The sequence below is a fragment of the Vibrio sp. B1FIG11 genome (assembly GCF_905175335.1).
Taxonomy (GTDB): Bacteria; Pseudomonadota; Gammaproteobacteria; order Enterobacterales; family Vibrionaceae; genus Vibrio; species Vibrio campbellii.
Window position 1 is genome coordinate 2,247,007 of record NZ_HG992751.1, and the last position, 57,671, is coordinate 2,304,677.

Genomic DNA, 57,671 nt, shown 5'->3' on the forward strand with positions numbered 1-57,671 from the left:
GGTATTTACCCAGCAATGCTTGCGGTAATGGTAGCGCCAACAATGGGTATCGATCCTCTGGACATCAACTTTATTCTGTCACTGATTGCTATCATCACGATTAGCTCATTTGGTATTGCTGGTGTGGGCGGCGGCGCAACCTTTGCAGCCCTGATTGTACTACCTGCGATGGGCTTGCCTGTGACAATTGCAGCACTGCTTATCTCTATCGAACCATTGATCGATATGGCGCGTACCGCATTGAATGTCTCTGGCGCTATGACAGCCGGCACCATTACCAGCCGCGTGCTAAAATCAACCAACGATGAAGTTGCATTGGAAGAACAAAAAGCGTAATTACTTCCCAATAATCAACTGTCTTACAAAGCCGATGTTTTACCATCGGCTTTTTTGTTTTTTTTGAGCTCAGTTAAATGGGCCATCGTTCAATTCGCACTCTTCCCTTTCAAACACTTAGCAATCTTGTCGTGACTTACACGACGAATCAGTGTGTTCAAACCAATTGTTATGATATAACATTTCAACAATTCCAAATTGTATTCGAATAACACTGGAGGTTATGACATGACTTCAACTTTAACCGAACCCAACTTAATTGAAATCTTAGCCAATGGACAACAAACGCCGTGTTTCAGCTCAAAAAGAGAACCTACGGTGTTAGCGGACATTTATCAGGAAGATATCAACATCGCTATCTGGCAACGACAATTCGATCAACCGCTTGTCGATGCCACGAATCAGTTCATCACCTCACGCCCTAACTTCAATAAATCGCTGAATGTTTCTCCTGAAAGTGCTTATGAAACGTTGCAATACGCAACTGACGGAAATGCCCCGGAGTTACTACTTAGAAATATCGCGGAGTTGGTCGACATGTTTTGCTATTTATTTGAGTTAGAAGACGCAGGACTGCGCCTAGCGACACTCAATAGCGCGATGTGTCCTCGTTTTCACGTTGACCAAGTGCCTTGCCGATTGGTAACGACGTACCATGGAACCGCCACACAATGGTTAGCCAACAATGCCATAGACCGCTCAAAGCTTGGACGTGGTAGCAATGGGCTACCGGATGCGGAATCGGGGCTTTATAACGCAGAGAATGACATCCAAGACCTTTCTGTCGGTGACGTCGCCCTACTAAAAGGTGAACGTTGGATTGGCAATGAAAATAAAGGCTTGGTACATCGCTCGCCTAACATCCAATCGAGTGAAACTCGTTTACTACTTACTCTCGATTTTGGCTAATAAAAATCCGCAATCGCCCAAACATTAATCAAACACAAAACATCAAGCCGAAGATTACCGTGCGGCTTTTTCATTTTCACAACGTCACCTTGCATCTTTCGTTGCGAGTCAAAGCGTTGAATGGTCTAATACCTCTATAGGTTCCGTAAACGGTAAGCAGAATGCACCAAGATAATCAGCCCACTTTTTTCTTTTTTGATTACGAGACTTGGGGAACAAGTCCAGCCAAAGATCGCCCAAGCCAATTCGCTGGCGTTCGCACTGATGAAAACTTCAATATCATTGGTGAACCTTTGGTCATGTACTGTCGTCCGCCCGCTGATTACCTTCCTTCACCAGAAGCCGCTTTAATCACTGGTATTACGCCACAAAAAGCGATGCAAGAAGGCCTACCTGAACCTGAATTTATCGCTAAGATCCACGCAGAGCTTTCTAAGCCAAATACCACTAGTCTTGGCTACAACAGCATCCGCTTCGATGATGAAGTCACACGTTACACCTGTTATCGCAACTTTATCGATCCTTATGCGTGGAGCTGGCAAAACGGTAACTCACGCTGGGATTTACTCGATGTAATGCGTGCGTGTCATGCTCTTCGCCCAGAAGGCGTAGAATGGCCAGAAAATGATGAAGGCTTTACAAGTTTCAAACTTGAGCATTTATCCGTAGCAAATGGTATTGAACACAGCAATGCCCACGATGCGATGGCAGACGTGATTGCAACGATTGAGATGGCGAAGAAAGTCAAAGCCGCTCAACCAAAGCTGTTTGATTACTTTTTCTCGATGCGTAACAAACGCAAACTGAACGAGTTAGTCGATATTGTTAACATGACGCCATTGATGCACGTGTCGGGCATGTTGGGACGCGAATGCCAATACACCAGTTGGATTGTGCCTGTGGCTTGGCACCCAACCAACAATAACGCTGTTATTACGATTGACTTGGCGAAGGATCCTCAGCCGATCTTAGAACTTTCAGCAGAAGAGTTGAAAGAACGTTTGTACACCAAGCGTGACGAATTGGGCGAGCTGCTGCCTGTACCCGTTAAGCTCGTGCACCTGAACAAGTGCCCTATCCTTGCGCCTGCTAAGACTCTAACTGCGGAAAATGCGGAAGTTATTGGTATCGATCGTCAGAAATGTCTAAGCAATTTAGCCTTGTTACGCCAACACCCAGAAATCCGCGAAAAGCTGATTAGTCTATTCTCTATTGAACGTGAATTCGAAAAGAGCGACGACGTGGATACACAGCTTTATGACGGCTTCTTCTCTCCTGCAGACCGCGCGGCGATGGACATCATTCGTGAGACGGATCCGAACAATCTGGCTGCGTTGGATATTGAGTTTGATGACAAACGTATCAAGCCGTTGTTATTCCGTTACCGTGCTCGTCACTATGCTGGCACCCTGGATGAACAAGAACAAAGACGCTGGGCACAACATTGTCGCGAAGTGTTCGAAAGCCAGATTGAAGAGTACATGCTGAATTTAGAAAACTTAGTTCACGAACATGAAAGTGACGAAAAGAAGATAGCAATACTAAAATCTGTCTATCGTTATGTAGAGAGCTTAGCCTCCTAGTTTCTTACCTTGTTCAAGCGCACCTCCGGGTGTGCTTGTTGTTTTATATGCTGTAAAAATGATAAAAGATCGATTACTACAGCTGGTCCATTTGCTCATTTCCCTCGCACTCATAATGGGAGCACTTGGCATCGGCAACACTATTCAAAACCTCACTGGCGTTTCTGTTCCTGGAAGTGTCATCGGTATGCTTGTGCTGTTTTTCTCAATGACCCTTGGCTTGGTAAAAGTCGAATGGGTTAAGCCTGGCGCAACACTTTTCATTCGCTACATGATCTTACTGTTCGTCCCAATCAGCGTTGGTTTGATGCAGCACTTTGATATGTTGTTGGCGAACGCGCTGCCTATTATTGCAAGTGCAGTCGGTGGGTCGCTGATTGTCTTGATCAGCTTGGCTTGGTTCTTGGATTACTTACTCAAGGAGAAACATTGATATGTGGTTACTTGTCACTATTGTGGTTTTCCTTGCCGCACGTCAAATCGCGATCAAGGTCAACAATCCAATCGCTAACCCGCTTTTGATTAGCATCGCGGTACTGATCCCTTTGTTAATCTTTTTAAAAGTGCCGTTTGAAACCTACTACGCCGACAACGAGTACATTAGCTTCTTGCTTCAGCCCGCTGTTGTTGCGCTAGCGTATCCGCTCTATGAGCAATTGCCACAAATAAAAGCCAATTGGCGCATTATCGCACTGGCTTGCTCTTTGGGCAGCGTGATGTCAATGCTAACGGCAACACTTATTGCTGTTGCGTTCAAAGCCGACATCAGCCTCATTGCGAGCTTAGTGGGCAAATCAGTAACAACGCCTATTGCGATGGAAATCTCTAGCCACTTAGGTGGTGAAGCCGCAGTTGCCGCTATTCTAGTGCTTATTGTTGGTTTATTCGGAGCGATTTTAGCTTACCCAATCTTTAACCTTATTGGCATTAAACACCCTATCGCTCGTGGCCTGACAATGGGCACGGTTTCGCATGCACTCGGCACAGCAACCTGTGCTGAGAAACAACCGGGCGATGCCGCTTTCTCATCTCTTGCTTTGGTGCTTTGTGGCATCATCACTTCTATTCTTGCGCCAAGCTTCTTTGCTCTAGCCGTTTGGTTATACCAATAAAAAGTGACTGGCTTGCTCCCCTTAGTCTTAATCTAAAGTGAGCAAGCCAAAACCTCTTCCAGAAAATTCGCAATATGAACATCCATTGATATAGTTATTAGTGGGACAGAGATAACGTAAAATCGTCGTGAAATCGAATACATGTGTGAGCTCACTCTAATTATGTAACGTAAATCATCATTACACACATTAACGTGATCTAAAGCACAGAACATTTCCATCTTTCACATAGAATAACTGTCCATGCAATAACAAGGATTCAACATGAAAAGTCGCATTGAACAGGCGCTAGCAAGCGCTCCTGAAGCACTTTCAACACATCTTGCTCCTATCGTTTTAGCTGACGATTTTGATGCCACTATTTCTGAACAACAGTTTGGTGAACTGCTGAACGCGACCAACTTTTCAGACAAAGAGCTTCGTGTTGCTCTACTTCCTTTTGCCGCAGCGTTTTCTTACGCTCCAATCTCTGAATTCTATGTCGGTGCGATTGTTCGTGGCCTTTCCGGTCATCTTTACTTTGGCGCGAATATGGAGTTTTTCGGTGTTCAGTTAGGTCAAACCGTTCATGCTGAGCAGTGCGCCATCAGCCATGCTTGGATGAAAGGCGAACATGGTGTGAAAGACATCACTATCAACTACAGCCCTTGCGGCCACTGCCGTCAGTTCATGAACGAGCTAAGCACAGCAAAAGAATTAAAGATCCAGTTACCAGAACGTGAAGAAAAGTCACTTCATCACTACCTTCCGGAAGCGTTTGGTCCGGCGGATCTAGGTATTGAGTCTGGTCTTATGGCTGAGGTGAAGCACGAGTTTGTTTGTGATGAAGACGATGCTTTAATCCAAAAAGCCGTCAATGCGATGAACATTAGCCACGCGCCATACACAAACAACTTGAGTGGTATTGCGCTTGAGATGAACAGTGGCCTTGTATTCCAAGGCGCGTATGCAGAAAATGCTGCATTCAACCCTAGCCTTCCACCACTGCAGGTTGCATTAATTCAAATCCTGATGGCTGGTGAGAAGTTTGAAGACATCAAAGCTGCTGCGCTGGTTGAGAACTCGCAAGGCAAGATCAGCCACCTAGCCGATACTCAATCAACGCTAGAAGCGCTAAACCCTGATATTCCAGTGAGTTTTGTTAACGTTTAATTTATAAGCTTTGCTTAATAAAAAAGAGCCCAATGGGCTCTTTTTTGTTCCAACAGCGTTTTATTACAATAGTTCCGTTAGTCGATTTGCCGCTCTTTCCAACGCCAAATTTACAACCTTCGTAATTTCCGGGTATTGGTTCTCTGGATCATCCCAATCAACGTCTTCTGGCAACAAAACTTCTTCTAGGATTTGATGCTCCATTACGATCTTATTGTTACTCAGATCAACAAGCGTAACTTCTGCATTCACATAGCCACGAGGCGACGAAAGAGGGATAAATCCGTAGTAGTCACGCAGTGTGCCCGCCGCCATGGTTTGGATAACAAGTAGGTGTGTAGCTTGATACTGTTCCTTGACGACAGAAACATCGTAGTCGAAGTAACCTTTTTTGCGTTTATCTTTCGGCAGTTTATGTTCGTCGGTCGCTTCATAATACTCTGGAAGAATCACACTGTGGCTTCCGCGGCTCTCAATCAACTGCGCAACCTTGGACTTACCTACTTCAAACTTATCATGCGTTAGTGATTGAATATGAGATTCAACGCTATCAGTCACCATTTCGTTGATAGCCATGTCCAATAGACCTTCACCGCCTGCACGATGCGCATACATTTCTGGTGGCTGAACAAACGCAACAGCGATATTTTTGTCTCCCCCTGTTTGCCAAAAGTCTGACGGAATGTCCATCGCTTTTTGAGAGACACACCCAGACAATAGCATTACTGCAATAGCACAACCGATAATTCTTATATATTTCATTATTTTACTGCTCCTTTTTATAGAAGCGATGAAATCTATCAATATGAAATATATTCTCAACACAAAGAATCACTAATTGTGATTAATTGCATAGTAATTATTACAACCTAAGATGCTCAGTAGTGACGCAAACGTTTGCATCATTTTTAAAATTCAGTATGATCCCCTGCAAATTCGGTTTCATCACTTTATTTTGTAAGGGAACACTATGTTCGGTACTGCTACAAGCACTCATGCTACCCGTGTATTACTTCTAGGCTCTGGTGAGCTTGGTAAAGAAGTGGCAATTGAATGCCAACGTCTTGGTTTAGAAGTGATCGCGTGCGACCGTTATGCCAATGCGCCTGCAATGCAAGTGGCCCATCGTAGCTACGTCATCGACATGCTTGATGGTCAAGCACTGGAAGAGATCATTAATAAAGAACAACCTGCTTACGTGGTTCCTGAAATTGAAGCTATCGCGACAGATAAATTAGTCGAATTAGAAGAAAAAGGCTTGAACGTTGTTCCCACAGCAAAAGCGACTAAATTGACGATGAACCGTGAAGGCATTCGCCGCCTTGCTGCTGAAGAATTAGCTCTAAACACTTCCCCTTATCAGTTTGCAGATAGTTTTGAAGACTTTAAAGCCGCTGTTGAGCATGTTGGTATTCCATGTGTCGTTAAACCAGTCATGAGCTCCTCTGGCAAAGGCCAAAGCGTGATTAAAACAGAAGAAGATGTTCAGACCGCTTGGGAATACGCGCAAGAAGGCGGCCGCACAGGAGCTGGACGCGTGATTGTTGAAGGATTTATTGACTTCGATTACGAAATCACACTGCTAACGGTACGCGCCGTTGATGGCGTACATTTCTGCGCCCCGATTGGGCACCGCCAAGAAGACGGAGATTACCGTGAATCATGGCAGCCACAAGCCATGTCAGAAAACGCCATCAAAGCAGCTGAATACACGGCAGAGAAAGTTGTGAATGCACTAGGTGGCTACGGTATCTTTGGTGTGGAACTGTTTGTTAAAGGCGATAAGGTCATTTTCAACGAAGTATCCCCTCGTCCACACGATACCGGTATGGTAACCATGATATCTCAAGAAATGTCTGAGTTTGCGCTTCATGTACGTGCATTTACAGGTATGCCGATCAACAATATTGTTCAGTATGGACCATCAGCATCAGCGGTAATTTTAGGGCAAGGTATATCAACTGATATCCGATTTGATAATCTTTCCAAAGCAATGGCTCAGCCACAAACTCAAGTTCGCTTGTTTGGTAAGCCTGAAATTGATGGTCGCCGTCGCTTGGGCGTTGTTTTAACGCGCCGTAAGACGATTGAAGATTCGATTGAAGATGCGGTGAACAGCGCTTCTAAAGTGCAAATCATTTACTAGTTCCGCAGCTTCACTCAAGAGAAACAAAAGCGCAGCTCAATTGGCTGCGCTTTTTCTTTGTGTTGGCACGAAACCGTCAGAAACCGTTACTTGCTCTCGATTAAATACACTTCCTCAGAGAAGCGGCTGAGCCCTTTCTTAGCGATTTTCGGATGATTCTCGTCGGCTTGATCGACATTCAAACAAGTCACCTTGTAGCCCTCAAACAACTGTTCAATCTCCTCGACTGGCACACTAAACGGAGGGCCTGACATCTCATCTTGTGGGTAATTGAGCGTCACAAGTAAAATGCGTCCGCCAGGGTTCAACAGTTGCTTAACGCGAGTTGCGTATTCTTCTCGCATCTCTTGCGGCAATGCAACGAGTGCTGCGCGGTCATAAATGATATCAGCTTTAGAAACCGGCGCCGTAAAGAAGTCACCGGTATAAATTGACAACTCATCGAACTGATACAACTCGTGCATACCATTGACTGGCGTTACAGTCGGTGTGTAGAAGTGCTCTGCAAAAAAAAGCACGTACAGCGATCAAACTTAGCTCAACGCCTTGTACTTCATCGTGTTTCGTTGCAAGCCAAATTAGGTCTTCTGACTTTCCACATAAAGGTACCAAGACCGTATCTTCACGCTTCGGGTTCGTATACTGCCAAAATGCTGGTAACAGTGGGTTCACATCATCAAGGTGGAAACCAATTTGGTTACTCGCCCATTTGTTGTGCCAAAATTCTTGATCTCTCATTTTACTTCTACTTGTCGGCTGATTGTGGATTCGAGCTTTGTGCTTTGCTTTTGTGGGCTAAGACTAATGATTTTTTCAAATTTGTCTATGCTGTTCATCTTTGGTTAATACTGCAATGGTAGGATAGCAATCGTTCAAGAATGAACCCTTCCTTTTTCTGGGTGTCAGAATAAAGGAAAGCAAAATGGTGATCTAGAACACGATTCCACTATAAGGTTAAAAACCTACCTTGGAATCTATCGTAGAGCCCCCATTAACTTAGGTAGTACCTGATTTGCGAATCTTAGTGACCTTTTCGTTACCCATTTTCTAAGTGCAAGCAAGTTAAGGAGAGTGAATGAGCTTATTTCTACGTACTACAGCATTGATGCTTTTAGTACTAAGCCGTGCGCCGGCGTTCGCCGCACTTCCAAATGTCCCGAGTAACGAGCAAGACCGTTCTGCTAGCCAAAACGAAGTTTGCTCAAAATTGTTCAAGCATAGCCTTAGTGGTTTGTATGGCATTCCGTCAATCGACTCCAAACCAACTCAACCTTATTCAGATTTCGATGTACTTTACAGCAAAGCTCACCAAGCACAATTCGAGTTAGAAACCATCTGTAAAAGTACTGCCCTTCTTACTGACGCCCAACCTTACTTCGCAGGCGTTAAATCTCAACATCGTGCCGAAGAAAAGATTGCTCACGAATTGGATGGTCAAGTAGAGCGAATTACAGACTTAGCACGAGCAACTATCGTAGCGGATGACGTAGCAAGCCTTGTATCCGTATATGAAGCACTAGAACGTGAAACAACTATCGTTAAAGTGAAAAACCGCTTTAAGAAACCAACCGCATCTGGTTACCGTGACTTAAACTTACTGGTACGTCTTCCTAAAACGAATTTGATTGCTGAAGTTCAACTGCACCTTAAAGCCATTGCTGACGTGAAAAGTGGTCCAGAGCATGACTTGTATGAACAGATCCAAAAGATCGAACGACAAGCGTTAGTGGAAGGCCGAAGCCTCAGCGACATCGAAACGGCATCGATTCGTAACATGCGTACTCAATCGAAAAACTTGTACCAAGAAGCTTGGCACCCATACCTAACGACACACTTAGAAGCTGCGTAAGCGAGCAGTTTCTCCATAAACTAACCCTCACCAATACTGAAAAGCCACCGCGATTGCGGTGGCTTTTTATTTGTTCTTTAGCAAGTACCGGAACACACAAACAAAAAGACCACGACAAAGCGTGGTCTCATTCCATTTTACATGGCTTACTGGTCTGCCTTTAGGTTCTCTACGCGAGCTTTCAACTTCTGACCCGGGCGGAACGTAACGACACGTCGAGCAGTAATAGGGATATCTTCACCCGTTTTCGGGTTACGACCAGGTCGTTCGTTTTTGTCACGAAGGTCAAAGTTACCAAAACCTGACAGTTTTACCTGTTCGCCACTTTCTAGTGCCTTGCGAATTTCTTCAAAGAACACTTCCACCGTTTCCTTGGCGTCCCGTTTACTAAATCCCAATTTATCAAACAGGTTTTCTGCAAGTTCGGCTTTTGTGAGCGCCATAAAACTTTCCTCAAAGCTATGTTAAACAATGCTACCTTAGTGTAGCGCCAGAGCAGTTTTACCCTACCATTTCAACAACATATCGGGGTTACATTTGGAAGTGTATGACAAGCTTATGATTTTCGCCAACTTTTTTCTTTGCTAATATACCGAATGTTTCATCATCGAAGTACTTTACCCACCACCAATACCACATTTTACTTTAATTACTTCTAAACTATGGAAATTATCCAGTTCAAGAGTCTAGACTTCTACATAAAAACAAGATTATTCACTATTTAACAAAAATGTCAGATACTGGTCATTTTACAAACAACCGACACAAAACCTCTTAATTTTTCAGTGGTTTGAGTCACTCTACAAATAGATCTGACCAGTTGTATTCATTGGAGTTTTTATTCTGTTTCTGCTGTTCCAGCAGGAAATGAAACCTTGAACAAAGACAAAGTTCTGTGTCCATTACCATGACGATGGATGGAAAGATTGATACTGTTTGCGCATTCTATCCCATCGTCAGAGTACCAACATGCTTCACCAAGTCGTCAGTATTCTATTCCCTGTTTTTGCGTTGGTTTTTGTTGGGTATTTAGTTGGGCGCTACATAAAGCCAGACTTCCGCCCGATCAATCGCATCAATATGGATGTGTTTACACCAGCACTTGTATTTTCATCGCTAGTCAGCATGCCGATTGATATGGGCCAAGTTCCTCTTTTACTTGCTGCTATTATTGCCGTTGTCATACCTGGTGTTGTGATGATACCTATCGCAAAGCTAAGCGGGCTATCCTTCAAAACATGGGCACCACCACATATGTTTAGAAATAGCGGAAACCTTGCCATCCCGTTGTTCACTTATACCTTTGGGGAATTAGCTCTCCCTTCTGCGGTACTCTTGTTCGTTGTCTCCGCCTGTTTGCACATCAGCTTAGGCGTCATGCTGCTTAGTAGCGGCAATCCGCTCAAGCAGATCATCAAGATGCCAATTTTCTTATCCGCTACGCTCGCATTAGTGATTAACCTGTCCGGGGTTAGCGTTTGGAACCCGCTTTACGAAGCTACCGCATTACTTGGTCAAGCTGCTGTACCGGTTATGCTGCTCTCATTGGGCGCACAAATGCTCAATCTAAGGCTCAGTGGCCTGAAGGTTGGTCTGATGTGTACGTTACAATCACTTGTGACAGGAGCAGTAGCGTTTGCAATTATTTATTGGTTGATTCCACTGCCTACGATGCAACTGCAAATGATGGTGTTGTTCACCATGCTGCCACCAGCCGTAATGAACTATTTGTTTGCCGAGAGGCTGAACATTGAGCCAATGACCGTCGCTTCAATGGTTCTGTTTGGGAACTTTTTCAGCATAATCACGTTACCGTTATTGCTTATGTTTACTCTTTCGCTCTCTTAGCGATGCCTAATCATTCACTTTACGATTGCAGCTATAAGGTTGAATGTTAGACTGGCAGAAAAATATTGATTACCCCGTGCCCCTAAACGATATGAAGTCCATTATCCAGATCAGTGACTGTCACTTGAGTGATAAATCCAGTTTTGAGAACTTGCGTAAAGCATTGCTTCTTGCCCAAGGTGACGCGTCTTGCGATACCCTTTTGTTTACTGGTGATCTTTGTTGCAATCCTAGACCCGGTGACTATCACGCGTTCGTTAATATGGTAGAGGCTCACGTCGAGGGGAAAAACATCTTCGCGATTGCTGGCAACCACGATGATGCAAAATTGATGAAGCAAGAACTGCTCGGCAGTAGTATCAAAGTCACAGATAAAGCGATAATCCATAATCGTGAAGTCTTGTTCTTGGATTCCAGCACCAAACCGCTTGATAGGCGCCATCCTTTGGGCTCTGGCAGGATCGATAAGCGCGGAATCGCGCGTTTAACCAAGCAACTTCGCGACACAACCAATCCAATTATTGTTGTCCATCATCCTATTATTCCCGTCGGTTCAGAATGGATGAAAGCCATTTGCTTAGAGAACGACGCGAGCTTACTTAGATTGTTGGCCGAACATCAGGTTCGAGACGTTATCTGCGGACATGGCCATGATGCATTAACGGCCACACAGCGAGGCGTCACCCAACACATGGCACCAGCGACAGCCTACGGCTTTGATCACAGCATTAAAGAATATAATCGAAGTGAGCAAATTGGCGTGAATAAGCTCTGCTTCGAGGGTGATGGTATCACCGCGACACCCATTTGGTTACCGCGTAACGAATCAAAATAACCAATTAAGCTATAGGTCAATTAAGCTACAGGTCGAGGGTATAGACTGTTCCGATACTCAACAAACAGGAACTGGGCCTACATCAGCCCAGTTCCAATTTCAGCGCTCGATAAGCAACAACAACCTCCTAAGTTCCAATGACCATTGGTTACACTGGTAATTGGTTCTACAAGTTATTGTTGCTATCGCTGGATTTAGGCTAATTCGTGCTTAAACACCGTTTGATTGGTTAGAAGGTCTTTCATTTTCTGGCCAATACTTGCTATTTGTTCAGCACTGTAACGTGCGGTCTGATAAGTCACGATTAAGCGTAAGGTTCGTTGACCATCGACAACATTCTCCATCATCTCGAAGTGCAAGCCAAATAGCGACTCAGTTTTATTCGGTAGAATTTGCTGGTACGCAATTGAATCACCATCAGGCTGTTCCAAAGCGCCGTATAGTGCATTATCTGCATGAATTTGAGCGTAAACGTCGAACATAAGTCCATCTTTAGGATCTAAACCAAGTTCATGCTGTACTCTATCGATAGGAACCGTTGCATGTGGCATCGAGTCATTAATGGTTTGAGTGACCTCTTGAACCAATTCAACAAAGGACTGTTCAGGTTTAAACATCACACGGTGCGCAACCATGGTCGTAAAGTACCCTACCGAATCGAAATACTTCGCATCGTCTCGTCCAGATGCAGATGTACCAATCACAAGATCTTTTAAATTGCCGGCTTCGTGGAGGGCTTGAGCAATTGCCGAGTATACGACACTAAAAATCGACGAGTTTTGCTCTCTTGAGATCGAAGAGACAACGTCATGCGCATGCGTACCTAAATCAATTTCCAACCAGTTAGCTTCAATTGGATTGATATCCGCAGGCAGCTGACCAACATCTGACGTGGCTAAATCCAACCCGCGAGTCGCACCTTGTAATCGTTCAACCCAGTAAGCAAGGTCCACTGCATTGACGCCACGCTCCCTTTGAATAGTGGCATAATCATGAATAGAATTCGCCGGTTTATCCCACGTAGGCTCTAAACCTTGAACACGTGCTAAATAAGCTTTAGAAAGTTCCGGCATCAGATTATTCAATGACCATTCATCAATCACCATATGATGAATAAGGAAAGAAAGAACTTGTTGACCAGTCTGCTCATCTTTAAAGAAGCGAACTCGTAGAGGTAACTCTTTACCTAAATCAAAAACGTAAGCCGCTTCGGATTCCAAGCTTGCGTCACCCGCCTCTGAGCTGTTCCAGAACCATACATAGCTTGAAAGATCCTGTTCTGGAATCACACGCTGAACGGCTCCACCGTCCATATCAACGAATAGCGTTCTTAGCCCAGTATGACGAATCAATAGGTCTAGAAATGCGAGTTTAAATGCCTCCTCATCAACCTCAGCATCAAAACGCATGGCAAATGGCAAATTGAAGATCGCACATTTCCCAGTGGCAATGTGTGCATCCCAAAGGAACGCTTGCGCGAATGACAGTGGCGCGCCCTCATCCGATATTGAGCGTTGTGAGATACCCTCTTCTTCAAGCATGGAATTTGAGGAAGATTGATTTAACGAAGCACATTCAGCAAGCGCTTCAGCACTTGGGAATTTGAAAAAATCATTAAAGCTGATTTCGATACCATGATTGTTCATCAAGTTACCGATAATTCGCGTGGCCAACAAAGAATGTCCACCGACTTCAAAAAAGTCGTCATCTAATTCAATACTAGAGTCATCAAGGCTCGTTCTAAACTCAGTCAAAATTATATCTTTAATATTATCATTAGAACCACTATGACAATTAAAATCAGCTAAATCGACTTCTTGAAAAACTAAGCTGCTTACCAAAGAATCCTTATTCAGCAAGTCATAGTTACTCTTGAGAAAATTAATGACATTAAAGTCACTTAATTGATTTTCAATTATAGGATGGCTGACGATAAACACGAACTTTTCTTGCTCTGTTTCTACGATAACTAATCTAAATGGAGATTGATGTTCAGGTTGCCATGGTGTCGTTTTCAGGGTTTCAATTAGCTCTGAGAGTTGTTTTTTTGGAATTTGTATAACACTACTTATCTGCTCGCCTTCTGTATCGAGCCATTTTTCCAGCTCAAATTCTTCAGAAAATCCATAGCGTAAATTGAGCCCATAATCTTCGATGGCGAGCTTTTTAAATGCCTCTTCAATAAGCCAGTTTTTACTATTACTATCAATAGCATAGAAACTCAAAAGCCATGAGATGCTTTCTGGTTCTTGAAGCTGCTGCATCCATATTGTTTCTTCAGCGTCGGTGATTGGTAATCGCTTTTTTGTTTCTTCTGTGACGTTATACATATAATTCTGACTCTTTTTTAACCACTCAATAGGCAGACAAATATTTTTTCAAGTTTATGCATTTAACTGTATACGAATTCGATACAATAATGATAGGATTAATTATCATTTAGATTTGCATTTCACGTCAAGCTAATAATAAATCTGAGTTAAAAACACAAATTCTTTCACTCAGATCTTTAGCCTATTGATGGGAAATCTCAGTATATATCTCAGTTTTAAATGCCGAAAAAGGCTTTTTGAGAGTGAAGTTGTGACCTTATTATTCAGCAATAAAAAAGACGTCGACATATTTTTAATCCACAATCAATATCGACGTGGAATATTATTTTTTTCGTATCTCATACCATTATTTACATTCAATAATATTGAAGGGCACCTGTCTCTTATTTATTTCGGACTGCATGCCGTATGAACGCTAAAATTATCTTTGTTTTCTTTTTATTGTGTATCGTTTCCATTTTTATTGGCGCCAATCCAATCGATTGGTCACTACTGCTGAAGATGGACGAAAATGCTTGGTTGCCGATTACTGCTAGCAGACTTCCGAGGTTGGTTGCGTTGATTCTTACAGGGGCCGGCTTGGCGATGTGCGGCGTCATCTTGCAACACATCGTCAGAAATCGTTTTGTAGAGCCTGGGACTACCGGCGGCCTAGATGCTGCCAAGCTTGGTATTTTGGTATCGATCGTCATGTTGCCAAATTCAGATAAGCTTGAGCGCATGATTTTTGCTGTCGTCTTTTGCTTTGCAGCAGGGCTCATTTACATCGCGATCGTACGAAAAATTAAATTCAGTAATTCAGCATTGGTCCCAGTCATTGGACTGATGTTTGGCAGCGTATTGAGCGCAATCGCTGAATTTTACGCTTATCAAAATAACGTTCTTCAAAGCATGTCTGGCTGGTTAATGGGAGACTTTTCTAAGGTCGTACAGGAACACTACGAGATCATTTACCTGATCTTACCCACCACTCTGTTGACCTACTTCTACGCAAATAAATTTACCGTCATGGGCATGGGAGAAGATGCAGCATCGAACTTGGGCATTAACTTCGCAACAACGGCAGCGTTAGGTCTGATGCTGGTTTCCGTGACCGTTGCTGTGACCGTCGTGACCGTCGGGGCAATTCATTTTGTCGGTTTAGTGATCCCAAACCTTGTCGCACTAAAATATGGCGACCACCTGAAGAACACACTGCCCATCGTGGCATTGGGTGGCGCATCACTACTTATTTTTTGCGATGTGATAAGCAGACTTGTGGTCTTTCCTTTTGAGGTTCCGATCGGCCTTACCGCGAGTGCGATTGGTGGTACCCTATTTCTTGTATTGCTCCTTAAAGGAGCACGTGCATGAAAGCTCTTAACACAAACACAATTGTCACGGTGATGCTGTTGAGCATCCTATCTATGACTTTTGTTTTCGTTAACTCCGGATTGGATTTTGATTACATCATACCGAAAAGACTCATTAAGCTCGGAGCGATCTTTGTGGGCGGTAGCTGTGTCGCAATTTCCGCAGTGATTTTTCAAGCCTTGGTCGGCAACCGAATTTTAACGCCATCAATCATGGGGTATGAGTCTGTTTACCTTGTATGGCAGTCCCTACTTTTGTTGATTGCAGGTACTGCAGGAAGCGCAGCGCTTGGTGTCATCGGTAATTTCGCTATCTCAACACTGCTGATCCTTTTGTACTCATTTGCGATTCAATTCTGGGTTCTCAAGAAGTTTCAGCGTGATATGCACCAAGTGCTTTTGATTGGCTTTGTACTCACGATGGTTCTAACAACCATTGCCCAGTTCGTCCAACTTAGAATCAGCCCTGGTGAGTTTTCGATACTTCAAGGGCTCAGCTATACGTCATTTGAAAGAGCAAAACCTTCTACCCTGCTCTTCGCGTGCGCGGTGTTAAGCGTATTCGCATTCTTTGTAAAACGATGGTCTCGTGAATTAGACGTCATTGGACTTGGCCGAGACCAAGCAATGTCATTAGGCCTTAGCGATAAGCACTACATTCCAAAATATTTTGCTGTCATTGCAATACTCGTCGCTATTTCGACCAGTTTAATTGGCCCTACCGCATTTATGGGGATTTTCATCGCCAACATCGCTTATTCGACCTCCAGATCATCGAGTTATGGGCAGGTACTGTGGGCGGCTTGTGCTATTGCCATCATCATGTTTCTGACGGGGCAGCTCATGGTCGAGCATCTATTTAACTATAAAACCACCGTCTCTATCTTGGTCAACGTGCTTTGTGGTGGGTATTTTCTCGCCATCACAATCAGAGCTAGAAGCCAGATTTAAAAGACTGTAACTCGCCTTTGAAAAGGCAATCTAACGACAACAAAAAGGAAATGTCTCATGTTTAAAAGCACTCTAAGCTTGAGTGTCGCTCTTGCTTGCTGTTCTCTTGGTGTATTGACGGCTTGCGAGCCCACTGCCGCAATTGCTAAAACTCAAGCCGCCCAGCCACTCGATACTCCAATCGTGATCGAACACAACCTTGGTGAGACCGTAATTTCAAGCCGTCCGCAACGAGTAGCGGCACTAGACATGAACGAGGTAGACTTTTTAGATCAGTTAAATGTTCCGATTGCGGGAATGGTCAAAGACTTTATCCCTCACTTCCTAGAAGTGTACAAAGCATCGCCGGAAATCGTCGACCTCGGAGCAATCGTTCAGCCAAACATGGAAAAGGTCTACGCTTTAAAGCCTGACCTTGTGTTAATGACGCCACTTCACACCACCCGATATGAAGAGCTATCCCAACTCGCACCGACTTTGCACTTTGACATCGACTATCGCAATAGCCGTGGTCACCACGTTGATGTTATCAAAAAGCACCTTGTTGACTTGGGAGAGATCTTCGGCAAGCAAGAGCTAGCACAGCAGAAGGTTGCAGAAATAGATGCAAAAGTTGCTGAGGTTCGAGCTGTCACCACAGAGCGTCCAGAGAAAGCCTTGGTGGTGATGCACAACAACGGAGCCTTCAGTTCATTTGGTGTCGAATCTCGATATGGTTTTGTCTTTGATGTATTGGGCGTAAAGCCAGCAAGTGAGAAAGTCGAAACCAGCTTGCATGGTCAGCCGATTTCCAGCGAATTCATTAGCCAAGCCAACCCAGACATTCTTTACATCATCGACAGAACTGCAGTGATGCAAGGAAAGCCAATAATAGATGCAGAACATTTGGCAAACCCACTCCTTCGCCAAACAAAGGCATGGAAAAACGGTCACGTCGTTTTTGTTGATCCAGATGCTTGGTACATCACTTCTGCCAGTGTGACGTCTCTAAAAATTGTCATTGACGACGTCATCAAAGGTTACGAAAGCTCGGCCTTATAGCCAATCGTTTTGTAACGAATATCTAAATAATTAATCGCTTTACAACAATAAGTTGGGCCGCAAGTAGCCCAACGGTCAAAGCCGTCTCTGGCATCAGGACGGATGTGAGCCAGCCAAAGTAAGAACAAGGAAATAATAATGACTCATAACTATCATCAGATAGCAGCTAATTCTTCAGCAAAGGTACTTAACGGAACGCTAAGCCCAAGTCGCGTTGCACTCGTCATCGCGCTTCAACTTGGTGTGTATGCACTACCAATTAACCTTGCACATGCCGATGAAATCGAATCAGACGAGTCCATGACGGTATTTGGCGAAGCCAATAAAGGCTATGCTGCTGGTAAGATCTCAACCGAAAGCAGCCTAGGTATGCTGGGCGACAAAGACTTTCTCGAGACACCGTTCAATGCGCTCGGGTACACGGACAAACAAATTCAAGACGTACAAGCTCAAGATATTTCGGACGTGATCTCAGCGACGGATCCATCCGTTTTCACAAGCGGCGAAACAGGGTTAAATAAAGAAAGCTTTAAAGTACGAGGATTTAACCTCGATGTCGGCGATGTTATGTTTAATGGTCTTTACGGCATTGCGCCTTATTACCGTGTTAGCCCAGAGATGTTTCAGCGTGTTGATGTACTAAAAGGCCCATCTGCACTTCTCAATGGTATGGCTCCAAACGGCTCCGTTGGAGGCTCTGTTAATCTTGTCACCAAGCGCGCAGCTGAAACACCAACCACTGCCTTTACGCTTAACTACTTATCTGACGCCCAATTCGGTGGACACATCGACATTGGCCGTCGTTTTGGAGCGAATGATCAATTTGGCGTGCGTTTCAACGGGGCATTTAAAGATGGTGACACAGCGGTGAACCATCAGAGCAGTAAAACGCAGCTCGCTGCATTGAGCCTGGACTGGCGCAACAATATTGCCCTCGTAGAAGCCGATTTTTATTACAGCACTGAGCGAGTTGATGGCGCGAACCGAGGCCTAAGCATAGCTCCCGGCGTGAAAGTTCCACCACCACCTTCATCCGACACCCTTTTAGCGCCAGACTGGGCATACAACGACAGTAAAGATAAAGGCATGATGATTCGTGGCGAGCTCGACGTTACTGACTCTGTCACGCTCTATACTGCGCTAGGAGGCAGTCGAACTGATTTCGATTCCAATGTTCCACAAAGAATCAAAATTATTGATAACTCAGGCACGCTTGAAGTCTCTCAAGGCGCAGTAAAGTTAGACAGTAAACGTACATCAGGTGATGTTGGGGTTCGTAGTGAATTTGATACAGGACCAGTTGAGCACTATCTGGTACTGAATGGTACTTACTTTAGAGAAGATAAACACGACGCACCAGCCGGGAACAACGCGCCTGAGTCTTGGAAACCAAATATCTACGATCCAGTTTGGGGGCCAGCGCCTTCAGGCTATGACAATTACTACCAATTACCGGTTGATTCGACTCTCGTGAGCTATGGAATCGCAGACACCCTCTCTTTTGCTGATGGCACCTACCAATTAACACTGGGCGTTCGTCATCAAAGCATCGACTTTGAATCCGGTATTGTTATGAATGGTATGTCACTGCCAACCACAAAACTAAAAGAAAGCGCAGTCACCCCTGCCGTTGCGTTATTGTACAAAGTATCGAGCTCTGCCTCACTATACGGCAACTACATCGAAGGCTTAACCAACGGTAAAACAGCACCGAGAGGATCTGCGAATATCGGAGAGGCATTCGCGCCGCAGAAAACCAAACAAATCGAAGCCGGGCTGAAACTTGATCTTGACGACTTTGCCCATACCTTCAGCCTGTTCGAGATCAAAAAGCCAAATGGATATCAAGATCCTGTCACTGATATCTATTCATTTGGCGGTGAGCAACGTAACCGTGGTGCTGAATGGGGCTTCTACGGTACCGTACTTGAAGACTACACACTAACAGGTGGCGTTGCATACACCGATGCCGAAATTACCAAAGCAACCGACGTAACGACTGAAGGTAAACAAGCGACAAAGCAACCAAAATTCCAAGCGAAGCTCGCACTGGAGTGGAACTTACCTGCGATGCGTGATCTCACACTTATTGGCCAAGCTAACTACATGTCTGAGCAATATATTGATGCGCAGAACACGCAATCATTATCAGCGCAGACGATTTTTGACCTTGGTGCTCGATACAATTCCACCATCGCAGAAACCAACGTCGTTTGGCGTCTTAACGTCAATAACGTGACCGATGAAGACTACTGGACAAGCACACATTACGCCACCCTTGCGCTAGGTGCACCACGCACAGTGATGTTATCAGCCACTGCGGATTTCTAGTCCTATCCTCTTACGCCCTTAGCTATCTGACTAAGGGCTTTTTCTTTTCTGCTTGGCTTTTTAAGAGAGTTCACAATGAAACAAAGCGAACCATTACCTTTCCACCAAGAGGCAGCATTACCTTTAACCTCATATCAAAGCTGGTTGCTATCCACTCAAAGGCAGCGCAGCGAACAGAGGTCGATAGCTAATTTTATCTATCAAGAATTTGATTACACAAATACATCTTGGGACACCTTTAAACCTTGCCTAGAGGTTTTAATTAACCATCACCCGATGCTTAAGGCCACTATCAGCGACGATTTCTTCCTCCAAAAATCTAACACGCATCATTTAGATGCGTTCGCCGTTAATGACTTAACCTCCGTTTCTGAAGAAGAGGCTATTGAGAAGCTGAAGCACGCCCGCACTGAACTGACAACAAGCCGTTCGTCCGCAACGGTTTACTTGGTCGTGAGCCTTTTGCCATCAAATACCATCAGGCTGCACGCTCGTTTCAACTCTGTTGTCGTCGATATGCCAAGTGTGATGCTGTTTTTTGAACAACTTGCTCAAATGTTACAGGGCACAAGTCTGAGCTTTGCTACTGAGGAGCAAGTATTCGTATCGCATCAACAGTTGGTCGATAGTGAGTTGGTCAAGATACCATCGAACAGCAGTAACGACTGGGAAGAACATTTACTCAATCTACCAAGTTCCGCTAATGTCCCAACGCTTTGTGAACCGGAGAAGCTGATTGAGACAGGCGTAACAAGGCGAACATTAGCGTTGCCAACAGACAAATGGCATCGGATAGTCAAATACAGCCAAGCCTATGAGGTTACATCAGAACTGACATTAGCGAGCGTGTTCGCCGCAGTACTCTCCCTGTGGGGGCAACAGAGAGAGATGATGTTAAGGTTTGATTGCCATAAAACACAGCTCACCTTGATGTTATGGGTCAATTTACTCAGCCGCTATTGGTCAGCCTATCAGGAATCAATCAGCGTTTTGTTTCACTTGTAAAAGAGAACCAAAGTCACTTCGAACAAGCTCAATCGTTTCCAACCATGGCGATTTTCCCGCTTGTCCAACAATTAGCAAAGCTTTCAGAATCCCATCGCTATCCAGCCAACATCGCTTTTTCTAGTCAGCTATCAACCGTCAATCAAAAACCAGTATGGGGCTGTTACCAATCAGCAAATACATGGCTCTCCCTGCATGCCACTATTTCACAAAATGGGCTCGAATTGCATTGGGACAGTCAGGATGCCCTTTTCCCAGCAGACATGATACAAGATATGCTGTGCACCTTTTCCGAACTGCTCGAGCATCTCAGCCAAGCGGAGAGTCACTGGAATCAACCTTTACCCGTATCGCTGCCTAAAAATCAAATCTCGGTGCGTCGTGCTATCAACAACCAAGATAACCAACCTCTGCCAGAAGGTTTACTCCATCATGGTTTCTGGGAAAACGCCGAGCGCTTCCCTAATGCTACGGCAGTTATCCACGACCAAATTTCACTCAATTACCAAACGCTAGCGGACTACGCAGAACGTTGCGCTAAGACATTGACACTAGCAGGCGTTGAACCGGGAGATCGTGTCGCGATAAGCATGGATAAAGGTATTGGCCAGATTGTCGCGGTCTTGGGCATTTTGTATGCAGGCGCTATTTATGTGCCGGTTTCTCTCGATCAACCCAAGGAAAGGCGTGAAGGCATTTATCTAGGCGCGGGCATCAACGTGGTCATTACCGACGATGCGGCTGTGACAGATGACACATCAACCGACGGCTTCACTTACCTCACATGGCAAGACGCAATAGAAAGCAGCCCACTGGACAAGTCTCCAGAAGTAGACCCGGAGCAGCCTGCTTATATCATTTACACTTCGGGCTCGACAGGCACACCAAAAGGGGTGGTTATTTCTCACCAAGGTGCTCTCAACACCTGTATCGCTCTGAATCAACGTTATCAAGTCGACCATAACGATCGTGTGCTTGCTCTCTCAGCGCTTCACTTCGATCTCTCTGTTTATGACATCTTCGGCTTATTGTCCGCTGGTGGTGCGGTTGTGTTAGTGAATGAATCGGACAGAAGAGACCCAAGTGCTTGGTGTAAAGCAGTTGAAGATCACAACGTCACGATGTGGAATAGCGTTCCAGCCCTTTTCGATATGCTTTTAACCTACTCTACGTGTTTTAACTCCAAGGCCCCTTCTCGTCTTAGGTTAACCATGCTGTCAGGCGACTGGATAGGGCTCGATCTTCCTGCTCGTTATCGCCAGTATCGATCTGATGGGAAATTCATCGCAATGGGTGGGGCGACCGAGGCGTCGATTTGGTCTAACGTATTCGATGTTGAGCAAGTCCCGAATGACTGGCGTTCTATCCCCTACGGATACCCTTTACCAAGACAGCAATATCGAGTGGTTGACGAGCTGGGGAGAGACTGTCCAGATTGGGTACCCGGAGAGCTCTGGATTGGCGGTGACGGCGTAGCACTCGGGTATTTTAATGATGAGCCGAGAACCCAAGCACAATTTTTAACACTGGATGGCCAACCTTGGTATCGAACAGGAGATATGGGGTGTTACTGGCCTAATGGCACGCTCGAATTTTTGGGACGCCAAGACAAACAAGTCAAAGTCGGTGGCTACCGCATTGAGCTGGGTGAAATCGAAGCCGCACTTAATACGATTCCTCAAGTGCAGCGAGCAGTTGCATTGGCAGCAGGCAAAAAAGATAAGACACTCGTCGCTTTTGTTGTTACGGATTCAGTACAAACGGCAACTAAACCTCTGAATACTGAGGACATACAACGCCAGTTGAAGGATCAATTGCCAAAATACATGCTGCCTCAACGCATCCTATTGCTTGATGCATTGCCTCTTACCGCCAATGGTAAAGTTGATCATAAAGCACTCGCTCAGATGACAAGTCGTAAAAAAAAGCCAATGTTCGAACTCAGAAAAGCCATTGGTTTCTGCCAGCGAACTTAAAGTAGCAGAGCTTTGGGGTGATGTACTCGGACAACAAGCATTCCATAAGCTCAGTGACTTTTTCCAATCTGGAGGTGATGCTTATCGCGCAGTTGAATTAGTTCAACGCTGTCACAAAGCGGGATACCCGATCAAGTTGTCGGTATTGTATCGTTACCCTACGCTCGAAGCGTTCGCTCTCATAATGGAGAGGTGTAAAATCACAACACCTCAAGGAGCGTGATCATGAGTCCTTTAGTGACTATCGCAACTTCTGAGGCACATTGCGATACACATTATGTAGTGTGCCCTTTCGCAGGAGGTGGCAGCCGAACCTTCACAAGCTGGCGTAAGCTCAACCTCTCGAATGAATCCATTTCAGTGATGGTGTATGCAGGTAGAGAAGCGCGAATTGACGAGCCCGGCATTGAGACCATCGAATCACTGGCCGGGGAGCTGGTTCAAGCCCTAGTAGCGAGTAGCCTACCAATCGAAAAGACCGTCATCATTGGCCACAGTATGGGTGCGCAAGTGGCGTATGAAGCGTCGAAGCAACTCATTCAATTAGGGCAATCACCGCAGGGTTTGGTGATTTCTGGGTGCCAAGCGCCTCATATTCGGGGGCGGAGATTGATAGGCGACTGTGACGATCAAGCTTTCATTGAGAATCTGGTTGATATGGGAGGATGTGATCGCAGCCTACTCGATAACCCACAATGGTGGTCAATCTTTCTTCCTGCTTTACGAGCGGATTTCACTGCAACGGAGAGGTATCTGTTCCCATCAGCACCGGATGATCAGGCTAAACTATCCGTCCCAACACTTTTAATATCAGGAGATCGTGATTCTGAAGCGTACTTTGCTGAAGTAGATGATTGGAAACTCTGGTGTAATGAAGTGCGCGATCATCTTGTTGTCGAAGGGTCTCATTTCTATATCACTGAGAATGCTCAAAAGATGATCGACTATCTAAGGGTTTTCTCGAACGAACTGAAATGTCCTCAAATCTGAACAAGTTAAGCTTAAATGCGGCGTGACTCATCAATGCCAAAATAACGACAAGTAAGGGCATGCAATCTCAATGGTTGCATGCCCTATTATTTCAAATAACCAATCAATGTGCCTCTGGAGTGCCGTAAGTTTGGAAAGCCGACTTCTTAGGTAAGCGGTACACTTCTTCGCCTAACATCGTATTGATGATTGAAGCGTTTCGATGAGCACCAATCCCCAGGTCGGGACCGCCGACGCCATGTTGGAAGACTTCTGGATTTTGGACGAAGACGTGTCCAATCCCCTGATCACAACGTTGGGCAGAAAAGTCCGATTCAACAATCAAATCGCCATGTTCATCCACGGCTAACACCGATCCTTTCAGTGCCTCCAACCATGCTGGCCATTGATGCGTGTAACCTGTTGCACAAATGACAGCATTAGTATGAAGTGTGAATGCTTTTTCCTGCTGTGATTGATAACACGACACTGTGAAGACATCAGAGCCTTCTATTATCTCGATATCATTCACCTGACAGTTGGAATACAGATTCAGTCCCGGCTCGCGTCCTCCTATCGAACGCTCATAAAGTAAGTCAAAGACATCCGCGATGGTATACCCACTTATCCCTTTATATAGTTGCCCTTGTCCTTCTACGATGTTTCGACGTTTCTCACGTGAAAGCGTGTGAAAATAGTCCATGTATGCTGGAGTAAAGCACTCTTGGCCCAGCTTAGATGCTTCCATCGGATGGAAGCCAGCAGAGCGAGTTACCCAATTAACCCTCGCGCCGCCTTTGATCTGCTCATCAGTCAAATCCCGATATAAGTTGAGAACACACTCCGCTGCACTTTGGCCCGAACCTACCACGGTGACGCTGTTACATTTAGCCAACTCCTCGCGCATGTGTGCAAATTTAGCAGAGTGCTGAATCAACGGGTGAGCAGCATGGCTTGCCCACTCCGGTAGCCAAGGCGCAGTACCAACACCGATCGCTAGATTTCGACTGTAACGTTCTTTAATTCCACCGTCAGTCGATTCACTTTGAACCTTAAAGCACTCATTGTCTTGAGAGTATTCGACACCAACAACATTTTCACTGTAGGTACAGTTTTCTAGTTGCTCAGCCGACCATTGACAGTAATGGTTATATTCGCTGCGCGGAACAAGGAACGTTTCGTAATAGTAAAATTGGTACAAGCGATCATGTTGTTTGAGATAGTTTAAATAGCTCAACGGATGAGTAGGATCGGCCATAGTGACCAGGTCGGCCAAAAAAGGAACCTGTAAAGTTGCACCCGGTAATAACATACCACTGTGCCAATTAAATCCATCCCGGCGCTCAATAAACTCGGTGTCGAGTTTAGGTTGATGAGCAGTTAAAGCAGCCAGCCCTAGGTTAAATGGTCCTATTCCAATACCGACAATATCTTTTATTGTTATATTCACTTTTTCTCCTTGATATGAGATGAAAACGTTATGAATTGTGGGAGGCGCAAACCTCTGGAATGGCAAGGTCAACACCACCATCCCAGAAGAAAACATGCCACTAAATCAATGATGCATTAGGTCACGACCTCGAAACCCTGAGTTAAAGCGAGCGCTTTTACCTCCGCAGCATCTTTACAACGAATGAGCTGCATCGGTGGCAGCTCCACCCGTAGCACTTTATTTAATTCAGTACTGATTTGTTTTAGATGGTTAGGCCTCAAACCCAACTGGGAAAAAGGCAGGCTCTCTTTGGTTTCATCAGTCACTGGTTTACCAAGCACCTGGCAATAGACATCAAAGATAATCTGTTCGGTTGAGTCTTCAGCAGCCAAATCGCTGAGCGGTCTATCGAAGAGCTCTATCACTCTGGACTCCAAAGGCTTTAGAGTTTGCTCAGGGGCAGTTTCAAACAGAGAAGTCTCAGCCATATGGCAGAAAGTCATATCGATATGATCCAATATCATTTTCACCTGTTCGTCCGCCACGGCTTCGCTGGCATAGTCAACACTGAACATGATCGAGCCACCAGCCATGGCAACAAAACGTACATCCATTGCAACTTGAGGAGTTTGTGTCAGCCCACGCTGAAGTTGCATAGGTGCATTCTTACTGAGCGTTGGCCACGATAAACCGTTTGTTATCACAATCGGCAGAGTCGGCCCTGGTCCACATCGCTCAAATAAAGTACGAGCCAAATCAACCCCAGAAAACGCGAGATGTTCGAGCCCTTCTAACGTGTCTGCTTGCAAGCTTTTGGCTCGCTGAAGATAATCGTTTTGTGCTGCTTGCCATTGAACAGCAATAAAACTTGATTCACTTGAGTATGTCGCGCTCACCATTGGCAACACCGGAACCGCAACACACAACTTTCCATCACTCACATGCGAAGATATCGCCTCAAGAGCTGCTGACATCATCATGGTATTCTTGTAAAGGCCCTGCTTGCCTCCCACCCGAACGAGCTTTTTCACCGTCTCTTTATCAATCTCAAGACTCTGCCTTTGATAACGAGAACAAGGGATCGATTCGAGTAATTTGTGCCAAGGGAATTGCATCGGTTTATCGACAGACTTTAGTTTTTCCAGCCAATAGCTTTCGTCTCTATGGCGAGTAATTTTCGGGTCTTCTGTCGATGACTCGGGTTCAATATGCGGTAAGTAAGGCGCTTCACCTTCAAACAACTCAACCAACAGCGCAGCAATAGAGCGAGCATCGAGGATTAACGCATCAAAGCGCGCGAACACATGAGTGATACCATCCGGAAGCGCAAACATTGTGATATCCCATAGCGGTCGCTCTAAATCAAACATGGCGTGGCTGTAATCATGCCTGAAGCGTGCTAACTCACTTTCTACCCTGTCTTTTTCTGTGCAAGATAAATCATGCAAAGTCAGGTTCACTTGTGGGCATAGGCTAACTTTCAGCTCGAGTGATTTACTATCAATATATTTCCTCAAGCTTGGGTATTGGATGACCATTTCTGATAGCCTGCGACGGATAACAACTGGAGAAAGCGTACCTCGATATTCAAGGAGCTCCTGCATTGCAACTCCGCCTAATGGCATCTGCGTCGTTCGACCTAATAAATATGCGCGCTGCATCGAGCTCAGCTCCGCAGTTAAGTCAGACTGGCATACGAGCTTTGAGTGCAAACTGCCCATCGAGGCGGTCAATAATTTAGGGTTGGAAATGACGCTTTTGGTGAGAGCCACAAAGTGATCAAACATCGCAGATGTCCATTCCTTTGGTAGGTCTTCTTGTCGGACATCCCAATTAATCATGATACCACCATCAATGCTCACCACTTGTGAATCCAGTGCAACCTGAGAGCCTTGAGAGATAGTCCAATTCATCTTGCCAAAATGTTTATGGACGCGGCGGGAGAAAAGATCACCACTCGGTAAATCAAGAGCAGAAGTAAAAACAACCGGCGCTAACTGAGCACTACCATGATGCAACGAAAGATCTCGCATCACATTCACACCGTCATAGAAGCTATGACCAAGTAACGGCCCCATTTTTTCGGCGACAGAGTGGCAAAAATCGATCAGCGTGTCGGCCTGCGTCATATCAACACTGAGCACAACAAAATTGACGAAATCGCCGACAACCCTTTCTGTACCCTGCGTTATTGGTGGCCGCCAAAATACTGGAACGTTAATCCTAAAAGCTTCATCGCCTGTCGCCGTACCTAAGGTTGTTGCGAACAAACCTAGCATCAGATTAGCAGGCGTGATTTTGTATTGCTTTGCGAGAGAGAACAGAGTGGATCGCTGCTCAGAATCAAGCCAAGCGGAGTAGTGCTCACTTGTAATTTGACTTGGGTTGCCTTCAGGGAACGGCAAGGAAGGTGCTGGCGCAATACTTTCTAAATGCGCTTTCCACCACGCTCGGTCGACTTTTCGCTGTAGCTTGAGTTCTGGCTCTTCTTTTGCGAGATCATGCCACGCAAAAAAGGACGGCTTATCGTCCGTATCAAATACACAGCCTTCATAAAACGTCGCTAAGTCCTCGATTAAAATACGACAGCTGTCTGGATCGATAGCAATCATATCGGTATCAATATGAAAGCGAAACTCATCATCAGGTAATAAACTCACAGAGAACTTTGCGGCTTGTCCTTGTGTTAAATCAAGCTTTTGATGTGCCCATTGGCTTCTTTTTTCATTCAAGGAATCAGTTAATTTATCAGCCGATAATTGACTGAAGTCATCTACCTCTAAAATGTTTCCATTGGGCTCATCGATAATAGAACAGGTGCCTGAGCTATCAACCTTCAATCGCAACATTTCATGCCGTTTATATAGTTTTATTAAAGCAGCGTGAAGTTTTTCAAGGTTAATATTCTTGCCATCGAATTCGGTATAAAGGTGGGACGCAACGCCACCAAGTTTAGCGTTCGTATTTCTTCCAAACCAACATGCAGCCTGCATTGGTGTTAAATCACTCATCTGCTTTCACTTTGTTGACAATCAATCGGTAAGGCGCCATTATTTTGCAAACAATAATCATTTACAACAAAAATGTTAATATTATTATACAGATAAGCCTTAGACTTTGCTGAGGAAGGAATCCAGTGCGTTAAATGTTCCTGCTGCGTGATCTATGCCACCAGTAGAATAAAAATAGATTGACATATAAATAACATGAAAGATTGATAAGGAGGTTTACTCTGATTACACCAATATTTCGTAAATAGTTTGGTGCTCTTAATCTCTAACTCTTAATGCAATAACCATGCTGTATAAAATAACCGTACCCACTTCTATAAATAGAGAGCGACTTGTTATTTTATACTGTTATTTTTGACATTAATAATAAGAGCATGACAGCCGATAAAATAAAACCACCATAAAGCAACCTTTACGCTAATAGTAATTTAATCATTAGCAAGCTAGCTGTTAATTTTAAATAAAAACAACCAACCATATAAATACAATACTTTCTTCTTTAGAAACCATATAAATAATAATGATTAAGGTTTATTCGTACATCAGCCACTTGTACTTTAAATCATTAAAATAAGACTCAACAGGCGACACAATGAAACTATCCGATGAGGATCTAAGCAGACTTAACGAGTTCTGGCTTTACTGCAGCGAAAACCAATATTTTAACGTCGGGTATCCTGAATCTGCTGATTTTGATTATTCCGAACTGGAAAAGTTTATGAAGTTTTCCATCAATAACTGTGGAGATTGGAGAGAAGAAAGCAATTACAAGCTCAACTCCTTCGACTTTGAGAAAGACGTCATGCGTTACTTCTCCCAGTTGTTCAACATCCCCCATCAGGAAAGTTGGGGCTATATTTCTAACGGTGGTACCGAGGGCAACCTGTTTTCCTGTTATTTAGCCCGTGAGCTCTTTCCAACGGCCTATCTCTATTACTCTGAAGAGACTCACTACTCGGTCGATAAAATCGCTAGATTACTCAACATCCCATCGCGCAAGATCCCTGCTCTATCAAATGGTGAAATAGATTATCAACAGCTCGTAACTCAAATTGAGCGAGACCAACAAGGCAATCCCATTATCTTTGCCAACATTGGTTCAACTATGCGAGGTGCTATCGATGACATTAGAAGAATACAGAATGATCTCGCTGCTCTAGGGCTCGACAGGAAGGATTATTACATTCATGCCGATGCCGCATTAAGTGGAATGATCCTACCATTTGTGGATCAGCCACCACCCTACTCGTTTCAAGATGGCATCGACTCCATCACGGTATCTGGACACAAAATGATCGGGTCACCGATTCCATGTGGAATCGTGCTAGCCAAACAGCATATGGTTGACCAAGTTTCCGTGGAAGTGGACTACATCTCGTCACGTGATCAAACCATCAGTGGTTCCAGAAATGGCCATAGCGCACTATTCATGTGGGCTGCAATCAAGAGCCATTCATTGTCAGATTGGCAATCTAAAGTGAAGCTTTGTTTGGATATGGCGGACTATACCGTTCAACGCCTACAAAAAGCGGGCATTGAAGCATGGAGAAATAAGAATTCGAATACCGTCGTTTTTCCGTGTCCGTCTGAGCCGATTTGGCGCAAGCATTCTTTAGCCACCTCTGGGGATGTTGCACATATTATCACCATGCCGCACCTCAACAGCACTGCGCAATTAGACGCATTAATCGATGATGTCATTTTTGACTTATCGCCCGAATACGACCTTGGGCATGTCATCGGACAAAACTAAATCATCACGTTTAACAATGTCAGTTAAGAACATCAGTTCAATAGGCTTAATATGAAAACGACTATTTATGTAACCTTGATTTCTTCGTTGATACCTCCTGGCTTAAATGAGGTAAGAAAATGATAAATAAGATCATTCAGCACTACATCACACCAACCTTACTGCCCGCTTTGCGGCCTTCAGTGGCTAAGCTTTCTCTTGGCGTTCTCTGTGAGGTATCTGCCGCGGTGGCAAAGCTAGGTGCCTTATTGTGCTTAATCCAACTCATCGATGATCTTTCAACTCAGTGGGTTTACGCCGCGATAGGGTTTTGGGTAATCAGTGCCATTATCTCCTCTTTAGGATCTTGGTTAGTGCACGATGCCGAATCCCTGTTTTCCAATCGTCTACGCCGTCAGGTAGCGCAACACTTGGTTCGCTTACCGAGTAAAACTATATCAAGATACGGCGATAATCAGTTGCGTCGCTTGGTATCAGAGGACATCAATACACTGCATCATATGGTGGCCCATTTGCCAGCAGAGTTAGTGACATTCATTGTCGTACCAGCCTCGTCCATAGCCATTATGTTGAGTCTCTGCGGGCCAATAGCGTTGTTTACTCTCGTACCCGGTTTGATTGCGTCACTGTATTACTTAGTGTTTTTGCCCCGATTTGCCGCCAAACATGGCGCTGAGCGAATGACCATAATGGGGGATATTGTAACCGCAGTGAATGACTATACGAGGGGGATCAGAGTTAACCGTATCTACGGTACTCAAACGGGCGCACTCACCAATTATTATGACGCTACCAGACGCTTTACTCAGGGCATTGTAAAGTGGGTAGGAAGTGTTGCCCTTCCCGCCGCCATTGCAATCGCTTTGTTGCAAGCTGTCGTCACTTTCGCGATTGCGTACACCATTGCCTACCAGTTAAGCCCTGCCGCTATGGCATCCGTGTTCTTTTTTGGATTAGCTGTCGTCACGCCAGTACTAAAGCTTGGACACGGACTGGACTACGTTACAGCAGGCAAACATGCCGCTAAAAACATCAGTGACTTCCTGCAACAAGCCCCTATTGCCAGCGGCAAGCTCAATTGCAAATCTCAGCCTCAAAAATTACAAGCTTCAAACCTAGTCGTCGTCAACGACAAAAAAACGGTCATCGATAATCTTACCCACGATTTTGTACCAGGCTCCTTTACCGCAATTATGGGACCAAGTGGAGCAGGAAAAAGTACCTTACTGCGTATTTTGGCGGGGCAAGAAACACCGGCGCATGGCAGTGTATCGCTAGGGCGTGAGGAGCTATTCGAGCTTTCCGAAGTTGCGCGCTATTTGGCAATACGTTATGTCCCTCAGGACACCGGAGTGCTTAAAACTACCATTAGGGAAAACTTGCTGTTGAGCGCACCAGACGCCAATGATGATGAGTTACGTCTCGCACTCTCTCTCGCTCGGCTAGAACTTGATCTCGATGCTGACGCCAGCTTGCTATCTGGCGGTCAGCAGCAACGTATCGCATTAGCGGGCGTTTTTTTTGAGTAATGCCAATGTAGTTCTGCTCGACGAGCCCACCAGCGCTCTCGATGACGATACCGCAGGCGACATCATCAGAAGCCTAACCGCACTCACTAAACAACACAATAAGACGCTGGTCATGGTGACACATGATTCAAAGCTCGCACAATTGGCTGATTTCACCCTCACATTAAGTGGCCAACGACAGGATGACGAAGTATGACACCTAAAAATGCCGTTTCTTCCAGCTCAACCATCCCATTAAACGCTAAATCTCGCTTGTATCGAGTCGCACTGGGTTGGACTTTTGTGGCTCTATTCGAGGCCGTTGCTTACACCTTTCTTGCGATATCCATAGTAGAACGAGCAGAACCACTTAACGTGATCATAGCCGCTGCCCTTGCCGTGCTTGTCACCGTGCTAGTCACACGTTCTGGATTTCTTTCTGGCGCTAGATTAGCTGGTGACCTTTACACTACTGTGGGACGCGCTCTCAGCAAGGCTAAGCTTGCATGGTTTAACGAGCAACATCGCACGCAGCTCAACCAACTGGCTGAGCGAGGTATCCCTGGGTTTATGGCAATCCCTGCCCATCAGTTACAGACATTCTTACATGCTCCACTACTACCGGTTTTCTTAGTTTTTGGCATTGGTATCGTAGGAGGCATCCAAATTGCACTGTTGAGTGGTGCTCTGCTAGTCGTTGCTTTATCAGCTCAATTTGTGGCACAACGCCACCTTAGTCGCTCAGATAAAGACAGAAACAGTGCAGATGTGCAAGCGACAAAGTCAACATTGGAACTTATCGACCATTTTGATTTACTCCGCTCGACAGCAGGACCAAAACGCGCAATAGAGCGTATTGATCAAAGCTGGCGTGCGCAAGAGAAGGTGTACGCTGGGATAAATCAAAGCGCATCAGTTGCAACTTTCATCTCCACATTGGCCACCATTTTGCCACTCGCTGGCCTTGCCACTTATCTGGTTTGGATGCAAATAGATCAACCCTTGCTCATCTTAGCGCTATTAATTTTGATTACCCGAGCGGCGGCACCGCTTGGTGAGCTAGCGCTGGCAGGCTTTGCTATTAATGATGTCAAAGCCTCAATGAATAACTACGGCCAACTAACCAATGTCCCTACCCTTCCAGAAGCGACTAGTGACAATGCGGCCGTTCCAAGCAACCATAAGTTCGAGCTCGATCATGTTAGCCATCAAGGCTTATTTGAGAATGTCAGTTTGGAAATCAATCAAGGCGAAACGGTGGTCATTAATGGCATCAGTGGCAGTGGCAAAAGCACATTACTCGGTCTTTTTCTGAGGTTTGATGACCCGAATAAAGGTTCTATATCCCTTGGTGGTGTCGACCTTAAAGACATCCCATACGAATCTTTCACCCAGCATATTGCTTACGTCGCACAAGATCCGATTATTTATACCGGAACGCTGGCAGATAATATTCGTTTAGGTAATCCAAAAGCAAATGACGAAGAGGTTGAGCAGTTTGCTAGATACGCAGAACTCAATGAGCTTATTGACTCTTCAGAAGAAGGTATTCATCAATCAGTCGGTCAAAAAGGCTCTGGGCTATCTGGTGGTGAAAGACAGCGAGTGGCGATTGCACGAGCTCTGATCAAAAAAGCCCCTATCCTCGTGCTCGACGAAGCAACGTCGGCATTGGATGAAGCCACTGAGGCTAGAATTGCTGAACATATCCATCATTTGAACTCAACAGCGATTATTGTGACACACCGAGACCTAAAAATTTGGCGTCCAACAGTCGAGCTCACTATAGATAACCAAAAGGTAAATGTGCAGAAACATACGACTGAAACTGATCGTAAAAAAATGAAGTTAGATCATGAATCTGATGCGCTAGCGATGAGCGTTTGACTTCAGTAATCCAACAAAATCAAAGCGCCCCTGTTTTATACAGGGGCGCTTTTTATACAGGACTATAGAAATAAGCAACTTTTAAGCGGTAACTTGCGTCGCTTCCCACCAGTCTTTGATGGTATGCAGAGCCACCATGTCAGCAAGTTCGACATTAAAACCTAGTGCCTTCCAGCGGCTGTGCAGTGTCATTACTCGAATTGAATCCAGACCAAGGAAGATAAGATTTTCATCAACGTCTACCTCATCCAAATCAACGTCAAGTATATCCGCGACATCCTTCCTCATAGACTCTAAGCTCAAAGCGCTTGATGAATCTGATGGCTTCATCGTTTTGATAAATTCATTCACGGATTTCACGCACCCGCTTCTTCCAGCGACATATTTGATAGTATGAAGATGATCTTCTTCGGAGAAATCCGCAATCGCATCACCAATTACGAAAGGTTTGATATCTAGCATAAACGCATCCAACGCTGTCGATAGAATGCCAATATGGCCGTACACACCAACAATGATGAGCTGATCTCTTTGCTCTTCTTGCATCCACTGAAGTAATGGCGTTTTCTTAAATGCACTATAACGCCACTTGGTATATTGAATATCGCCAGCTTGAGGTGATACTTCCGGAGCAATATCCGTATCTTGAGTTAGACCTGCACCCCAGAAGTCGGTCAGAAGTGCCCTCTCATTCGGTTCCTGATTTGCAGGCTGAGCCGTGTAGATAACAGGGATATTAGCCGCTCTTGCATTGTCTAGAAGCTTGCTAACATTCTCCAAAAGCTCTGGTACTGGTGACTTCGTTTTATCAAAGAAGTTGAGGAAATAAGTCTGCAAATCATGAACTAAAACAACAGCCTTCTTAGGATCTATTTTCCAATCTACTGTGTTTTCTGGAAATGTCTCTGACTGAGGGATTTTATATGAGGCGATCTTAGGAATAGCCATTTAGTTATCCTTATCTGGAACGATTACTACAAAATATGGGGCAAGCGAGCCCAAAACAACAATATTGATAATCAATATCATTCTCAGTAATTCTAAGCCAACAATGAATATAAAATCAATTGCTTATATGGAATTCACTCCCCAAAACGCAGATCAATAATTGAATTGGTTCTTCGCTCACAACTTCACTCAGATCGGCAGATACAAAAAAACCCTGCCAAACTGGCAGGGTTTTTATTTCTTAAGAAGATACGTTACGCGAGATTAGTCACGTAGAGACGCACCAAACTTCTCAGAAACGTGAGCAACGATAGCGTCAACCGCACCCGCGATGTCTGCATCTTCAAGCGTACGCTCTACAGATTGTAGTGTTAGCGCGATAGCTAGACTCTTCTTACCTTCTTCAACGCCTTTACCAACGTAAACGTCGAACAGTTTCGCGTCTTTAAGGAACTCGCCACCTTGCTCTAGACATGCTGCAACGATGTCACCTGAAGCTACTGCTTCATCAACAACTACTGCGATGTCACGACGGTTTGATGGGAACTTAGAAAGCGCTACAGCTTCTGGAATCACTTTAGTGTTGATTGCAGACCATTCCACTTCGAATACGATAGTACGGCCGTTTAGACCAAACTTACGCTCAAGCTCAGGGTGCACAGTACCAATCACACCAACTTGCTTGCCATCAACGATGATAGCTGCAGATTGACCTGGGTGAAGCGCTGGGTTCGCTGCTTTGTCTTCAACAGAAAGTGCTGCGAAAGAGTAAGCCGCTTCGTTTGCTGTAAGCTCAAGAACCGCTTCTAGGTCGCCTTTCAGATCAAAGAAATCAACTGTGTTGGTTTCGATGTCCCAGTGCTCTTCACTGCGAGTACCTGCGATAACACCTGCAAGCATAGGCTCTTGGCGCATACCGTTTTCAGCAGACTCACATGGGATGAAACGTAGGCCGTATTCGAATAGACGAACGCGTGGCTGTTGACGCTTCTGGTTGTGAACCACAGTGTTTAGTAGACCTTGGATTAGGCCTAGACGCATTGCTGACATATCCGCAGAGATTGGGAATGGCAGGATTAGCGGCTCAACACCCGGAACAACAAGCTTTTGCTGCTCTGGCTCAACGAAGCTGTAAGTGATTGCTTCTTGGTAACCACGGTCAACAAGTAGGTTACGAACACGTTTTAGCGGAATGTTCGCTTCTGCGTGGTCGTGCATCTTAAGTGCTGCCGCTGGGTTTTGGTTAGGGATGTTATCGTAACCGTAGATACGACCTACTTCTTCAATTAGGTCTTGCTCGATTGCGATGTCAAAACGCCATGTCGGTGCAGTTGCTGTCCAACCTGAGTCAGTTGTTTCAACTGTTAGGCCAAGACGCTCTAGGATTTCAACAACATCGCTGTCTGCAATGTGGTGACCTAGTAGGCTGTCTAGCTTAGTACGGCGTAGTGATACTGTGTTCGCTTTTGGTAAGTCAGCTTCTGACTCTACAGCAACAACAGGTGCTACTTCACCACCACAGATCTCAACAAGAAGTTCTGTTGCACGCTCCATTGCGCTTGTTTGTAGTGCGAAATCGACACCACGCTCAAAACGCATTGAAGAATCCGTGTGTAGACCGTAGCTACGCGCGCGACCACGGATGTGGTCTGGTGCGAAGAACGCACACTCAAGTAGCACGTCTTTAGTTTCAGTGGTTACACCAGACTCTTCACCACCAAAGATACCTGCGATAGCAAGTGCTTTGTTGTGGTCTGCTACTACTAGAGTATCAGCGTTTAGCTCAGCTTCGTTACCGTCTAGAAGAGTAAGCTTCTCGCCCTGCTCTGCCATACGAACCACGATGCCGCCTTCAATCTTAGCAAGATCGAATGCATGCATTGGCTGGCCTTGCTCTAGAAGAACAAAGTTAGTGATGTCTACAACTGGGTCGATAGAGCGGATGCCACAACGGCGCAGTTTCTCTTGCATCCATAGTGGTGTTTCAGCTTGAACGTTTACGTTCTTAACCACGCGGCCAAGGTAACGTGGACATGCTGCAGGTGCTTTCACTTCGATTGATACTTGATCGTCGATAGCCGGAGCTACTGCATTTACCGCAGGCTCAGTTACGTCAGCACGGTTTAGAACGCCAACTTCACGCGCCATACCACGGATGCTGAAACAGTCCGCGCGGTTAGCCGTTAGGTCTACGTCTACTGTTACGTCGTCAAGACCTAGGAATTCGCGGAAATCAGTACCGATTGCTGCGTCTTCTGCTAGTTCCATGATGCCATCAGATTCAACGTCGATACCTAGTTCAGAGAATGAACACAGCATGCCGTGTGATGGTTGACCACGTAGTTTTGCTTTTTTGATTTTGAAATCGCCTGGTAGTACAGCACCAACAGTCGCTACAGCAACTTTGATACCTAGGCGACAGTTAGATGCGCCACAAACGATGTCTAGAAGCTCTTCAGCGCCAACATCTACTTTAGTTACACGTAGTTTGTCAGCGTCTGGGTGTTGACCACACTCAACCACTTTACCTACTTTAACGCCAGTGAAAGAACCAGCTACAGGTAGTACGTCGTCTACTTCTAGACCCGCCATTGTGATTTGGTGTGTAAGTTCGTCAGTCGATACCGCAGGGTTTACCCACTCACGAAGCCAAGATTCGCTAAATTTCATAGTGATGTATCCCCTGGATTACTTGAACTGTTTTAGGAAACGAAGGTCGTTCTCGAAGAACGCACGAAGATCGTTTACGCCGTAACGAAGCATAGTTAGACGTTCAACGCCCATACCGAATGCGAAACCAGAGTACTTCTCAGGGTCGATGCCTACACTGCGCAGTACGTTAGGGTGAACCATGCCACAACCTAGAACTTCAAGCCATTTGCCGTTCTTACCTTTCACGTCTACTTCTGCTGAAGGCTCAGTGAATGGGAAGTAAGAAGGACGGAAACGAACTTCAACTTCTTCTTCAAAGAAGTTACATAGGAAGTCGTGCAGGATGCCTTTTAGCTGTGCGAAGTTTACGTTCTCGTCTACTAGCATGCCTTCCACTTGGTGGAACATTGGCGTGTGCGTTTGGTCGTAGTCGTTACGGTATACACGGCCTGGTGCGATGAAACGGAATGGTGGTTTACCATTTTCCATCGTACGGATCTGAACGCCAGACGTGTGAGTACGTAGCATTAGATCTGGGTTAAAGAAGAACGTGTCGTGGTCAGTACGCGCTGGGTGATCTTCTGCGATGTTTAGTGCATCAAAGTTGTGGAATGCATCTTCAATCTCAGGACCAGACTCAGTGTTAAAGCCTAGCTCACCAAAGAACTGTTCAATACGCTCAACAGTACGAGTAACAGGGTGTAGACCACCGTTCTCGATACGACGACCTGGTAGAGTCACGTCGATTGTTTCAGCTGCTAGCTTCGCTTCTAGCTCTGCACGTTGTAGTGCATCTTTACGAGCTACGATAGCTTGCTGAACTACGCCTTTCGCTTTGTTGATCTCTTGACCAGCTTCACGGCGCTCTTCTGGTGGTAGTTTACCTAGGCTTTGAAGTTGAGCAGTTAGCTCACCTTTTTTACCTAGATACTGAACACGCACTTCATCAAGTACGACTAGCGATTCTGCAGCTTCAATTGCCGCGCTCGCGTTAGCAATGATCTCTTCTAGATGTTGCATCGTTTCCTCATCTACCTATTGGTAGTATCCATAAGGGAGTGATTGGTTTTTTGATAGCTGTACATAGTAGCCAAACGCGCCACCAAAGCCAAATTGAATTATGAAAAGAAGAGGTTATTGAATAAAAAGAACACAAAAACGTAAAAAAAGCAGCGTTATCTAGGAATAACGCCCATTTTATCGAGGTTGTTTTTGCATAAGAAGCCAAAGAAAGTCACTGGTTTTGTTCTTATCAAGCGAGAAGAGAAGACCGTTTTCTTTGGCGATTAAATATAAGAAGTAACCTAGTTTAAAGGCGTCAGTTTTTGTACGGTTTGAACTCGGTTTTTACCGTTTTGTTTTGCCAAGTAAACGCCCTCATCGGCAACTCGAATTAAATCCGTGTAGGTTTCCATATTGTCTCGACGTTCTGCGACACCAACACTGATGCTCCCTCGCCAAGGTTCGAATGAAGTAGGAACAAGCATATGGGAGACCTGTTTTCTCACCGCCTCTGCCACATGCAAACCACCCTCTAATCCGGTATCTGGGCAAATTACGAAAAACTCATCGCCACCCAAACGACACACAATGTCGTCACTGCGGAAGTAGTGCTTCAATGCTTGCGCGAGCTCGGTTAGAACTAAATCCCCTGCTTCATGGCCGCAGGTATCATTCACTTGTTTGAAGTAATCCGCATCGATCATGATACAAACCAAAGGCAGGTCTTTAGCGTCCTCATCCTTCCACAGTTTCTTAAGCGTTTTTATCGCGCTTCTACGGTTCGGTAACTGAGTTAATGAGTCGGTTAAGGACAAGGCTTCTAGCTGTTTATTTGCATTCGATAACTGCTTCGTCCTTTCGTCCACCTTTTCCTCTAGAACTAGGTTCAGCTTGAGTAGCTCTCGATTTCGCTCTGAGACTTGTGAAAATAGCGCATTTAGCGCCTCAAGCAGCGGCTCTGTTGACGCGTTGGCTTGTTTTTCTTGCTCTTCATACGCTGCTTTTGGAGACATGCCGGATTGAATCGCCGCCACTTGCTTAGACATGTTCTGGTCAATGCCAAGAATGTGGTACGCCAGCCAATGAATAAGGAAATCCAGCAACTGTTCGGCCGCACGCTTATTTTCTTCATTGATGAAGCTTTGCATGCTGATGATATCGCTCATGAACGCGCGATGGACTTGGATATGTTTCTGTAGATGCTCAGGATAGATCCCCACTTCGCGCATCAAGTTCTCTTCTTCTTTGAAGTGGAACTCGGCGTAACGAGAAAGATCAAACAATGCGACTTGAATATCGGTCAGGGAGATGCTGTTTTGTGCCAAAAGTTCGCCGTACTTATTAATGAAGCCGACTAAATACTGGTGTTGCTCATCAACTTGTTCGATTCCAGTTTCGAAATATGTGTCCCAACGAAATGAATTCAACGCTACTACTCCTGAGTAAAACCAGTCAGTATTGATAGTTGCTTATACACAACTATCAATACCACAATTAATATAAGGAATAGTAACGACAAAATTTTTTTAACGCTTTAGAAGCCAGTCAAAATAATGACGTAGATCTACTTACCTCCAACTTTTCGATTAGTTTATCTACCAATTTAAAAATAATACTGGATAGAGAACTCAATAAAGTCATCGTCCCGCGCAAAGTAAAGCAAATCTGTTGGGGTCTCATTTTTAAACAGCCAAGCGTCTATTTGCCACTTGAAATGATTTGAAATGCGGCTGGAAGCCTCAAGTTTTGCGTTGTACACATCGGAGTTGTCGAGATCTTGCGTGATACCCGTTAGAACTTCAGTACCATCCTCATCATTTAATGCTAAACGAATACCTGCAAACACATCGTTTTGCCCAATATTTTGGGCGTTGTTACCGCGGCTGTCATACAAATACTCGCCGATGATGCCAACGTCCCATGCTGTCTCAAAAGCGCCCACTATCGTGTATTCAAAACCGGTGACGACTCCGACATGATTGTCGAAGCTATCGCGGTAGACACTCTCTAGCTTCCATAACCAATCGCCCACAATGCCTTGTACATCTAGCCCAACATGGTTCATTAGGGCGTAATAAGGCTTTAACTCCCCTTGCTCAAACCGAAAGTACGGGTCACGGTTTGTTCCATAAACATAGCTTAAGCCCACATCCCAATCGCCGAACATTTGCGCGTACCGAAAAGCCACATCCACATGCTTTTCTTCTCGGCTAGATTCATACAACGCATCATCAGATACAACAGGATCAATCCTCAAACGTCCATCTTTACCCGCAAATGTCCGCTCACGAAAATAAGGCAATATCATGGCATCCACCGTCCCCCAATCTTTGATAGAGGTAAAGTGCACCATAGGTTGGCCAAGCTTATCTTCTCCATCAACCGCTTCTATTGCATCAATTTGGTTTACAACATCAACCAAGTGCGCAGACTCTGTGACGCCCCAAAACACCTTACTGATGCCAACACGAAGTTCGTAATCATCCCAATAGGTTAAATACAAGGCTTCTCGAATATCACCATGAGTGCGCTCATCATCCATGCTGTCCCAGCGATAAAAAGGTGTGAACGTGAAACTCGCATCACCGCCTTGCAGATCCCAGTAAAGCTCTGGCTGCAACACGAGTGATGTTTGTCCTTTGCCCTGTCCTTGAGCACCATCAGAGAAAAATTGCCGATGCTCAATGTTAGCCTGCCCCGCTAGTTCAACGCCAAACAATGGCGAAGAGCACAGCATTGCAGCAATGCTAGCCAAGGTTCGGTTTGCTGCGATTACTCTTTTCATTCAACCACCCTACTTAACGCGCTTTAGGGTGTTTTTGTTGAAATCGTTGTCTTTTAACCCGGTCTGGAACGTGAGTTCACTGGTTGTCAGTTCTGTGCTTTTACCTGTTTGGTGATTGGTCATCGCCATGGTGTGCGCACGCCAGTATTGATTTAGGTATTGCTTGTAGTCAGAGAACAGGAGTGATTTTAGCAACGCGCCTTTGCGGTCATAAAATTCGACTTTCAAAGGACGGTAGTGCGCTTTATCCAACCAAACCACCTGCTTGGTGTAACCAGAGTTTTTATCTGTCGGGATTTGCTCTAATACAAACGTCTCTTGGTCATTCATCGTTTCATCTTTTAGGTAATTGAAACGGTATTTTTCGATCTCGAATGAGCTCAGGTCTTCATAAGCAAACTCACTGCCCATAAACGGACCTGATTTGTTGCGTGACGCAATACGTTTTACACGCTTAAGAGCCGGTAGGTAGAGCCACTGGTCATCAGCACCAACTGTATGAGAATGGTTGAGGAATGCAGTGCCTTTTACATCACGTGGCTCATCAAAAATGGTCAACCCTTTATCACCATCATCGGCAACCTCAAGTGATTTCAAGCGCATCAAACGCGTACTGCTCTCCCCTTGTGCGTTGCGAAGGATCATTTGCATGGTTGCCACCGAATCCCCCCAACCTTCATCACGAGCTTTGCGCTCCTGTGCAATCTCTAATCCTTTTACCTCATCTGCCCACGCAAATGACGAAAGCAAAAGTGAAACCGATAACGCGGCGACTTTGAATGGTGTTTTAACTAGTTTCATCATGTATTCCTTGTCTTAATTCCTGAAGTTCGTGTCCGATTACAACGGTGTCGCTGCAACGTTATTCTTAGCTTGTGAGCGGAATGATTTCGTTCCGGTGATTTGTTGGTAAGTGGCCTTATCAAACAGCATCAATAAAGTCGGTAAGAATAAAAAGTCCACGACTAAAGCGATAAAGATGACTATCGCGCTGAGCTGGCCCATGTCCGCGTTCAAACGGAAGCTCGACATCGCCAACACTGAGAAACCAGCAACTAAAACGACAGTCGTAATCCATAGCGCGCGACCCACAGTATGGAAGGCATAGCGAACCGCCTGCTCTGCTGTTTGTCCCTCTTTTCGAGCTCGTTGATATTTAGAGAGGAAATGAACGGCATCGTCGACCACGATTCCGAGGGTCAACGTCACCACTACTGACAGCCCGAGGTTGATTTCACCTGAGATAAGCGCCCAGAGACCAAAGCCAATCACGGCCGGTGCGATGTTTGGCACCAAGCTGATCAAACCCAGTTTAAGAGAGCGAAGCGCAAAGATGAGCAACGCGGAAATGAGCACTAATGTGATAGGTAAAGTAGAGAGCATACTTGCCATGTTGGTCTCGCCAATGTGGGCGAACATCAAAGAAGGGCTCGAAGCGACTACTTCATATTGAGGGGCATTGTCAGCAAACCACGCATAGATGCGATTCTCAAGATCAACCAATTCAACACTGCCTAAGTTATCGACGGTGAGGACCATTTTAATTGACGATTTATCAACATTGATTTGGTTGTTTAGGTCGAGCCCATACGGCAAGGACATCTCATAAAGCAACAGATATTGCGCAGCCAGTTCGCGATTTTGTGGTAATGCGTAGTAGCTTTCGTCGTCGCCATGCATGTTCTTATTGAGACGTTTATATACATCCGCTAGCGTCGCAACATGGTCAGTTTCAGGTTGAACTCGCAGCCAGTCCGTAAACCCACCAATAGTATTGAGAAATACCGGAGCTGCAATCCCTTGCGATTCGTTAGTTTTAATCGCAATACTGATGTTGGTCATGCCACTGATGCGCGCTTCCATAAAGTCGGCAGCTTGACGAAAATCACTGCGGTTATCGAAGTACTTGACGGATTCATCATTAACGCGATTCAAAGGAATCAAACTCGCACTGACTGCAATAACCAAAACAGATGCAGGCAGTAACGCTTTGCGATGTGTAACAACAAAGTCGCCCAGTTTGTCCATAAAGTCAGACTTGCCGTTCGAAGGCGTTTGCTTAACATTGATAGGAAGCAACTTCAGTAAGGCAGGAAGAAGCGTGACAGAAAGGAAGCATGCGATCATTACACCTAACGCTGACAAGTTGCCGAAGTCTCTCAATACTGGAGAATCGGACATATTCATCATCAAGAAGCCGATCGCCGTAGTCACTGAAGTGATTAGGATTGGTATGAAGTTAAGTGAAACACTTCGTTCGATAGAGTGCGCTTTACTAAAGCCATTTTGCATCGACTGACGCATCGTGGTGATAACATGCACACAATCCGCAACGGCGAGCGTCATAACCAGTGTTGGCACGTTGACCGTTGCGGTGCTCAAGAACATGCCAGCCCATCCCGAAAGCCCCATTGTTGCCATAACTGAGCCAATGATAACAATCAGCGTGGCGACAACACTCAAGAATGAACGCAACATTATGGTTAAGAACACCAAAATCACTAACAACATGGTTGGCACCAATGTCGAGCTATCCTCCTGCGCAGCCGTCATAAACGCGTAGTTCATAGCAATAATGCCCGCTTTATGGAACTCAACATTTGGGTAGTTCTGTTGGTAACGCTCCAACATTGCGTTGATATGAGACATCACCTCTTGCACTTCAGCAGTCTTGTCTACTTCTGGTAGTTGCACGGTAATATTAACAACCGTGACATCACCTTTCTCTGAAATCAAAGCGCCTTTCAGCACGGGTTCAGTCAGCGAAATTTGCTTTACCTTTGCAATACGGTCAGGGGTTAGCTCATAGTCTTCATACAACAAGTCTTCGACGAGAAGATCATCTTCAAAGGCTTCGGTATGTTGGTAGTTAGCAATCGAGTCCACGCGGCTTGAATAAGGCACCTGCCACGAATCATTAGTGAGGTTTTGTATAAGTTGAAGAGTTGCTGGAGTGAAGACGTCGTTGTTGTCTGGTGCAACGACGATGGCAAGGTTGTCTGTTTTCGCAAAGGTGGTTTGAATCTCATCGAAAGCCAACAACTGCTTATTAGTGCCGTCAAAAAAGATATTATAGTCACCACGAAAATAGAGATTTTTTCCTCCTATTGTCGCGAACATCACGAGCAATACTGTCGCCAGCACTACCCAAATACTGTACTTGGTTGGAACCTTCCCCCATTGACTGGAGGAGCCTTGTTGAGCTTGGTGGTGTTTCATCACACTCTCCTTTTGTGACGTTTCGTCATAAAATGGAGCTAAAAAAGCAGCTTGCGCTGTTCTCTAATTCCAGATCCGTTTCTAACGCGCTTTACACCAGTCTGGCTGAAAGGCTTGGTGAAAAAACATCGTTATTGACGATCCGTCATGTAGTGTGATTAAAAAACCAACCCGTTAAGATGATTGGTTTGTACCCTGCTTAGCGATTGACTGAATCGAGATAAGCAAGTTCTTCACTGAATAATTCCTGCTCAACTCGACGCCAGGTTTTACGGTAATCCCACTCCGTTGAGAGCGGCAACCATCCTAAACCGTCCAGTAGCATATTCGCATTATGAAGCACTGAAAAAGGGTCTTGTAAGCGCTGTATGCATCGGCTATTTGACGCATTTTGAGCAAGCGCATTAGATCCAAAAGCGATCGACCAGTTTGCAAATACGATAGCATCAGAGCCCACTGCAGGTGAGAACTTTAAGTCCCCGATCTCTACGGCATGATTCACTAATGCATCCGCACCGGATATCACTTCTTCTTCAAGCTTGTTTAATTCATTCAGGCGAGCTGGCGAAGCCTTCTCTATCACCCAAGGTGTTTTGGCAACAATGGCACACGTTGACAAAACAGGCTCCATACGAGCATAAATACGGTAGCCCACATGCATTGCTATGATTTTCTCACGCGTATTGCCATCAAAGTTGGCTGTACGTTCGAAAAACATCGCCTCACTTTTCAGTGAGTGGATACAAAGGGCAAGGATAACGTCTTCTTTGCTACAAAAATGGTTGTAGATAGTCCCTTTAGAGTAAGAACTTGCGGCGGTGAGCTTATCCATTGTTAGATTCGCAAACCCCTGCTCTTGAACCAATGACTTGGCAAGTTGGACTAATTCCACCTCACGATCAGCAATCGCTTGTTGTTTCTTGGTTAAACCAGAAGCGACACGACAACCCTCTTGCTTGTCATTTTTCTTGCAGCCAAAGTTAAACATATTTCCCTGTTCCGTATTACTGTGTAACCCAAATGAATTGTAACACGAATATGGTATGCAGAAACGAAATTACACTTTCTGACGAACCGTCATAATTGACACTTCGTCATAATAGCTCACCCACAAACCATTTCAACCGCAAATCTATAAATCACTAAAAATAACTAGAGATTATATCGAGAGGCTCGGTTTATCCCCTGCTGATGCAATCGCATAGCGGATATCATCAATAAAACTTGTTCCAGTTTGAACGATGCCATCGGAAAAAGTGACGGGGTGATGCGGCCCTGCAATCAATAGAACATTGGTGAAGTCTGATACATCAAAGTTCTCGGCGACAACGTTCTTCGAATGAAAATCCAGCACGGTCTTGGCTACCTGCTCCTCTAATATAAGTAATTGTTCCTCGGTGATTTTCATGCGAGATAAAGCGACACGCACGCACTTTTCATGCGTTGTAGTTTGATCCTTAATGATCTCAGTGTACTTGTCGTTAAGCTTCGAGTTTTCAGCATAGCTATAATAAAGCGGGCCATGCAGCGTGATGTTGTTTTCTTCATCAACATAAACCAGATCAAGTAGCTCTAGCGCGCCTAAATAGTCCGACATACTTTGTTTCGAGAGCTCATACTTTTTCATTAGGATGGTATAGCCGTCTTTTCCACGCAGCATCCGTAATTCTCGATAAAAATCGTAAAGATGAGGAAATTGAAAAAAGACTTCGTCTTGCGTGTGGCTAAAGTAATCTTGATCCTCAGCTTGAAGTTGATTTGCCAGTTTCTGCAACTCGTCAAGGGTGCAGTCAACCGCGCGGCAATACTCGAGTAGCTTATCTAGAGCAAGGTTAGTACTAGTTAAATGACGTTTAAAAGTGGACAACGGCATGCCCATTTTCTCAGATAACTCTCGATATGTTAGCCCTTTGGTTTTTATCGCTTGTCGTAATGCGGCTAACAAGTACTCGGGAGTGAGTTCTCTCATCTACAATTCCTTATGGCAATGTTACAACTGTATAGTATTTGTAACAATTTAGAATCACTTCGCAAGGCATAAGTTCATATTTTTATAAGAAAACTTTGAATTAATATACTTTGATTCACATTTATGATGTTAATGACGGCACTTAAAATGCATTCAGTTTCATTATGAGTTGTTATTAGAATAGATTATAAACATGTTAATCAGCATGCTGTTCGTCGCATTAACTGCTAACTCGAGTGATTTTTCAGAGTATTTCCGACTTAAAGCATTACAAATAATTAGAATATTTACCCTACAAAACATGCAAGCAAAAATGCATAACCTTGCAAAAAAGGACATAGAGCGATGACTGGTCTCTTTGTTGCTGGAATACGTTCTACTTCGTTGAGATCATCGCATCGATCCACTTCGTCCGCCAATCATCATTTTTACCGTCAGTCATTAGTTCGACATTTGACTTAATCGTCACCTCATCGGCGAAAGCAGTTTCGTTATATTCCATCGAAATACATAGCATCACTAGCGTAAGAGTATGCTTGTAATTCATTCTACGACACGTAATGTTTTGTTAATAACTTCATAAGAACCCGCCATTTTGTTGAATTTATACTAACTCACTAGAACATGGTCAACTCTGTTACACCGCAAGTTGCAAACATCCCAAATACCACCTTTTGCAGAGTTCAATAATAATCTAGCCTTAAAATAACTGACATAGAATGGATATGTTCACCCCATCATTCAGCATACAAAGCACATCCTACCACCTAATTAGTAGCATACTTATTTTTTATTGCATAAAACAAAGTTGAAAAGCCTATAAAAACAGCGAAAAACACGAAAAAAAACACACATACTGATTTCAGATACTGCTTACTAAGCATATTATCCAAAGGAATTATAGTAAATAAATAGTTCCCATCAAACAGCCTCGATTTGGTTACTGCAAAGTTCTCACTAAATTCATTTTGATAAATAAGAGGTTCTTTATCAGTTGCACTCAACCCGCGGTATTGACTTCGAATCTCATAAATATCACGGTTTAGCCAACGAGCATTTACTGGATCAACGGCAAATACAATTCCGTGTTCATCCGTTAATACAAATTCTCTTTCAACGTCACTTAATAGGCTTGTACCTGATATATCAAACAAGACCATACCTACAACATCTTCGTTAAAGTGTACGGGAACGGCCAAGGTCAAAACCATCTTTCCTGTATGAACTGACTTATATAGTTTTGACTGGTAGAATGGGCCCCCCTTCTCTACCACCTCAACAAAATAAGGACGGCGAAGTGCCTTTGCGTTCCAATCAAGAACCATTTCATCTGATGAATATACAACACCATCATCACTAATAATTGCAACATCCAAGATATTGTAGCGATTCTTTAATGAATATGCAGATGAAATTAAAAAGCTGGCATTTTCCTCAAATTTATCGCCTGCTAACGGAGATGATACATTTTCTGCAACAGTGTTTAGCAACTTTTCATAAGAGCTTATTGCATATTTATAGTTATTGGTTAATGCTTTTGAGTTACTTTCACTTAGTAACGTTATTAGCTTATTCTGCTCTTTTTCTTTACACTCGCATATAATGTATATTGCCAAACCTAACACAGTGACAATCACCAAAAAAAACACCGAAAACTATTTTATTTTTCATCATTATTTCAGTCATATGCCTGAGATAGTCATAAACTTAAAATGACATCTATCCACTCCATTACACAGGCAATTTAATCCGTTCTAATCAGGTTATTCCTAGAACCCAAATCGTGTATGAATTTACGCACAGACTATAAACCAAAACCACAAAACTCGCACGTAAGAAAACCCTTACACCAACACAAATGAAATAAGATATCGTTTCAAAATAAAAAGCTCGCCATTTTAGGCGAGCTTTGTCAATAAGCGTTGATAATATCATTCGTTACTGGCGAGAAATACAAACCGGAAACTTAGGCTCATCAATATTACTAGGAGACGTAGAAAACTCTTTGCTCAAGTTCACCGTCGTTTGCATACCGGGACCTGAATTCTCACTCGTCCAATAATTGTTTGATGTTGGCCACGCCGCGTAACCATCTAAACCAGTCGGTTTATAAACCTTTTGCAACTCGGCAACGGTTGGTATGTGCCAGTCTGAACGACCTGCGTAAAACTCTTCTGCAAGCTTTTCACACCATTTAACGTTATTGTCGTAGTTCAATAAGCCTACGTTCATCCCTGCAGGGTCTCGGGATGAATCGTTTGTTGTTGCATCCGGCTCGATCCCCATACTTCGTAATGCATATGGCGACACTGCAGGCACATATAAGTTACGAGTTGGATGGTTTGCCGTGATTGGTATGCATCGGAAATCTTGCGGTACGCCCGCACAAGGGAACACTTTTGGCGAGTCAACGATGACCTCTATCATACCAAGGGACCCAGCACTTCGATCATCCTCGATAACATAAAGAACTTGATATAATCCCGGGTCAAGTATGTCTATTGTTAAGGTTCGGTCAAACTGCGCACCTTCCGAAAACTTACGGATTTTCAGACCGGGTCCCGCTTCAGCATAGCCTAGGCCCCAATAGTCATCATCTGGCTCGACTATCTGTAATTCCGGAATATTATGAAGCTCAAAACTCACCTTATCGCCAGGAAGAAGGTATGACGGCATCATGGTTTTTTGCCATTTGCTATCGATATTAATAAATAACGCTTCTTCGTCTTTACAACTTGATTGGTAACAAATAGTAAGCAACTCTTCTCCGACGCCATCATTATCGTTGTCGGCATATATCGGAACAGGTTGATCATAACTGCTCACAAGCGTCACTTTTTTATTGTTAAAACTCGTACCGCTTGGCAAAGTTACACTAGCTGGATAGTCGGTACTGTAGAAACCCAATTTTACGTGGTCATTGTCTTCCAAAGATGTGGTTAGATCGCAGTTATCACTTTGACACCCTAGTAAGCTCGCTCGGGTAACCAAATCAAAATTCTCAACCGAATAGTTGTAAGAATATTCAGTCATGCCTATTGTTGGCGGCTGATTGAATGAATTCGATACTGTAATATAAAGAGCTCCACTTCTAATCTTCCCGGAGTCTGGGTTTTTGATTAAATACTCAACTCGGTTCCAGCCTGACAAATCCGGTGGTGTATAGGCTATGCTGTGTGGTTGCTCTATCGCAATAGTTCCGATAGATGGATAAGAACCGCCAATCGTTGCGGTAATAATCTCGCAATTTTCTTGTATTAAATGCGTTCCAACTTGTTGTCTTAAGTTGTATACGGTTACTGAACCATTTGGGGCAACACTAGCGGCCACTGGTGGCATGTCAGTAAACTCAATCTCATGGTCTAGTATTAATACAGTAACTTCTCCACTTGCTACTTCGCCCTGTTGTTCCACTTCATATTCATAGGTGCACAGACCGTTCTGCTTCGCGGTAATGTCAAATCCCTTACCATTCAATTTGGGAACACCACAAATTGATTCATCTTCGAGAGTTCTGACGCCAATAACTTCAACCTGACCGCCCTGAACAAATTCCAGAATATTGATATGAGTTAGTTTACCGACATGTACTTTTACAATACCGTCACCCGCATAAAAGACGTCACTGATCTCAGGTTCTGGCGTTGACGCCGAAGGAGTTTGATCCTGTCCACAACCCACTAAAAGTAATGCGCACCCCAACAATAAGGTGGCACTAGGAGGAAAAACTTTATCCAATATGCTCATTTTTCTATACCTATTGAGTAGGTACGCGAGTTTTATATCAAACACTGAAACTCGAGTACCTAGAATGCTTAAGCTTATTTAATGAGAACATCAACGCGTCGGTTTTGAGCTCGTCCGATTTCAGTACCATTACTTGCAACCGGGTCGCTTTCTCCTAAACCAAATACGGTGATCCGCGCTTCATTTATACCGCTATCTATTAAGTAGTTTGCAACCGCCTGTGCGCGTTGCTTTGAGAGGCGATTATTATAGCTAGGCGAACCAAGGCTATCTGTATAACCTTTTACCTCAACCTTGAGTCTAGGATTGGCCAACAAGCTACGAACCATTTTCTCTAACGCTATCGTTGATGAAATGGCAACAGAGTCAAATCCAAACAGTTTTTTCGCAGACGTTACCTCGGGTGCTTTCAGTTCCACTGGCTGCACATTGGGTTCTCTCGGCTCGAATGGTTCTACTTGCGCAACCACCTCGCTGTTTACCTGCCCGAATCGGTAAGCGATACCGACATAAACTTGGCTAATATTTAGTTTCTCGTTTCTCGCTACTGGGACGTGGTAGTAATAATCGACCCCGGCCAATGCAGACAATCCGGTGGTTAAACGATATTCTGCGCCGAGTCCGATGGTATTTGACAGCCGAGAGTCTGTGTCTTGATTAAGTAAATTGCTTACCCCGACTTTACCCAATAAATGAAGATCTGAATTAAGTTCCGATTTCATCTTAATGCCTAACGTCGCTAAGGATAGCGCGTCGTTAGATACGTCAAATGCGTCATAGCTCGCGTACAAACCAAGGTGTGGATTTAATTTATAACTCAAGCCCAACTTGGTGGACAATCCATTCTCCGCGTTTGTCGGATAACTTGCGCCAACGCCCACTTCAGCTTCAAAATTGGGCATCACACTCTGACCGTAACCGCAAAGAGGGAAAACCATGGTGGTTAGCAATACTGCTTTAGAATAATTCAAAGTAAATCTTTCCTGAAGTTTTGGCCTATCGTCATCATTGCCTTTTTAGCTTTCTAGCTAACGACTAACCCGGAATGTCTAGTACAAACTGCTCAATCACAATTTGGGGTAGCGAACTTAGTTTAAAGATAAACAAGTTACGTAGTTCTCAGTCGCCTCAGAGTCTGCTACGACTTCACCAGTAATAATGTCAAACGCTTTTGGTAATCCACCATTATTCGTATCGCGCACCCAATAGCGGTGAGAGCCAGGCCATGACATTTTCCCAAACAAACCTTTATTTCCAGACTTATACCTCTGATAATAATCTTGCATATCACGCAGTGAAGGTACAACCCAGTCGATGCGCTCAACAAAGTTATTAGCGGCCAATAATCCGCAAAGTTGCTCTGCATCGTTATAGTTGAACATCGCGACATTCATACCAAATGGCCCTTTATCCCCGGTTTCATAATCAGAGGTGACGCCGGTAATGCCCAACATCTGCATTGCTTGCACCGAACCTGCAGGAATAAATAACTTACGTGATACTTCACTGGTACTCGCAGGTAAGCAGTTAAAGTTTCCTGACAATCCAAAACACGGATACACGTTCGGGTCTTCCACTTGGAATCGAATAACTCCAGAGTCGTAGTTTGCGTAGTGGTCCCCTACAACGTAGCTCACCACTTTTTCACCAGCACTCTTCGCTTTAAATTTGAATGAGGTGTTCCATACATAATTTGGGTCTGCCAGTTTTACTTCCGTCGTACCAAACGTCTGTACCGTAAATAGTTGCCACGCATCACCCTCTGGATCTGAGACGACCAAGTCTTTGAATTTAGCAATGTCGACCTCTACAGTTGTCTCAGGAAAAATGTGATAACCAAGGTCTGTTTCTGCCCAATGTCCGTCCGTGTTATAAAATGCCAACACACTTGTTTTACAGTCGTAACGACACAGTTCATCTACGGAGCGACCATCGATATTCACCATGACTTTATTGCTTTGGTTGGCTGTGATCATTAAGTAAGTCTTATCAAAACTTGTATCTGTTTGAGACAAGTTGATTGTCGAGATAGTATCGTTTCTCGTGAGCTCCAGTTTATTACGCTCGCCTTTAGTTACATAATCAGAAACACTGTCACAACTGCTTGCCGAACAACCTGCCGTATCTGAACTTAAGTATTTAGCAAAGATGCGTTCCGTTGGGTTATATTTATAATCTTTGTTAGATATTTCTAACGGTAAATTAGGAATTAAATCCGAATCAACGTGGATGTAAATAAGGCCGTATATTGTTAAATCAGGTTTTTCACTATCTTTTACATAATATAAAACTCGCGTCCAACCGCCAGCAAAGATAGCTTTCACATTGATAACACTGCCCTGACCAGAAGCCTCCGCAGGAGCGAAGTCGATACTTTGCAGATAAATTTGGTCTGGTATTAATACATACGAGTCTTTCCAAATGATATCGCCTAGTGTTTCGGCGAGATCGATTTTCAACGAGTGACCATCGGGTTGCACTTTTTTATCTATCTGAGGAAGTACCCAAGCAGGTTGCGAGTCAGAAATCACCGTCAATGTTGCACTTGCTTGACCGAGGTCATCTGATTCTACAGTGTAGAGATAATCACATACAGTATCTTGTGTTTGAGTAACGAGGACTCCCAACCCTTTAATTTCAGGTATTCTACATACTGGATTAGAATCAGCTACATCAATGTGAGTGATAACCGCGTTCGAGCTTTGAACGTACTGATTAAAGTCTATATATGTTGTTTCATTTGTTTTGACTATATTTACGCCATCCATCAAATAACTGCTAGGTGGCAGAGTAACACTAGGAGGTGGTTGCACTGATGTTGGGCTTTCACTACCGCAACCCATAAATAGCAAGGTGGCTAAACATAAGCCCCATCTCTTTGCTCGCGCAGGCCTCGTTCTTTCTTTTTGCACTTTCTTCATAATTCCCTCGTCAAAGAGTATTTTTAAACATCACCGTGAATGAGCCAGAATATTTATCGGGTTTGACAGTAGAAATATTGTCAAAACTGACTTGCAGTCGCGCCGAATCTCCATAGATATAAGGCTGCTGTTCATCACTCATGGCAATTGCTTTTCCATCTTTAATGAGCTCATTTTGTCGATCTAGCGCACAACCAGAAATGCAACTGACACTATAAGGAATTTCTTCTTCGTTATTAATGTCATTCGATTTAAGTGTGTAAAGGTCGCTATTTGGTACCAATTCCATCTTTACACCATGCAAATTAATACCTTGTGGCCTTACAATATAGGTCGTTTTACCACTAATCGTAGTTGGCGATATATTTATAACATCCATCACACCATCACCGATCACTTCAACCGAATTGATCCACGATTGCATATGGTAAAAATTAAAACGCAATACTATAGGTATATAATGGCGGAACTTTACTCCATCTCTGATAAAATCCGCCATAAAGGTCACCGTAGTAAAACCATGGTATAAACCCGAACTTGGAAACTTCGGCACAGGAATGACATTGAGCACAGGCCTCACCGCCATGACTGGAGAGCCGGTTTCCTTTAGTGTCATCACTAATTTCCCTATGCCAGACCCTTTTACGGAGTAGGAATAAGCAACCCCACCAAGATAACTGACGGTCAGGCCGGGGTTGCCGGAGGCCATCGTACTGTGAGGGGCTAACGTCCAATGACCACCTATCACATCGACGTCCATCATGAACTCATCTCCGTTGAACGCGTTCGTCATTTTGACCGAGTGGATACCGGGCTTAGTTACCCCGCCAATCATAATAGCGTCCGCTGGAGGTGTCGTTCCTACGATATCCCAAATTAGTGGGCTAATAGATTCATTACCTTGGTACTGAGCCATATAGCGAGTATCGTACAAATCATCATACAGGTTGATCTCGCCACTATAACTCTGGCATTGATACGACATTGAGATAATGATGCACAAAAACCTAAGTATTAATTTACCCACAACCATCACTCCCCACTGGAATGCGCTTTACCAGGCTTAAGACTAAATGTTTCTTTATACTTAGAATTGTGAGTCGATAACTCAACCTTAATTTCTTTGGCATTTTTCATTTTGTCTTTAAGCTCAATTGGCAAGTTTCGACCCGATAAACCATACACTACAGAGGTACACTCCTCTCGTTGCTTCCCTTTTAAGCCCGATGGGCACGCATCTAAATAGGCTCGTAGGTAAGTGCCACCCTTGTTTTTCAACTGCATGGTTGCGCCTTCATAACTCATTTCATAAGCAATCGGCTTATCTTCTCGTGCTGGTACGATGACAATTGGAGCAAAACCCACTGCAACTTGTACGGTGTGAGTCACTTTTTCACCTTCGGCAAAGTATGGCGTTGGGATAAATGACAGCTGATACACCTTATCTTTATCAATAAGTTGGTTTTTTTGGGGGGTATAGCTCACTTGAAATGCTTTTTGCAGTTCTGGATCTATTACCGTTCGTGCTGGGCGAACCGTTAATGACCAATCATCAATATTGTCTCGCGTGTAACGAGTCGTCTTTAGCTCGCCATCAACCACGGAAAGTTCCGCAATACCAACTTGTAAAAACTGGCGGTATTCAGCCCCATTTGTAATATGGAACGCAGCTTTACCATCAACCGTAAACTCCATCATAGAATCAATACCAATTGCTTGGCTTGTCATTGGAATGAATGGCGCACAAAGTAATATCTTTTTAAATAATTTCTTCATCATATTATCTCGATGTAAACAACTGCTTGGTATTAATCGCGTCTAAGATAACGTAAGCCTCTAGGCTTTCTAATAACGTTCGTTGCGCAGTTGTGTATGATTCTTGGTATTGAACATATAAGTACTCAACTCGGCCTACCTCTATTGCTTTTGAAACCAGACCAATTTCATTTAAACGTTCAATTACACCTTTCGTTACTTCTGTCGATTCGTATTTACCTACGAATATTAGCGCTTGGTTGCTTTTCGTTTGCGCAATGACGGCATTATCACTTTGGCGAACTAATTGGCCATCTAGGTTATCTAAGCCAGGCAAACAATAAGCCTGTACGTAACGCTTGCCTAATAAAGATTCGTCGTAAACACACAATCGTTTATTAGATACCAGCTTAAATGCTTCATTTCGTCGGAAGTTCACGCGGAACACACCATCATCGGATAGTTGCTCAACGCTATTACAGCTTTCTCCAATACAACGAGCATTAGAAATCGCATTGCCGTTCATATCGTTCAAGATAAATACTTGACTTGCCAACGGGATGGCCCGGTTATCTAACTCGTAGAACGATCCTGGCGTGGCGAAAAACTCGCTATTCGTTTCAGTCGTTTCTACATTCCCACTTTCTACATCTAACTCAAACGCAAAGTCGCTGTATTGTTGCAGAGGCATCACGGATTTAGTGCCAACTTTTACTGTTTCTTCTCGCCAAAAACTACCATCTTTATAGGCTGCATATCGTAACGCAGCATCATCACTTTCTGCTGCCTCTTCGATGTCCCACTTTGGCGCCAAGCCAACAAACGCTACGTCGTGCTCGGTTGTTAGCGCGATACCTTTATGTGTCACAATTTGGGTTCCAGAGAGACTACCTGAAAGCGAATAGCCTCCTTGGGTATCAACGTATCCGTACGAATCGTAATTGACGCTTTCATTCGTACCGTTGATAGCACCGTTTATTTCACCTACGGTTTCGCTGTCTGCATAAGAACGAACGGTCGCATTTGCACTGCCGAACCAACCATCTCCAACACGGTTATAACCGACACTAGCGCGACTATATGCATACCCGTCATTATCTGCAGAGACAGAAAAGTCTGTCGAAACATTATTACCAAAGCGTCTTCGCCAACTAATACTGGTATTCATCGTATCGTGTACGTCTGTTTTCGAATACGTAGCATTTAAGCTTAGGTCACCGCCAAGTACGCTTTTACTCCAGTTTAATGAAATATTATCGCTTTCTGAGTCGTATATTTCTGATTTGGTTTGGTGGTAGAAGTAGTTAAAGAAAGCATGGCCTCCAAACAACTCCCCTGCCACCCCTGCACTGTATTCGGTGGTATCTGAACCGTCATACAATACTGATGTTAAATCGTCTATCTCATTTAAATCGTTGTGTTTTACACTACGCGCACTGAAAGAAAACGGTGCGACGTTAAGTTGTCCAAATTGATATAAATCACCGTTAGTAAAAGTACCAATCGTGTATTCAAGGTTCGCTCGTTCATTGATAGACCAATTCGCGCCAATCAACATTTGGTTATTGGTTCCATTACTTACACCACCAAAGCCTACCAATAGATTCTCCATTGGGCGGTGTGTAGCAAGACCACGGATATACGCCATCGATTCTGGTGACTCGCTATCGCTACCCTCTACTACAAACTGTTCGCTTTCTTCAGCGTCTAAAAGCCCGACATCAAGTCGATAATCCCAATCACCGACCTTAAGTGAAAAATCAGCGTTGTTTACAACCTGGCGCTGCTCTTCCAAGACGATCTTGTCACCTTGCTTAACTACCAGACTGACTGTGTACGTGCCTGTCGGAAGCTCATCGTAACCCACGGATACTTCGCCCGCTTCCACAACGCGGCTTACGAGCAATCTATTGCCTTGGTAAATTTCTAGCTGACCACTCTGCGAGGTATAGAAATGCAACCGTTGATGCGCCCTAACACTGCCTTTCAACAAATTATTGCTACTCCCTAGCGTCGCAGAGACACCAGAAAAGTCAGCACCATAGCCAAGAAAATCTGTACTATTCAAAGCAATTACGTTCTGGTCTTGATAACCAATCACCGCTCGAAAATCGTCCATCTCATAGTTATATAAGGCTTGGAATACATCGAACGTTTGGTCATTTTCATCATGTCGATATTGCGAGTTAAATGACAAGTAGCCGACCGGGAGCCCTAGCAATGCTTCATTTGTCCAAGCCAGACTATTAAAATTGTCGCTACCATAAACATACAGGTTCGACCAGTTTATCAAAGCACCATATTGTGTAACCGGAGAATGATATTCTTCTTCAGCAGTGTTAAATTCATTAAACATCTCGGAAGATGCAAAAATGCGCAGTGTTTTGTTATCAAAATCAAAGATAAATTCCGTCTGACCAGGGATATCCTCTGGAACACAACTCATTAAAGCAACCTTACAGCCCGGGTTTGCAGGTACGCCTTGTAGTAATTTTTGCGTCACCTTACTTATAGCGTCTTCGCTTACATTTTGACCTGCAAGATAATCTTCCAAAGCACCGCGTGATTTCGTTGTATCTTGGAGATAAAAAGTATCGTAACTTACGTTTGCGAGTAATTCTTCAGTTCGGTTAGAGCCGACAAGGACAACTTCAACATTCTCTTGACGTTGCTCAAAAAAATCAGCAAAGTCCAATGGATAGTCACTCGCCTTAATAGCGTGGGAAAACAACAATGAACTAAAAATTACTAATGATAAATGACGTAGTTTCATAATGTGATCAGTTCTACTTGTACGCCAATCTGTCCATCACATGGCACACTATTAACCCTTTGTTCAACTCTAGGAAACTTCACATTTAAAAGGTGTGAGTCTCGGATTCCGGTGAATTGCAAACCACTCTCTGGCCAGTCTTGATTGTTCAGCTTGTATTCTAGTTTTATCTTTTCATCTCTATCTTCAAAGGTACAAACTGCGGACGCCATCACTGGTGATAAGCGATAGTCAACCGTATTGCCTTTAACGGATACCACTTCAAATTGAATATTCAATGGTGAAAATGATTGATCAAAAAGCGAGTACGATACTTCAAACATCGATTGAGGAGCATAAATTTCTATTGCGTTATATGTGTTGTCCTCGATAACAACGCTTGGAGTAAATACATGCACAACAGCTGCTGATAACTCGTTGCTAAATACAAGAATCCCTAGCAGTAGCCCCTGTAAAGCTTTATATTTCATTGAACCTCCAAAATGAATAAAGGGGCTTTTACACCCCTTACAACTTATTAATTCACAAATTGCTTTGAAAATTAAAGTGCTGTATCCGTTGTTAAGGCTAGAGATGCTTGT

The 57,671-nt window shown here is 44.3% G+C and carries 44 protein-coding genes and 2 pseudogenes (2 of these 46 only partly in view); 21 read left to right on the forward strand and 25 right to left on the reverse strand.

Going from position 1 to position 57,671, the window contains the following annotated elements:
- The 6 genes from KHO06_RS10500 to cdd form a co-directional block, all read left to right on the forward strand.
- Nucleotides 1-336, forward strand: partial view of an L-cystine transporter gene (locus tag KHO06_RS10500; RefSeq protein WP_045378534.1) — the 3' end only. The gene continues 1,038 nt to the left of window position 1, outside the view; only the last 336 of its 1,374 coding nucleotides appear in the window; the start codon falls outside the window, past its left edge; its stop codon occupies nucleotides 334-336.
- Nucleotides 337-564: 228 nt separating this feature from the next.
- A complete protein-coding gene (locus KHO06_RS10505; RefSeq protein ID WP_005428004.1) occupies nucleotides 565-1,245 on the forward strand; it encodes a DUF1826 domain-containing protein in 681 nt (226 codons plus the stop codon).
- 161 nt (nucleotides 1,246-1,406) lie between these two features.
- Nucleotides 1,407-2,828: an exodeoxyribonuclease I gene (gene sbcB, locus KHO06_RS10510; protein WP_005428021.1), complete on the forward strand. Its 1,422-nt coding sequence runs from the start codon at nucleotides 1,407-1,409 to the stop codon at nucleotides 2,826-2,828.
- Between the two features lie 58 nt (nucleotides 2,829-2,886).
- Nucleotides 2,887-3,261: a CidA/LrgA family protein gene (locus KHO06_RS10515; protein ID WP_012127845.1), complete on the forward strand. Its 375-nt coding sequence runs from the start codon at nucleotides 2,887-2,889 to the stop codon at nucleotides 3,259-3,261.
- Nucleotide 3,262: 1 nt separating this feature from the next.
- On the forward strand, nucleotides 3,263-3,940 hold the full coding sequence (locus KHO06_RS10520; RefSeq protein ID WP_005428010.1) for an LrgB family protein: 678 nt from the start codon (nucleotides 3,263-3,265) through the stop codon (nucleotides 3,938-3,940).
- A gap of 264 nt (nucleotides 3,941-4,204) precedes the next feature.
- Entirely contained in the window at nucleotides 4,205-5,092 is an 888-nt protein-coding gene (cdd, locus tag KHO06_RS10525) for a cytidine deaminase (RefSeq protein WP_212581534.1), read from the forward strand.
- Nucleotides 5,093-5,155: 63 nt separating this feature from the next.
- On the opposite strand, the gene KHO06_RS10530 is transcribed toward cdd, so the two are convergent.
- On the reverse strand, nucleotides 5,156-5,854 hold the full coding sequence (locus KHO06_RS10530; RefSeq protein WP_050905665.1) for a hypothetical protein: 699 nt from the start codon (nucleotides 5,852-5,854) through the stop codon (nucleotides 5,156-5,158).
- A 208-nt stretch (nucleotides 5,855-6,062) separates the two neighbouring features.
- On the opposite strand from KHO06_RS10530, the gene purT reads away from it, so the two are divergent.
- Complete coding sequence (gene purT, locus KHO06_RS10535; protein WP_212581535.1) at nucleotides 6,063-7,238, forward strand: formate-dependent phosphoribosylglycinamide formyltransferase; 1,176 nt, start codon at nucleotides 6,063-6,065, stop codon at nucleotides 7,236-7,238.
- 86 nt (nucleotides 7,239-7,324) lie between these two features.
- Here the strand turns inward: purT and KHO06_RS10540 are convergent.
- Nucleotides 7,325-7,976 (reverse strand): annotated as a pseudogene (locus tag KHO06_RS10540) (thiopurine S-methyltransferase).
- Between the two features lie 337 nt (nucleotides 7,977-8,313).
- Here KHO06_RS10540 and KHO06_RS10545 point away from each other — a divergent pair.
- Nucleotides 8,314-9,087, forward strand: a complete 774-nt coding sequence (locus KHO06_RS10545; RefSeq protein WP_212581536.1) for a RelA/SpoT domain-containing protein — start codon at nucleotides 8,314-8,316, stop codon at nucleotides 9,085-9,087.
- A gap of 146 nt (nucleotides 9,088-9,233) precedes the next feature.
- Here KHO06_RS10545 and ihfA read toward each other — a convergent pair whose 3' ends face one another.
- On the reverse strand, nucleotides 9,234-9,530 hold the full coding sequence (gene ihfA / locus KHO06_RS10550; protein WP_005427969.1) for an integration host factor subunit alpha: 297 nt from the start codon (nucleotides 9,528-9,530) through the stop codon (nucleotides 9,234-9,236).
- A gap of 526 nt (nucleotides 9,531-10,056) precedes the next feature.
- Between ihfA and KHO06_RS10555 the strand changes: the two genes are divergently transcribed.
- Both KHO06_RS10555 and KHO06_RS10560 read left to right on the forward strand, forming a co-directional pair.
- Nucleotides 10,057-10,935, forward strand: coding sequence for an AEC family transporter (locus KHO06_RS10555; RefSeq protein ID WP_079402363.1), 879 nt, complete (start codon nucleotides 10,057-10,059; stop codon nucleotides 10,933-10,935).
- A gap of 91 nt (nucleotides 10,936-11,026) precedes the next feature.
- On the forward strand, nucleotides 11,027-11,770 hold the full coding sequence (locus KHO06_RS10560; RefSeq protein WP_212582472.1) for a metallophosphoesterase: 744 nt from the start codon (nucleotides 11,027-11,029) through the stop codon (nucleotides 11,768-11,770).
- Nucleotides 11,771-11,964: 194 nt separating this feature from the next.
- Here KHO06_RS10560 and KHO06_RS10565 read toward each other — a convergent pair whose 3' ends face one another.
- Nucleotides 11,965-14,100 carry a condensation domain-containing protein gene (locus tag KHO06_RS10565; protein ID WP_212581537.1) on the reverse strand — a complete coding sequence of 712 codons (2,136 nt, stop codon included), beginning with the start codon at nucleotides 14,098-14,100 and terminating at the stop codon, nucleotides 11,965-11,967.
- 411 nt (nucleotides 14,101-14,511) lie between these two features.
- Here KHO06_RS10565 and KHO06_RS10570 point away from each other — a divergent pair, with 411 nt between their 5' ends.
- The 8 genes from KHO06_RS10570 (at nucleotide 14,512) to KHO06_RS10595 (ending at nucleotide 23,749) form a co-directional block, all read left to right on the forward strand.
- A complete protein-coding gene (locus KHO06_RS10570) occupies nucleotides 14,512-15,456 on the forward strand; it encodes an iron chelate uptake ABC transporter family permease subunit (protein WP_045368848.1) in 945 nt (314 codons plus the stop codon).
- Nucleotides 15,453-16,406, forward strand: a complete 954-nt coding sequence (locus KHO06_RS10575; RefSeq protein WP_212581538.1) for an iron chelate uptake ABC transporter family permease subunit — start codon at nucleotides 15,453-15,455, stop codon at nucleotides 16,404-16,406. Before KHO06_RS10570 ends, KHO06_RS10575 begins: the two co-directional genes overlap by 4 nt.
- Before the next feature lie 57 nt (nucleotides 16,407-16,463).
- A complete protein-coding gene (locus KHO06_RS10580) occupies nucleotides 16,464-17,447 on the forward strand; it encodes a siderophore ABC transporter substrate-binding protein (protein ID WP_212581539.1) in 984 nt (327 codons plus the stop codon).
- 138 nt (nucleotides 17,448-17,585) lie between these two features.
- Nucleotides 17,586-19,778: a TonB-dependent receptor gene (locus KHO06_RS10585; RefSeq protein WP_212581540.1), complete on the forward strand. Its 2,193-nt coding sequence runs from the start codon at nucleotides 17,586-17,588 to the stop codon at nucleotides 19,776-19,778.
- 75 nt (nucleotides 19,779-19,853) lie between these two features.
- On the forward strand, nucleotides 19,854-20,783 hold the full coding sequence (locus KHO06_RS26525) for a hypothetical protein (RefSeq protein ID WP_244858351.1): 930 nt from the start codon (nucleotides 19,854-19,856) through the stop codon (nucleotides 20,781-20,783).
- Entirely contained in the window at nucleotides 20,714-22,759 is a 2,046-nt protein-coding gene (locus KHO06_RS10590) for an amino acid adenylation domain-containing protein (protein ID WP_244858352.1), read from the forward strand. The genes KHO06_RS26525 and KHO06_RS10590 overlap by 70 nt, the downstream gene beginning before the upstream one ends.
- Nucleotides 22,737-22,982, forward strand: a complete 246-nt coding sequence (locus tag KHO06_RS26530) for a phosphopantetheine-binding protein (protein WP_244858353.1) — start codon at nucleotides 22,737-22,739, stop codon at nucleotides 22,980-22,982. The genes KHO06_RS10590 and KHO06_RS26530 overlap by 23 nt, the downstream gene beginning before the upstream one ends.
- Nucleotides 22,983-22,984: 2 nt before the next feature.
- Nucleotides 22,985-23,749, forward strand: a complete 765-nt coding sequence (locus KHO06_RS10595) for an alpha/beta fold hydrolase (protein ID WP_212581541.1) — start codon at nucleotides 22,985-22,987, stop codon at nucleotides 23,747-23,749.
- Between the two features lie 103 nt (nucleotides 23,750-23,852).
- On the opposite strand, the gene angU is transcribed toward KHO06_RS10595, so the two are convergent.
- Together angU and KHO06_RS10605 are read right to left on the reverse strand one after the other, a co-directional pair.
- Nucleotides 23,853-25,178 carry an anguibactin biosynthesis histamine N-monooxygenase AngU gene (gene angU / locus KHO06_RS10600; protein ID WP_212581542.1) on the reverse strand — a complete coding sequence of 442 codons (1,326 nt, stop codon included), beginning with the start codon at nucleotides 25,176-25,178 and terminating at the stop codon, nucleotides 23,853-23,855.
- A gap of 116 nt (nucleotides 25,179-25,294) precedes the next feature.
- Entirely contained in the window at nucleotides 25,295-28,171 is a 2,877-nt protein-coding gene (locus KHO06_RS10605; RefSeq protein ID WP_212581543.1) for a condensation domain-containing protein, read from the reverse strand.
- Between the two features lie 592 nt (nucleotides 28,172-28,763).
- Between KHO06_RS10605 and KHO06_RS10610 the strand changes: the two genes are divergently transcribed.
- The 3 genes and pseudogenes from KHO06_RS10610 (at nucleotide 28,764) to KHO06_RS10620 (ending at nucleotide 33,319) form a co-directional block, all read left to right on the forward strand.
- Nucleotides 28,764-29,924, forward strand: a complete 1,161-nt coding sequence (locus KHO06_RS10610; RefSeq protein ID WP_212581544.1) for a histidine decarboxylase — start codon at nucleotides 28,764-28,766, stop codon at nucleotides 29,922-29,924.
- A 119-nt stretch (nucleotides 29,925-30,043) separates the two neighbouring features.
- A pseudogene (locus KHO06_RS10615) lies at nucleotides 30,044-31,649 on the forward strand (ABC transporter ATP-binding protein).
- Nucleotides 31,646-33,319 (forward strand): ABC transporter ATP-binding protein, encoded by a 1,674-nt coding sequence (locus KHO06_RS10620; protein WP_212581545.1) that lies wholly within the window; start codon nucleotides 31,646-31,648, stop codon nucleotides 33,317-33,319. Before KHO06_RS10615 ends, KHO06_RS10620 begins: the two are co-directional and overlap by 4 nt.
- 81 nt (nucleotides 33,320-33,400) lie before the next feature.
- Here the strand turns inward: KHO06_RS10620 and KHO06_RS10625 are convergent, their stop codons facing one another.
- The 19 genes from KHO06_RS10625 to KHO06_RS10715 form a co-directional block, all read right to left on the reverse strand.
- Nucleotides 33,401-34,267 carry an isochorismatase family protein gene (locus KHO06_RS10625; RefSeq protein ID WP_047479181.1) on the reverse strand — a complete coding sequence of 289 codons (867 nt, stop codon included), beginning with the start codon at nucleotides 34,265-34,267 and terminating at the stop codon, nucleotides 33,401-33,403.
- Nucleotides 34,268-34,531: 264 nt separating this feature from the next.
- Nucleotides 34,532-36,937 carry a phenylalanine--tRNA ligase subunit beta gene (gene pheT, locus KHO06_RS10630; RefSeq protein WP_212581546.1) on the reverse strand — a complete coding sequence of 802 codons (2,406 nt, stop codon included), beginning with the start codon at nucleotides 36,935-36,937 and terminating at the stop codon, nucleotides 34,532-34,534.
- Between the two features lie 18 nt (nucleotides 36,938-36,955).
- Complete coding sequence (gene pheS / locus KHO06_RS10635; protein WP_005427963.1) at nucleotides 36,956-37,939, reverse strand: phenylalanine--tRNA ligase subunit alpha; 984 nt, start codon at nucleotides 37,937-37,939, stop codon at nucleotides 36,956-36,958.
- Between the two features lie 284 nt (nucleotides 37,940-38,223).
- On the reverse strand, nucleotides 38,224-39,348 hold the full coding sequence (locus tag KHO06_RS10640) for a GGDEF domain-containing protein (RefSeq protein WP_005427920.1): 1,125 nt from the start codon (nucleotides 39,346-39,348) through the stop codon (nucleotides 38,224-38,226).
- 176 nt (nucleotides 39,349-39,524) lie between these two features.
- Entirely contained in the window at nucleotides 39,525-40,706 is a 1,182-nt protein-coding gene (locus tag KHO06_RS10645) for a hypothetical protein (protein WP_047479176.1), read from the reverse strand.
- A 9-nt stretch (nucleotides 40,707-40,715) separates the two neighbouring features.
- Nucleotides 40,716-41,507, reverse strand: a complete 792-nt coding sequence (locus KHO06_RS10650) for an outer membrane lipoprotein-sorting protein (protein ID WP_212582473.1) — start codon at nucleotides 41,505-41,507, stop codon at nucleotides 40,716-40,718.
- 39 nt (nucleotides 41,508-41,546) lie between these two features.
- Complete coding sequence (locus tag KHO06_RS10655) at nucleotides 41,547-43,925, reverse strand: MMPL family transporter (RefSeq protein ID WP_212581547.1); 2,379 nt, start codon at nucleotides 43,923-43,925, stop codon at nucleotides 41,547-41,549.
- 199 nt (nucleotides 43,926-44,124) lie between these two features.
- A complete protein-coding gene (locus tag KHO06_RS10660) occupies nucleotides 44,125-44,913 on the reverse strand; it encodes a TetR/AcrR family transcriptional regulator (protein WP_005428091.1) in 789 nt (262 codons plus the stop codon).
- A 171-nt stretch (nucleotides 44,914-45,084) separates the two neighbouring features.
- A complete protein-coding gene (locus KHO06_RS10665; RefSeq protein WP_081233606.1) occupies nucleotides 45,085-45,894 on the reverse strand; it encodes a helix-turn-helix transcriptional regulator in 810 nt (269 codons plus the stop codon).
- 376 nt (nucleotides 45,895-46,270) lie between these two features.
- Nucleotides 46,271-46,441 (reverse strand): hypothetical protein, encoded by a 171-nt coding sequence (locus tag KHO06_RS10670; protein ID WP_212581548.1) that lies wholly within the window; start codon nucleotides 46,439-46,441, stop codon nucleotides 46,271-46,273.
- A gap of 220 nt (nucleotides 46,442-46,661) precedes the next feature.
- Entirely contained in the window at nucleotides 46,662-47,534 is an 873-nt protein-coding gene (locus tag KHO06_RS10675) for a PDC sensor domain-containing protein (RefSeq protein ID WP_212581549.1), read from the reverse strand.
- Nucleotides 47,535-47,832: 298 nt separating this feature from the next.
- A complete protein-coding gene (locus KHO06_RS10680; RefSeq protein WP_212581550.1) occupies nucleotides 47,833-49,641 on the reverse strand; it encodes a hypothetical protein in 1,809 nt (602 codons plus the stop codon).
- Between the two features lie 74 nt (nucleotides 49,642-49,715).
- The gene (locus tag KHO06_RS10685; protein WP_081233609.1) at nucleotides 49,716-50,612 is read right to left on the reverse strand and encodes an OmpA family protein; all 897 of its coding nucleotides are present in this window, start codon (nucleotides 50,610-50,612) and stop codon (nucleotides 49,716-49,718) included.
- A 117-nt stretch (nucleotides 50,613-50,729) separates the two neighbouring features.
- Complete coding sequence (locus tag KHO06_RS10690; protein WP_152604679.1) at nucleotides 50,730-52,562, reverse strand: hypothetical protein; 1,833 nt, start codon at nucleotides 52,560-52,562, stop codon at nucleotides 50,730-50,732.
- 10 nt (nucleotides 52,563-52,572) lie between these two features.
- Entirely contained in the window at nucleotides 52,573-53,589 is a 1,017-nt protein-coding gene (locus KHO06_RS10695) for a hypothetical protein (protein ID WP_212581551.1), read from the reverse strand.
- A 5-nt stretch (nucleotides 53,590-53,594) separates the two neighbouring features.
- Nucleotides 53,595-54,341, reverse strand: coding sequence for a hypothetical protein (locus KHO06_RS10700; protein WP_235284021.1), 747 nt, complete (start codon nucleotides 54,339-54,341; stop codon nucleotides 53,595-53,597).
- A gap of 1 nt (nucleotide 54,342) precedes the next feature.
- Nucleotides 54,343-57,012 (reverse strand): TcfC E-set like domain-containing protein, encoded by a 2,670-nt coding sequence (locus KHO06_RS10705; protein ID WP_244858354.1) that lies wholly within the window; start codon nucleotides 57,010-57,012, stop codon nucleotides 54,343-54,345.
- Between the two features lie 74 nt (nucleotides 57,013-57,086).
- A complete protein-coding gene (locus tag KHO06_RS10710; protein ID WP_047479159.1) occupies nucleotides 57,087-57,560 on the reverse strand; it encodes a hypothetical protein in 474 nt (157 codons plus the stop codon).
- Nucleotides 57,561-57,631: 71 nt separating this feature from the next.
- Nucleotides 57,632-57,671: the final stretch of a hypothetical protein gene (locus tag KHO06_RS10715; protein ID WP_052127666.1), read on the reverse strand. It continues 542 nt past the right edge of the window; 40 of the gene's 582 nt are visible here — the last part of the coding sequence; its start codon lies off the right edge, out of view — the gene reads right to left on this strand; its stop codon occupies nucleotides 57,632-57,634.

What these genes read in the sequence shown, in the direction of transcription:
- KHO06_RS10505 (WP_005428004.1), top strand. Translation starts at nt 565, where the DNA reads ATGACTTCAACTTTAACCGAACCCAACTTAATTGAAATCTTAGCCAAT.
- sbcB (WP_005428021.1), top strand. Translation starts at nt 1,407, where the DNA reads ATGCACCAAGATAATCAGCCCACTTTTTTCTTTTTTGATTACGAGACT.
- KHO06_RS10515 (WP_012127845.1), top strand. Translation starts at nt 2,887, where the DNA reads ATGATAAAAGATCGATTACTACAGCTGGTCCATTTGCTCATTTCCCTC.
- KHO06_RS10520 (WP_005428010.1), top strand. Translation starts at nt 3,263, where the DNA reads ATGTGGTTACTTGTCACTATTGTGGTTTTCCTTGCCGCACGTCAAATC.
- cdd (WP_212581534.1), top strand. Translation starts at nt 4,205, where the DNA reads ATGAAAAGTCGCATTGAACAGGCGCTAGCAAGCGCTCCTGAAGCACTT.
- KHO06_RS10530 (WP_050905665.1), bottom strand. Translation starts at nt 5,854, where the DNA reads ATGAAATATATAAGAATTATCGGTTGTGCTATTGCAGTAATGCTATTG.
- purT (WP_212581535.1), top strand. Translation starts at nt 6,063, where the DNA reads ATGTTCGGTACTGCTACAAGCACTCATGCTACCCGTGTATTACTTCTA.
- KHO06_RS10545 (WP_212581536.1), top strand. Translation starts at nt 8,314, where the DNA reads ATGAGCTTATTTCTACGTACTACAGCATTGATGCTTTTAGTACTAAGC.
- ihfA (WP_005427969.1), bottom strand. Translation starts at nt 9,530, where the DNA reads ATGGCGCTCACAAAAGCCGAACTTGCAGAAAACCTGTTTGATAAATTG.
- KHO06_RS10555 (WP_079402363.1), top strand. Translation starts at nt 10,057, where the DNA reads ATGCTTCACCAAGTCGTCAGTATTCTATTCCCTGTTTTTGCGTTGGTT.
- KHO06_RS10560 (WP_212582472.1), top strand. Translation starts at nt 11,027, where the DNA reads ATGAAGTCCATTATCCAGATCAGTGACTGTCACTTGAGTGATAAATCC.
- KHO06_RS10565 (WP_212581537.1), bottom strand. Translation starts at nt 14,100, where the DNA reads ATGTATAACGTCACAGAAGAAACAAAAAAGCGATTACCAATCACCGAC.
- KHO06_RS10570 (WP_045368848.1), top strand. Translation starts at nt 14,512, where the DNA reads ATGAACGCTAAAATTATCTTTGTTTTCTTTTTATTGTGTATCGTTTCC.
- KHO06_RS10575 (WP_212581538.1), top strand. Translation starts at nt 15,453, where the DNA reads ATGAAAGCTCTTAACACAAACACAATTGTCACGGTGATGCTGTTGAGC.
- KHO06_RS10580 (WP_212581539.1), top strand. Translation starts at nt 16,464, where the DNA reads ATGTTTAAAAGCACTCTAAGCTTGAGTGTCGCTCTTGCTTGCTGTTCT.
- KHO06_RS10585 (WP_212581540.1), top strand. Translation starts at nt 17,586, where the DNA reads ATGACTCATAACTATCATCAGATAGCAGCTAATTCTTCAGCAAAGGTA.
- KHO06_RS26525 (WP_244858351.1), top strand. Translation starts at nt 19,854, where the DNA reads ATGAAACAAAGCGAACCATTACCTTTCCACCAAGAGGCAGCATTACCT.
- KHO06_RS10590 (WP_244858352.1), top strand. Translation starts at nt 20,714, where the DNA reads ATGGGTCAATTTACTCAGCCGCTATTGGTCAGCCTATCAGGAATCAAT.
- KHO06_RS10595 (WP_212581541.1), top strand. Translation starts at nt 22,985, where the DNA reads ATGAGTCCTTTAGTGACTATCGCAACTTCTGAGGCACATTGCGATACA.
- KHO06_RS10605 (WP_212581543.1), bottom strand. Translation starts at nt 28,171, where the DNA reads ATGAGTGATTTAACACCAATGCAGGCTGCATGTTGGTTTGGAAGAAAT.
- KHO06_RS10610 (WP_212581544.1), top strand. Translation starts at nt 28,764, where the DNA reads ATGAAACTATCCGATGAGGATCTAAGCAGACTTAACGAGTTCTGGCTT.
- KHO06_RS10620 (WP_212581545.1), top strand. Translation starts at nt 31,646, where the DNA reads ATGACACCTAAAAATGCCGTTTCTTCCAGCTCAACCATCCCATTAAAC.
- KHO06_RS10625 (WP_047479181.1), bottom strand. Translation starts at nt 34,267, where the DNA reads ATGGCTATTCCTAAGATCGCCTCATATAAAATCCCTCAGTCAGAGACA.
- pheT (WP_212581546.1), bottom strand. Translation starts at nt 36,937, where the DNA reads ATGAAATTTAGCGAATCTTGGCTTCGTGAGTGGGTAAACCCTGCGGTA.
- pheS (WP_005427963.1), bottom strand. Translation starts at nt 37,939, where the DNA reads ATGCAACATCTAGAAGAGATCATTGCTAACGCGAGCGCGGCAATTGAA.
- KHO06_RS10645 (WP_047479176.1), bottom strand. Translation starts at nt 40,706, where the DNA reads ATGAAAAGAGTAATCGCAGCAAACCGAACCTTGGCTAGCATTGCTGCA.
- KHO06_RS10650 (WP_212582473.1), bottom strand. Translation starts at nt 41,507, where the DNA reads ATGAAACTAGTTAAAACACCATTCAAAGTCGCCGCGTTATCGGTTTCA.
- KHO06_RS10655 (WP_212581547.1), bottom strand. Translation starts at nt 43,925, where the DNA reads ATGAAACACCACCAAGCTCAACAAGGCTCCTCCAGTCAATGGGGGAAG.
- KHO06_RS10660 (WP_005428091.1), bottom strand. Translation starts at nt 44,913, where the DNA reads ATGTTTAACTTTGGCTGCAAGAAAAATGACAAGCAAGAGGGTTGTCGT.
- KHO06_RS10665 (WP_081233606.1), bottom strand. Translation starts at nt 45,894, where the DNA reads ATGAGAGAACTCACTCCCGAGTACTTGTTAGCCGCATTACGACAAGCG.
- KHO06_RS10670 (WP_212581548.1), bottom strand. Translation starts at nt 46,441, where the DNA reads ATGAATTACAAGCATACTCTTACGCTAGTGATGCTATGTATTTCGATG.
- KHO06_RS10680 (WP_212581550.1), bottom strand. Translation starts at nt 49,641, where the DNA reads ATGAGCATATTGGATAAAGTTTTTCCTCCTAGTGCCACCTTATTGTTG.
- KHO06_RS10690 (WP_152604679.1), bottom strand. Translation starts at nt 52,562, where the DNA reads ATGAAGAAAGTGCAAAAAGAAAGAACGAGGCCTGCGCGAGCAAAGAGA.
- KHO06_RS10700 (WP_235284021.1), bottom strand. Translation starts at nt 54,341, where the DNA reads ATGATGAAGAAATTATTTAAAAAGATATTACTTTGTGCGCCATTCATT.
- KHO06_RS10710 (WP_047479159.1), bottom strand. Translation starts at nt 57,560, where the DNA reads ATGAAATATAAAGCTTTACAGGGGCTACTGCTAGGGATTCTTGTATTT.